The organism is Streptomyces sp. NRRL F-5650, from assembly GCF_000721365.1.
Taxonomy (GTDB): domain Bacteria; phylum Actinomycetota; class Actinomycetes; order Streptomycetales; family Streptomycetaceae; genus Streptomyces; species Streptomyces ardesiacus.
The window spans coordinates 1-54,996 of record NZ_JOGV01000021.1 but is presented as its reverse complement, the minus strand read 5'-3'; the positions used below and the strand labels follow the sequence as shown (position 1 = coordinate 54,996).

Below are 54,996 nucleotides of genomic sequence, written 5' to 3'. Positions count from 1 at the left end.
GGCTTCTGAGCGAGCAAGGAATCCACCAGTCCTTCGCGGAGGCCTTTCAATTCCCCGGCTATTACGGGCATAACTGGGATGCCTTGGTGGACTGCCTGGACGACCTGTGCGGAGAGGTCACGGGAGGCGTTGGCGTAGCAGGCGTGATCCAGGAGGCGGACCGGATCCTGGAGGCGGATTACTTCCCCCTCTTCGTCTCCGTCCTTTGTCAGGGAGCAGACAGGGCCAACTCATCGGTCGACCTCGACGGATTCCCGCTGGATCGTCCCGCCGTTTCCGAGCATTTCGTCTTCGAGTTTCGCGAGTTCGATCCCGGCGAGGTGCGGCGTCGGGTGGAGCAGCCGGATCTGACCGTTGTCCAGGGGGACGGCTTCGTGGCGGCTTCCCTCGATCCCGAGGAATGGCATTGAACGGCACACACCCGCACGGATGGGCGGGCCTGCCCGGCGCGGGAGAGGCGGCGGGCTCGCGTTAGATTGACTCCGTGCTCTCTCGTCTCACGCGTCCCCAGTTCCTCGCCGTCTGCGGGCTGCCCGTCGTGGCGCTGCTCGCGACCGCCGTGTTCGCGCCGCTGCCGTTCTCCGTGGCGCGGCCGGGGCTGACGGCCGATGTGCTGGGCGAGAACCAGGGGGCCGAGGTGATCACGATCAGCGGTGCGCCGACGCACGGGACCAGCGGGCAGTTGCGGATGACGACGATCGAGGCGACCGGGCCGGACGCGAGTGTCCACCTCGGGGACGTGCTCAGCGGCTGGTTCGACAGCGACCGGGCCGTGATGCCGCGGGACGCCGTCTACCCGAGCGGCAACAACGTGAGCGAGATCGAGAAGTACAACCAGCGGCAGATGAAGGAGTCGCAGGACTCGGCGACCGCGGCGGCGCTCGGGTACCTCGGGATGGACGGGGACGGCGTCGACGTGAAGCTCCGGCTGAAGGACGTCGGCGGGCCCAGCGCCGGGCTGCTGTTCTCGCTCGGCATCGTCGACAAGCTCGGCGCCGGGGATCTCACCGGGGGCAAGGTCGTCGCCGGGACCGGGACCATCACCGACGACGGCAGGGTCGGCGCCGTCGGCGGGGTGCCGCTGAAGACGCAGGCCGCCCGGCGGGACGGGGCCACCGTCTTCCTGGTGCCGAAGGCGGAGTGCTCGGACGCGCAGGCCGAGCTGCCGAAGGGGCTCCGGCTGATCCCGGTGACGACGCTCAAGGGCGCGGTGGACTCGCTGAAGGCGCTGGAGAGCGGCAAGGGGAACGTCCCCGCCTGCTGAGAGCGCGGGCCCCCTCGCCCCTCCTTGCGGGACGCCTCCTGGCGGGACGCCTCCTGGCGGGACGCCTCACCCCTCCTTCACGAAGCCCTTCTCCTTCATCCAGTCCAGCGCCACCTGGTGCGGGTCCTCGCCGTCGACGTCGACCTTCGCGTTCAGGGTCCGCGCGACGTCGTTGGTCAGCGCCTTGGTGACCGGGTCGAGGACGGAGGCGATCGCCGGCCACTCCTTCAGGGTGGCCGTGCGGACCATGGGCGCCGCGTTGTAGTTCGGGAAGAACTTCCTGTCGTCCTCCATCACCACCAGGTTCATGGACTTGATCCGCCCGTCGGTGGTGTACACCTCGCCGTACGTACAGGCGCCCTTCGCGGTCTGGGTGTAGATGATGCCGGTGTCCATCTGCGTGATGTTCCCGGCGGGCAGCGACATGCCGTACGCCTTCTCCAGGCCCGGCAGGCCGTCCGCGCGGTTGGCGAACTCGCCCTCCACGCACAGCGTCACCGCGCCGGGGTCGGACTTCGCCAGCTCGGCCACCTGCGACAGGTTCTTCGTCCGGTACTTCTTGTAGTTGGCCTGGTTCATCGCGAGCGCGTACGTGTTGTTCAGCCGGGCCGGCGGCAGCCACGTCAGCCCCTTCTTCGCGTCGGCCTTCTTCACCGCCTCCCACTGCTGCTCGGGGTTGGGGATCGGCTTGCTGTTGCCCAGGTACGTGATCCACGCGGTGCCCGTGTACTCGTACGTGGCGTCGGCGTCGCCGTTCTCCACCGCCGCGCGGGTGCCGACCGAGCCCTGGATGCCGGTGCGGTCGAGCACGTCCGCGCCGGCCGCCTCGAAGGCGATGCCCATGATCGCGCCGAGGACCAACTGCTCGGTGAACTCCTTCGAGGTGACCGTCAGACTGGCCCCCTTCAACGGCTCCCCCCTGCCGATGGTGCCGGGCTTCACGTTGTCGACCATCGGGGAGCCGCTGGTCAGACCGCACCCGGCCGAGGCCGTGAGCAGCGCCGCGGCCAGCGTGCAGCAGGTACGCCGTCTCATGTGCCCACCTCCAGTCCCCGGGGACGCAGCAGCAGTTCGGCCAGCGAGGCCAGCCAGTCCACCAGCAGGGCGAGCGCGACGGTGAGGACCGAGCCCAGCACCAGCACCGGCATCCGCTGGCTGGTGATGCCGGTGGTGATCAGCACGCCCAGGCCACCGCCGCCGCCGAAGGTCGCCAGCGTCGCCGTACCGACGTTCAGGACGAGTGCCGTGCGCACCCCGGCCAGGATCAGCGGGACGGCCAGGGGGAGTTCGACCCGGGCGAGGACGCCCAGCGAGGACATGCCGATGCCGCGGGCCGCTTCCAGGAGCGTCGGGTCGTTCGCCTTCAGGCCGGCGATGGTGTTGGAGAGCACGGGCAGGACGGCGTAGATGATGATGCCGATCAGGGCGGCCCGGCGGCCGATGCCCAGCCAGATCACCAGCAGCGCCAGCAGGCCGATCGCCGGCGTCGCCTGGCCCATGTTGGCGAACGCCATCGCGAACGGGGTGGCCCTGCGGAACATCCGGCGGGTGAGCAGGATGCCCAGCGGGATCGCGATGATCAGCACGAAGAAGGTGGAGATCACCGTCAGTTGCACGTGCTGCCACAGCGCCTTGGTGACCTGGCCGTTGCCCAGGGCGTTGCGGCTGAGCGCGTCCAGGTCGGCCTGCCGGTACCACAGCCAGGTCGCCAGCAGTACGGCGATCAGGACGACGGGCAGGAAGGTCAGCTTGCGCCAGCCCACGCGGGGGGCGGCGGCAGAGGGGGCCGGCGGGGGAGTGCCGTCCTCCTCGTCCGCGCCCTCGTCCCGGAAGGCGAGCCCCTTGACCTCGTGCTCGCCCGGCGGGCGGCGACCGGGAACGGGCCGGGAAGCGCCGCTCACGCGCGGCCTCCGACCCCGCCGAAGCCCTCCTGCTCGGTGTGCGTCTGGGCGGCCCGGGTCTCCTCCAGGTCGTGCTGGTGCTCCAGGGCGTCGAGCCGGTCGGCCTCCAGCAGTTCGTGCACGGAGTTCATCAGCGTCTCCATGTCGACGACGCCCTCGTACGCGCCGCGCCGCCCGGTGACCGCGACCCGCCCCGCGTTGTCGGTGAGCACCGCCTCCAGCGCGTCCCGGAGCGTCGCGTCCCGGGTCACCGTGTCGTGGACCAGCGTCCCGGCCCGCGCCAGCGAGCCCCTGGCCCGCATCAGGTCGCCGCGCCGCAGCCACTTGTACGGGCGCCCGCGCCGGTCCAGGAGCAGGATCTCGTTGGTGCCCGACTCCCGCAGCCGGTCGAAGATGTGCTGGAGCGGGTCCTCCACGGTCACCGTCGGGTAGTCGGTGATGCCGACGTCCCGCACCCGGGTGAGGTTCAGGCGTTTGAGGGCCGCGCCCGCGCCCACGAAGCCGGAGACGAAGTCGTCCGCAGGGTTGGTGAGGATCGCCTCCGGGGTGTCGAACTGCGCGATGTGGGAGCGTTCGCGCAGCACCGCGATCCGGTCGCCGATCTTGATCGCCTCGTCGAAGTCGTGGGTGACGAAGACGATCGTCTTGTGCAGCTCCCGCTGGAGCCGGATCAGCTCGTCCTGGAGGTGGTCCCGGGTGATCGGGTCGACCGCGCCGAACGGCTCGTCCATCAGCAGCACCGGCGGGTCGGCCGCCAGCGCCCGCGCCACCCCCACCCGTTGCTGCTGGCCGCCGGAGAGCTGGCGCGGGTAGCGGCCGTGGAACTCCCCGGCGTCCAGCCCGACCAGGTCCAGCATCTCCTCCACCCGCGAGCGGATGCGGGACTTGGACCAGCCGATCATCTTCGGCACCAGCGCGATGTTCTGCGCGACGGTCATGTGCGGGAAGAGACCGGAGGACTGGATCGCGTAGCCGACCTTGCGGCGCAGCTTCACCGGGTCGATGTCGGTGACGTCCTCGCCGTTGATGCGGATGCGCCCGCCGCTGGGTTCGATCAGCCGGTTGATCATCTTCAGGGTGGTGGACTTCCCGCAGCCCGAGGGGCCCACGAAGATGACCGTCTCCCCGGCCTTGATCTCCATCGACACGTTCTCGACGGCGGGCTGCGGATTGCCCGGGTAGACCTTGGTGAGGGACTCCAGCTCGATGGTCGCGCCGGTGGTGTGGTCCGGCGCCGGCGCCGCGGCGCGCCCGTCGTTCTCAGACACGGATCCCCCTCGGAATGGTCAGCCGTCCCAGCAGCACGTACGCCGCGTCGAACAGCAGGGCCAGGACGATGATCCCGAGCGTGCCCGCGAGGACCTGGTTCAGCGCGTTCTTGCTGCCCAGCGAGGCGATCCCGCGGAAGATCTCGTTGCCGAGTCCCGGTCCGGAGGCGAAGGCGGCGATCGCCGCGATCCCCATCAGCATCTGCGTGGAGACCCGGATGCCGGTCAGGATCGGCGGCCAGGCCAGCGGCAGCTCCACCCGCAGCAGCCGTGCCGGGCGCGACATCCCGATGCCCTTGGCCGCGTCCACCAGCGACGGGTCGACCCCGCGCAGGCCCACGATCGCGTTGCGCACGATCGGCAGCAGCCCGTACAGGGTCAGCGCGGTCACCGTCGGCGGCACGCCGAGCCCCAGGACCGGGATGAGCAGACCGATCATGGCCAGCGACGGAATGGTGAGGATCGTCGACGTGGACAGGGTCGCCAGGTTCCCGGCCCACTCGCTGCGGTAGGTGACCACGCCGATCAGCACCCCGAGCAGGGTCGCCACCACCATGCACTGGAAGACCGCGCTGGCGTGCTGCGAGGCGTCGGCGAGCAACTGCTGGTGGCGGTCGCTCAGGTACTCCCAGAAGTCCACGTCCCCTCACCTCCGGGTCGGGGCCGGCCCGGCCTCAGTCGTGTCCGGCGCTGTCCCGGGCCGCCTGCTCCACCAGCGGGATGACCCGCAGCGGAACCGGGTTCTCCATCACGATCGCCGTGGCGGCCCGGACGATGCCATCAAAACCGACAACCCGGTCGATCACCCGTTGGAGATCGGCGTTCGAGCGGGCCACCAGACGGCACAGCATGTCCCCGGTACCGGTCGTCGTGTGCAGCTCCAGGACCTCCGGCACCGACGTCAAGTGCGCCCGTACGTCGGCCCCTTGGCCCTGGCGGATCTCCAGCGTCGCGAACGCGGTCACCGGGTAGCCGAGGGCCGCCGGGTCCACCTCCGGACCGAAACCGCGGATGACTCCGTTCGACTGAAGCCGGTCCAGCCGCGCCTGTGCCGTGCCGCGCGCCACCCCCAGCCGCCGGGACATCTCCAGCACCCCGATCCGCGGCTCCCGCGCCAGCAGAGCGATGATCCGCCCGTCCAGCCGGTCGATTCCCCTGCCCGCCACACCCCTCACCCTCCCGGCTGGTCATCCTGTACACATCGCCCGCCGAAACCGGCGTACCACTGGTCAGGTTGCCCAGTGAAAACGCAAACTATTGCGCACCTTGCGGAGGCGGGGGAACCTGCGGCTATGACGCAGACCACACACCACACTCCCGACACCGCCCGGCAGGCCGATCCCTTCCCGGTCAAGGGAATGGACGCGGTCGTCTTCGCCGTGGGCAACGCCAAGCAGGCCGCGCACTACTACTCCACCGCCTTCGGCATGACGCTGGTCGCGTACTCCGGACCGGAGAACGGCAGCCGGGAGACCGCGAGCTACGTCCTGGAGAGCGGCTCCGCCCGCTTCGTGTTCACCTCGGTGATCAAGCCCGCCACCGACTGGGGCCGCTTCCTCGCCCAGCACGTGGCCGAGCACGGCGACGGCGTCGTCGACCTCGCCATCGAGGTCCCGGACGCGCGCGCCGCCCACGCCTACGCCGTCGAGCATGGCGCCCGCTCGCTCGCCGAGCCGCACGAGGTCAAGGACGAGCACGGCACCGTCGTCCTCGCCGCCATCGCCACCTACGGCGAGACCCGGCACACCCTCGTCGAGCGCACCGGCTACGACGGCCCCTACCTGCCCGGCTTCGTCGCCGCCAAGCCGATGGTCGCCCCGCCCGAGAAGCGGGTCTTCCAGGCCGTGGACCACTGCGTCGGCAACGTCGAACTCGGCCGCATGAACGAGTGGGTCGGCTTCTACAACAAGGTCATGGGCTTCACGAACATGAAGGAGTTCGTGGGCGACGACATCGCCACCGAGTACAGCGCGCTGATGTCCAAGGTGGTCGCGGACGGCACCCTCAAGGTCAAGTTCCCGATCAACGAGCCCGCCGTCGCCAAGAAGAAGTCCCAGATCGACGAGTACCTGGAGTTCTACGGCGGCGCCGGCGTCCAGCACATCGCGCTGAACACCAACGACATCGTGGCGACCGTCCGCGCGATGAAGGCGGCCGGCGTCGAGTTCCTGGACACCCCCGACTCGTACTACGACACGCTCGGCGAGTGGGCCGGCGAGACCCGGGTGCCCGTCGACGTCCTGCGCGAGCTGAAGATCCTCGTCGACCGCGACGAGGACGGCTACCTGCTGCAGATCTTCACCAAGCCGGTCCAGGACCGTCCGACCGTCTTCTTCGAGATGATCGAGCGCCACGGCTCGATGGGCTTCGGCAAGGGCAACTTCAAGGCCCTGTTCGAGGCGATCGAGCGCGAGCAGGAGAAGCGCGGCAACCTCTGACCCGCACGCGCGCTAGCCGGGCGGGCCCTCCACGGAGGGCTCGCCCAGCTCCGTCAGCAGCCGCTTCGCCTCCGGCACCCGCAGCGGGGAGAAGTACGGGTTGAGGGTCAGCGCCTCCCGCAGGTGCCGCCGCGCGGGCCCGGTCCGCTCCAGCGCCCGCTCGATCACGCCCCGGTGGAACACGTGCAGCGCGCTGCGCACCCCGCCGCCCTTGTCGCCGTCGGTCGCGATCGTCGCGAACTCCAGCGCCTCCTCGTCCTCGCCGGTGCGGTGCAACGCCCAGCCCAGCGCGTCGGCGACCGCCGTCCCCGGCTGCCGCCCCCACTCCGCCCGCAGCAGCCGCACCGCCTCGGCCGGATCGCCGTGGTCCGCCTCCAGCCGCCCCAGAGCCAGCGCCTCGTTGGCCCCGGCCTCCTCGGCGCCCCGCGCCCGCTCCCGCAGCAGGTCGTACTCCACCCGCGCCGCCTGCCCGAGGCCCAGCGACTCGTACAGCTCGCCCAGCTCCATCGCGTACTGCGGACTCGGCCGCTTGGCCAGCGCCGCCTGGTACGCGGACAGCGCCTCCGTCGTGCGTCCCAGCGCCGCCAGCGCACGGCCCTGCCCGGCCTGTGCGGCGCGCTGGTCGGGGTCGGTGCGCAGCGCCTCCTGGAAGAACCGCAGCGCCTCCTCCCGGTCGCCGCGCTCGAACGCCAGCCGTCCGGCCTGCTCCAGGTAGGCCGCCCGCTCGGCCGGCGTCCCGGCCGCGGCCGCCGCGTCCGAGATCCGCGCCGCCGCGTCCTCCCGCCAGCCCCGGTCCCAGTAGACGCCCGCCGCCAGCGCCCCGGCCGCCGGGGCGTCCGGGCGCAGCTCCAGCACCTTGTCCAGGGCCCGGCCCGCGCCCTTGCCGTCGCCCAGCCCCGTGTACGCGTCGACCAGCACGGCGTGCGCCGTCCACCGCTTCGGCGCCGCCTTGACCGCGCTCTCGCCCCACTTCTTCGCCGCCGGGAAGTCCCGGCGCGCCACCGCCAGCGCCGCCAGCCCCTCCAGGGCCTGCGGATTGCGCCCGGGGCCCGTCTTCAGCGAGGTGCGCAGCGCCTGCTCGGCCTTGGGCCAGTTCGCGCTGTCCGCCGTCCGGCGGCCCTGTTCGACGTAGGCCGCGCCGAGCACCGCCCACGACACCCCGTCCCGCGGATGCGCCCGCAGATGGGCCTCCCGGTCGCCGATCAGCGCCGCCAGGTCCGGCAGCGCGGCGGGCACGCCCGTGGTGACCGCGCTCCGGGCGAGTGCCGCGGGCCCCGGCGCGGGCGGGGGAGCCTCGCGTCCGTCCCAGGGCGCCAGGAGAACCAGGGCCCCGCCGCCGAGCACGGCGACTGCGGCGACGGAGGCGATCAGCGCGCGGCGCCCGCGCCGGGGCCGTCGTCCGTCCCCGGTCCGCCTCCGCCCGGCGTTCCCGCCGGCGGTGGCGTCGGTGGCGTCGGTGACGCCGGGGCCGCCAGTGGCGTCCGTGGTGTCCATGGCCTTCGTGCCGTTCATGGCGTTCACTGTGCGCCAGTACGACGATCGCACCGGGCAGGCGACGGGTGCCGTCCACGGGGTTCACACCGATGGCCGTCGGATGCGAGCCTGTGATCATGAGCCGTATCGAAGCGCCTCGCGACGAAGACGACGCAGCCGCAGCGGTCACCGGCACGCTCGTCGGCCGGCTGCGCGCCGGGCTGCCCGCCGGTTCCGTCCTCACCGACCCCGACGTCACCGCCTCCTACGCCCACGACATGGCCGGCTTCTGCCCGGCCGGCGTCCCCGCCGCGGTCGTCCTGCCGCGCACCGTGGAGGAGGTCCAGCACGTCATGCGCACCGCGACCGCGCTGCGCGTGCCGGTGGTCCCGCAGGGCGCCCGCACCGGCCTGTCCGGCGCGGCCAACGCCACCGACGGCTGCGTGGTCCTCTCCCTGACCAAGATGGACCGCATCCTGGAGATCAACCCGGTCGACCGCGTCGCCGTCGTCGAACCGGGCGTCGTCAACGCCACGCTCTCCCGCGCGGTCGACGAACACGGCCTCTACTACCCTCCCGACCCCTCCAGTTGGGAGATGTGCACCATCGGCGGCAACATCGGCACCGCCTCCGGGGGGCTGTGCTGCGTCAAGTACGGGGTGACTGCCGAGTACGTCCTCGGCCTCGACGTCGTCCTCGCCGACGGCCGCCTGATGTCCACCGGCCGCCGTACCGCCAAGGGCGTCGCCGGGTACGACCTCACCCGGCTCTTCGTGGGCTCCGAGGGCTCCCTCGGCATCGTCGTACGCGCCGTCCTGGCGCTGCGTCCCAAGCCGCCCGCGCAACTGGTGCTGGCCGCCGAGTTCTCCTCCGCGTCGGCCGCCTGCGACGCGATCTGCCGGATCATGGAGGGGGGCCACGTCCCGTCCCTCCTCGAACTGATGGACCGTACGACCGTCAAGGCGGTCAACGACCTCGCCCGCATGGGCCTGCCGGAGACCACCGAGGCGCTCCTCCTGGCCGCCTTCGACACCGCCGACCCGGCCGCGGACCTCGCCGCCGTCGGCGCGCTGTGCGAGGCCGCCGGCGCCACCCAGGTGGTCCCCGCCGAGGACGCCGCCGAGTCCGAACTCCTCCTCCAGGCCCGGCGCCTGGCCCTCACGGCCCTCGACGCCGTCAAGGGCACCACGATGATCGACGACGTGTGCGTGCCCCGCTCCCGGCTCGGCGAGATGCTGGAGGGCATCGACCGGATCGCCGCGAAGTACGGCCTGACCATCGGCGTCTGCGCCCACGCGGGCGACGGCAACACCCACCCGACGGTCTGCTTCGACGCCTCGGACCCCGACGAGTCCCGGCGCGCCCGCGAGTCCTTCGACGAGATCATGGCCCTCGGCCTGGAACTCGACGGCACCATCACCGGCGAGCACGGCGTGGGCGTCCTGAAGAAGGAGTGGCTGGCGCGGGAGATCGGCCCGGTGGGACTGGAGATGCAGCGGGCCGTCAAACAGGTCTTCGACCCGCTGGGCATCCTCAACCCCGGCAAGCTCTTCTGAGCCCCGCAGCTCCTCACCGGGCGAGCAAGTCGGCCAGCCCGTCGTCGATGCCGAGCCGCGCGCCCTCCGTCCCCGGCGGCACCGCCCGCAGGGTCCGCTCCAGCCAGGCCGACACCTGCGGGGTGGGCGCCTCCAGGAGGGCGTCGCCGTCCGGGCTGCTCAGCGCGACCAGGACGACGCTGCGGCCGTCCGTCTTCGACGGCCACACCCGCACGTCCCCGTGCCCGGAGGGCCGGAAGACGCCCTCCACCAGCAGGTCGCGGGCGAACGTCCAGTGCACCGGGTGGCCGGAGTCGATGTGGAAGGCGATGTGGACGGCGTAGGGGTCGTCGGTGTGGTAGGCGAGCCGCGCCGGCACCGGGATGCCGTGCTCCGGCGACAGGATGAGCCGCAGCTCCAGCTCGCGTTCCACGACGGCGGGGCGGGCGTGACCAGTGGGGTCGGTGTGCATGGCGGGTTCCTCTCCCATGTCTCGTTCGGTCCTTGCCCAGGGAGAGCGGCCGCAGGCCGGATCATTACGCGGGTTCGCGGAACTTTTTTCCGAACCCCGGTCCAGGTGTGAAGGTCCCGGCACGAGGTTGCCCGGAAAGGGGTGGGTACGGCGGGACCGGCGGTGCGGATTGCGCCCGTCTGATAGATGTTGGAGCCCCCTATCAACCCCCGAGCAGATACGGGACGACGGACATGAGTGCCCCAACCCCGGCCCCCGGCGACGACAGGCCCCGCGAAGGGTATTACCCGGACCCCTCCATTCCTGGATACGTCCGGTACTGGAACGGCGCCTCCTGGGTGGCGGGCACGAGCCGGCCCGCCCCCAAGGACGGCGAGCCGCTCGCGCCGCCGCCCGGCGCACGGCCCTCCGTCGAGGAGACGGGACCGCACTTCTTCGACGAGGACCCGGTCGAGGACACGCCGCCCGCCGCCGCGTCCCAGCACGGCAGCCGTCCGGAGTCCGCCACGTCCTGGGGCGCCGACCGCTCCGGCCCCTCGGACCCTTCCGGCCCCCCGGACCCCTCCGGTTCCGCCGACGCGTCCGACGCCGGTGACCGGAGGGGGGCCTGGCCGGGCCCGGCGCGGGGCGCGGACCCGCGCGTCCCGCACACCCGGCAGCCGGCCGGAGACGCCGGTTCCGCCGGTCCGGCCCCCGCTTCCCCCGCTTCCTCCGGGTCCGCTCCCGTTCCGGCCCCCGCCTCCGCTTCGGAGGAGCGGACCGACAGCACGTTCGTCTTCCGGCGCCCCACGGCGGACGCCCAGGGTTCACCGGCGCAGGGCGGTGCCCCGGCTCCCGCGCAGGACGAGGGCACGATGACCTTCCGTGCGGTGGCCCCGCGCACGGGTCCGCAGTCCGCCGGGCCCGCGTCCGCCGCCGGGCCCGCGTCTGCCGCCGGTCCCGCGGGCGGTCCCGGTCCTGCTTCCGGTCCCGGTTCGGGCCCGGGCTTCGGGGCCGGCAAGGCGGCCGCCGCCCGCGCCGCCGCGGCGCAGCCCCCCGCGGTGCCGCACCAGGCATCCCCGCCGCGGCCCGCGCCCGCCGCGCCCGCCGCGCCCGCGGCCCCCGCCGCGCCGGTCGCGGCGGGCGGTCCCGGCGGGGGACAGACGTCCTGGGCACAGCAGGTGCACCGGCTCGCCGGGGCGGGGGAGGAACAGCCCGTCGCCCCCTGGAAGCCGCCGGTCGAGGACGTGTTCCAGGCCGCCGCACGGCGTCAGGCGGCGGCCCGCCCCGCCGGGCTCGGCAAGCGGCTGGCCGCCCGGCTGATCGACACGGTCGTCCTCGCCGGCGTCACCGCCGTGGCCGCCGTACCGCTCGGCACGAAGGCCGTCGACCACGTCAACGACAAGATCGACCGGGCGAAACTCTCCGGCGAGACCGTCACGGTCTGGCTGCTGGACGGCACGACCTCCGCGTACCTGGGCGTCGTGCTCGCCGTCCTGCTGCTCTTCGGCGTCGTCTACGAGGCGCTGCCCACCGCCAAGTGGGGCCGGACCCTGGGCAAGAGGCTGCTCGGTCTGGAGGTGCGGGACATCGAGGCCCACGAGCCGCCGGCCTTCGGCGCGGCGCTGCGCCGGTGGCTGGTGTACAGCGTCCCGGGCGTCCTGGCCGTCGGTGTGGTCGGCGTCGTGTGGTGCCTGTTCGACCGGCCTTGGCACCAGTGCTGGCACGACAAGGCCGCCAACACCTTCGTCGCGGGCTAGCCCGGCGGGCGGGGCCGTACCGAATGCCTCCGAACGGCGCACGCCCGTCCACCGGACGGCCCTCGGCGGATGCGCCGCGACGGAGTCCGGGTTCGACTCGGGACATGAGCAGCGAACCGCCCCCCGGCGCCGGCGGGCAGCAGCCGCCGGACGACGACCCGCTGAGGAAGAACCCCTACGACAACCCGCCTCCGCCCCCCGGCGGCGAGGGGCCCTACGGCGGCTCCCACGGCGCCCCGCCCCCCGGTGGCGGCGGTCCCTACGGTGGCGGCGGTCCGTACGGCGGTGGTGGGCCCTACGGCGGTGGTGGTCCCTACGGTGGTGGCGGTTACCCCACCGATCCGCTGGCCGGGATGCCCCCGCTCGCCGACAGCGGGCGGCGCACGCTCGCGCGGATCATCGACATGATCCTCGTGGGCATCGTGGTCTGGCTGCTCAGTTGGGCGTTCAACGTCCAGGAGTACCAGGTGAACGGCGACGAGGTCTCCGTGGGCAAGTCCTTCGGGCAGTCCGTGATCGCCGCCGTGCTCTACATCGCCTACGACACCTACATGACCACGGCCACGGGCCAGACCCTGGGCAAGAAGTGGCTCGGGCTGCGGGTGGCCAACCTGGACAACGGGGCGACACCGTCGGTGCAGACGTCGCTGATCCGGGCCCTGGTGCTGTGGATCCCGTTCGCCTTCTGCTGCGCCTGCGTGTGGACGATCATCGCGGGCGGCTGGAGCTTCTTCGACAAGCCCTACAAGCAGGGCCTGCACGACAAGGCGGCCAAGACGGTGGTGGTCAGCACCCGTTGACGGTCACGGGTCCAGGTGCCGCGGTGAGCGGCACCGGCCCCGCACTCCGTCTCAGGCGGCCCGCCCACGCGTCGACTCGGCGGTGCCCGCGGTGACGCGGGCCGAGGCGGGGATCCGTACCGGCTCCCGGGCGGTGGCGATGCCGCGGGCCGGCGCGGCGGTGGCCGTGCGGGTGGCGAGCAGCGGGACCGCCACGGCGACCAGCAGCCCGAGGGCGAGGGCCGCGACGGCGACGAGGGCGACTCCGGGACCCGAACTCGTCTGCGACAGCAGCAGCATGGCGAGTGTCGAGAAGATCACGGTGCACGAACCGTAGGCGAACTGTGCGGCAGTCGGACGGGGCATGGCCATCGTGTCCTCGGAAGGCAGTCAGGGGGTGAGACGGGCTGTCGGCCTGGCTTTCCGCCGGTCTCCGGGCGTTCCGCCAAGCGACTCTAACCCGCTGTGTGCCCGAGTGGAAACGGTAGTAAGCACGACCTAACCGGCACGGCCGATGCACGGGGGGCGCACGGATTCATGATGTCCGGGAAGCGGACGGTCCCGCGCGCCCGCCGGAACCGGCCGGGTCCCCTGCGAACCGGCGGAGGTCACGATCCGGTGTCCGCAAAGCGAACGTCCACTCCGCATAGTGCACTTGTTCTGCTCAAGTCAAGGTCTGTCTTTTCCGTCGAAGCTCTAGTCAAATGTCGTCACTTGACTACACGCGTTGATCACGTGTGCGCGGACTTTGCTCTGTTCTTGTCCCCCCTTCCGCGCGCGTGGACGCGGGGGAGGAACTCAAGTGTCCAGTAGATCTTGGAAGTTCAGAACGGCGGCGACAACCGTCGCATTCGCCGCGGCGGCCGCCACGTTCTCCGCGGCGGGCGTGGCGCAGGCGGACTCGCCGTCCCGGCCCGAGGCCGTGAACCGGCACGACCCCAGCCCCGAGAAGACCACGCGCTCCCACGACCTCAAGGGCCCCCTGAGCGACACTCAGGCCGCCCAGCGTGAGGAGGCCCTGAACCAGGTCATATCCGGCAAGGCCTCGGTGAAGAAGAAGGACGGCTCCAACGTCGTCCAGCTCAAGAGCAAGAAGGGCGACGCCAAGTACGTCGAGCTGGGCCGGGAGAAGACCGACAAGATCTTCACCATCCTGGTCGAGTTCGGCGACAAGGTCGACAGCCGCTACGGCGGCACCCCCGGCCCGCTGCACAACGAGATCGCCAAGCCGAACCGCAAGAAGGACAACTCCACGGCCTGGCAGGAGGACTACGGCCAGGAGCACTACCAGGACCTGTACTTCGGCTCCGGCAAGGGCGTCAACTCCGTCAAGACCTACTACGAGAAGCAGTCCTCCGGCCGCTACTCGGTCGACGGCGAGGTCTCCGACTGGGTCAAGGTCCCCTACAACGAAGCCCGTTACGGCTCCAACAAGTGCGACCCGGACAACTGCGCCTGGTACGCGGTGCAGGACGGCGTCACCGCCTGGGTCGCCGACCAGAAGGCGGCCGGCCGCACCGACGCCCAGATCAAGGCCCAGCTCTCCCAGTACGACCAGTGGGACCGCTACGACTACGACGGCGACGGCGACTTCAACGAGCCCGACGGCTACATCGACCACTTCCAGATCGTGCACGCCGGCGAGGACGAGTCCGCGGGCGGCGGCGCGCAGGGCGAGGACGCCATCTGGGCCCACCGCTGGTACGCCTTCGGCACCGACGCCGGCGCCACCGGCCCGGCCGGCAACAAGCTCGGCGGCACCCAGATCGGCGACACCGGCATCTGGGTCGGCGACTACACCATCCAGCCGGAGAACGGCGGACTGGGCGTCTTCGCCCACGAGTACGGCCACGACCTCGGTCTGCCGGACCTCTACGACACCAACGGCGGCGACAACTCCACCGGCTTCTGGACGCTGATGTCGTCCGGCTCCTGGCTCGGCACCGGCCGCAACGAGATCGGCGACCTGCCCGGCGACATGAACGCCTGGGACAAGCTCCAGCTCGGCTGGCTGAACTACGACACCGCCAAGGCGGGCGTCAACTCCTGGCACAAGCTGGGCCTGGCCGAGTACAACACCAAGCACAAGCAGGGCCTGGTCGTCGAGCTGCCGAAGAAGGCGGTCACCACCGAGATCGTTCCCCCCGCCCAGGGCGAGACCCAGTGGTGGAGCGGCAGCGGCAACGACCTCAAGAACACCCTGACCCGCAGCGTCGACCTCACCGGCAAGTCGTCCGCCGCCCTCACCCTGGACGGCTGGTACGACATCGAGGCCAACTACGACTTCCTCTACACCGAGGTGTCCACCGACGACGGCGCCAACTGGACCGCGCTCGACGGCACCTTCGACGGGCAGCCGATCCAGCGCGACGGCAGCGACAAGCCCGCCCTGAGCGCCACCGTGGACGCCTACGGCAAGCTGGTCTACCCGCTGGACGCCTACGCCGGCCGGAAGATCGACCTGCGCTTCCGCTACCAGACCGACGGCGGCCTGGCCATGAAGGGCTTCACCGCCGACCAGATCGCGGTGACGGCCGACGGCGAGACCCTCTTCTCCGACGACGCGGAGACCGAGGACGCCGCGTGGACGGCGGACGGCTTCACCCGCAAGGGCGCGTCCTTCACCAAGGACTACGCGCAGTACTACATCGCCGAGAACCGGCAGTACGAGTCGTTCGACAAGACGCTGAAGACCGGCCCGTACAACTTCGGCTTCACCGAGCGCCCGGACTGGGTCGAGCACTACGCGTACCAGAACGGCCTGCTGATCTGGAAGTGGGACACCTCCCAGGCGGACAACAACACCAGCCAGCACCCCGGCAAGGGCCTGGTCCTGCCGATCGACTCGCACCCGACCGCGCTGAAGTGGAAGGACGGCACGCTCATGCGCAACCGCATGCAGGCGTACGACTCGCCGTTCAGCCTCTACCGCACGGACGGCATGACGCTGCACAAGGCGGACGTCGCGAAGTACGTCCCGGGCTCCAAGGGCGTCTCGGTCTTCAACGACCGCAAGGACGACTACTGGGACCCGGCGAACCCGACCGGCGGTGTCCAGGTCACTGACACCAACACGAAGATCAAGATCCTCAAGGAGGCCAAGAACGGCTCGACGATCGAGCTGGAGGTCGGCCCCGCGGGCAGGTAAATAGCATCTGCCCAGGTCAGAGCATGATCGGCGGTGACCCCCTGGCGGGTCGCCGCCGATCCGTGTTTAGGTGCGTCCTGTGGTTCTCTTATTGACACCGGGTCCGGCAACCGGACCGGCCCAGGCTGACTCGGGGGTATGACCGCATGGCCGCAGGAGGCTTCTGCAAGCTGCCGAACGGCACGGTGGTGGTGGCACTGAACCTGCCCAGCCCCGCCGGCCGGGAGCCCGGGGGAGTGCGCTTCCTCGTCCACGCCCAGAACCGGGCGCGCGCCCTGACCAGGCTGCGCAACCTGGGGCTGCGCAGCGTCTACCTGCGGGGCAACGCGGCCCCGCCCACCCCGGACGAGGTCACCGCGGTCCTGCACCACCCGGACGGCCTGATATGGCGCACGGCACCGGCGGCCGGGGCGGTGGGCGGCCCGGAGCTGGTCCAGGAGCTGTGGCACCCGGTCCGGGCCCTGCTCGGACGCCCGGCCGCGCAGACCTAGGAGCCGACGGGGGAGCTACTGCACGACCGGCTTCCCGGACAGCTCCACGCCCGCCTCCCGCAGCTCCTCCAGGGCCCGCTCGGTGGTGTCCACGGCCACCCCGGCGGTCAGGTCGAGCAGCACCTGCGTACGGAAGCCCTCGCGGGCGGCGTCCAGGGCGGTGGCGCGCACGCAGTGGTCGGTGGCGATGCCCACGACGTCGACCTCGTCGATCTCCCGCTCCCGCAGCCACGCGGCGAGGCCGGTGCCGTTCTCGTCGGTGCCCTCGAAGCCGCTGTAGGCGGCGGTGTACGCCCCCTTGTCGAAGACGGCGTCTATCGCGCCGGAGGCGACGGCCGGGGCGAAGTTCGGGTGGAAGCCGACCCCCTCGGTACCGGCGACGCAGTGCGCCGGCCAGGAGTGGACGTAGTCGGGGTTGTCGGCGAAGTGGCCGCCCGGCGCGATGTGGTGGTCGCGGGTGGCCACCACGTGTCGGTAGCCGGCGGGCGCCTGCCCGATCAGCTCGGTGATGGCGGCGGCCACGTCGGCACCGCCGGACACCGCGAGGCTGCCTCCCTCGCAGAAGTCGTTCTGCACGTCTACGACGATCAAGGCGCGGCGCATGGTCGGTGTCCTTCGACTGGGTCGACTGGTGGGTCGGTGCGGTACGGGCGGGCTGGTTCGTCGGGTGGTACGGGGCTGATTCGGCCCTTGTGGGGCCGCACCAGCTCTAGCTACCCGAGCCCCCGTGCGCGTACTCCGTCGGAATGACGGGTTCCCCTCGGGAGAGCTGGGTGGCGGACAGCGGCAGGTTGGCGCGGGCCGCCGCGTGGCGGTCCCGGGCGGCGTCCAGCGGCTCGCGGGCGACCACCTCCCCGCCCTTGACCAGCTCGACCAGGAGCTGCCGGTCGGCCAGCTCGTCGGGGACCGGACCGGTGCCGACCACCTCGGCCTCGGCGTGCCCGTCCGCGGCCAGCCGCCGGGCGGCCCACTTGCGGCCGCCGACCGAGGTCTTGCCGCCGGTGGACTTCTTGGCCACCGGCACCAGCGGCGCCCCCTCCTCGCCGGACTCGGCGCGGGCGACCAGCTTGTAGACCATCGAGGCCGTCGGGTGCCCGGAGCCGGTCACGAGCTGGGTGCCGACGCCGTACGCGTCCACGGGCGCCGCCGCCAGCGAGGCGATGGCGTACTCGTCCAGGTCCGAGGTCACCACGATCTTCGTGTCGGTGGCGCCCAGCTCGTCGAGCTGCTGGCGCACCCGGTGGGCGACGAGCAGCAGGTCGCCGGAGTCGATGCGCACCGCGCCCAGCTCGGGCCCGGCGACCTCCACGGCCGTGCGGACGGCCTCGGCGACGTCGTAGGTGTCCACCAGGAGCGTGGTGCCCCGGCCCAGGGAGTCCACCTGGGCGCGGAAGGCGTCGCGCTCGTTGTCGTGCAGGAGGGTGAAGGCGTGGGCGGAGGTGCCGACGGTGGGGATGTTGTAGCGGAAGCCGGCCGCCAGGTCGGAGGTGGTCGCGAAGCCGCCGACGTAGGCCGAGCGGGCGGCGGCGACGGCGGCCAGCTCGTGGGTGCGGCGGGCGCCCATCTCGATCAGCGGGCGCTGTCCGGCCGCGGACGACATGCGGGAGGCGGCGGCCGCGATCGCCGAGTCGTGGTTGAGGATGGAGAGGATCACCGTCTCCAGCAGCACGCACTCGCCGAAGGTGCCCTCGACCCGCATCACCGGCGACCCGGGGAAGTACACCTCGCCCTCGGGGTAGCCCCAGATGTCCCCGCCGAACCGGTACTGCGCCAGCCAGTCCAGGGTCTCCTCGTCGACGATGTCCCGCTCGCGCAGGAAGCGCAGCACGCCCGCGTCGAAGCGGAAGTTCTCCACCGCGTCCAGCACCCGCCCGGTGCCCGCCACGACGCCGTAGCGGCGGCCGTCCGGCAGCCTGCGGGTGAAGACCTCGAACACGCTCCGCCGCCCGGCCGTACCGGCCTTCAGGGCGGCTTGGAGCATGGTCAGCTCGTACTGGTCCGTGAAGAGCGCCGTCGAGGGGACGTCCACCGGCAGCCCAAGGTCCGCTGCGTCCACGAAACTTCTCCTAGCCATCACGTGCCGGGTGCCCCCGGTGCGGCCGGGGGTCCGGGGGTCGTCCCCCGGTGTTTGCGGCATACGACGGATCGTACCCCCATTTCGTCACTCTGACGATTTCGGGGCCCGCCGGGTTCGCGTGGCGCCTGCCACAGGCCCGTTTGTGCGGGTGGCCCCCTGTGGTGGCAGCATGGGCAGTGTGACGGCAGCCGCACCCATGGAGATCGAGAAGACCGAGTCGGCGGAGGAGGTCTTCGCCGTACCCGAGCCCGACGTGCCCTGGGTGACGATCGTGCACAACGACCCCGTCAACCTCATGAGCTACGTGACCTACGTCTTCCAGACGTACTTCGGCTACTCCAAGGACAAGGCCACCAAGCTCATGATGGACGTCCACCACAAGGGCCGGGCGGTCGTCTCCAGCGGCAGCCGGGAGGAGATGGAACGGGACGTGCAGGCCATGCACGGCTACGGCCTGTGGGCCACCCTCCAGCAGGACCGGAAATGACCCACGCCCGCCCGCAGGACGGAAGTAGCTGAATCGCCTCCATGCCCGGACAATTCGAACCGCTCCCCGGCGGCGGCGCGGCCGTCGCCCTCGACGACGTCGAGATCTCCATCATCCGCTCCCTGGCCGTGCAGCTCCTGGAGCTGATCGGGCCCGGCCCCGCCGAGGACGCCTCCGACGACCCGCTCGCCGAGCTGTTCGCCGAGGGTCCGAGCGAGCCGCCCTCCGACCCGGTGCTGCGCCGCCTGTTCCCGGACGCCTACGGCGACCCCGAGGGCACCCCGCAGGCCCGGGAGGCCGAGGAGCAGCGGGCGCACTCCGCGGAGTTCCGCCGCTACACCGAGAACGACCTGCGGGCCGGCAAGCGGGAGAGCGCCCTCGCGGTGATCCGTGCCCTGGACGCCGTGGCCGCGCAGTCCGCGGGTGACGGCGGGGCGGTGCTGAAGCTGTCGGCGGAGGAGTCCCGGCAGTGGCTCGGCGCCCTGAACGACCTGCGCCTGGCGATCGGCGCCCGGCTCGAGATCGCCGACGAGGACGACACCGACCTGCTCTACCGGCTCCCGGACGAGGACCCGCGCAAGCCGATGGTGATGGCCTACCTGTGGCTCGGCGGGCTCCAGGAGTCGCTCGTCGCGACACTCATGCCCTGAACCGGGCGATTCCGCCACGTTCCGTAGCAGGGCGTCCGCTCAGCGGAGCCTCAAATCCGGATAACGATCCCGTCAAAGGTGCGCCTCTTTTGCTCGAAAGGGGCGCCCTTTGTCCGCTTCTCCGTGTGGGACACATCACCATCCACCCCTGTGATCAGGGTCGCGGTCGTGGTACATCTTCACGACCGCCCGGCGAACACCACCCGAATGTTCGGCCGGGTGCGCCACCGAGCCGGCGGACCGCCGGCCAGGCACCGAGCGGGATGTGAGGCCCGCTCAGCTCCATCATCCGGGGGGATCGAGACCCGATCCGCGGCCGAGTCAAGGTCCGGGTCGGCATGGAGAAAGGCGCACCACACATGACCTCTGCGCAGGTCGACACGGACAAGGCCCCCGAAGAGGGGTACGAGCGCGGTCTCAACAGCCGCCAGGTCCAGATGATCGCGATCGGCGGCGCCATCGGCGTCGGCCTCTTCCTGGGCGCCGGGGCCAACATCGCCAAGGCCGGTCCCAGCATCATCCTCATGTACGCCCTCGCGGGTGTGATCATTTTCTTCATCATGCGGGCGCTCGGCGAGCTGCTCCTCTACCGTCCCGTCTCCGGCTCCTTTGCCGAGTACTCGCGCGAGTTCCTCGGCCCCTTCTTCGGATACTTCACCGGCTGGACGTACTGGCTGATGTGGGTGGTCACCGGCATGGCGGAACTCACCGCCGCCGCCATCTACATCCACTACTGGTTCCCGGACATCCCGCAATGGGTCTCGGCCCTGGTCTTCCTGGTGCTGCTGTTCGTGGCCAACCTGATCTCGGTGAAGCTGTTCGGCGAGATCGAGTTCTGGTTCTCGATGGTCAAGGTCACCGCCATCATCGGCATGATCGTGATCGGCATCGGCGTCATCACCTTCGGCTTCAGCCAGGCCGGCGACACCGCCGCCGTCTCCAACCTGTGGGAGTTCGACGGCTTCTTCCCCAAGGGCATCGGCTCGTCCCTGATGACCCTCCAGGGCGTCATGTTCGCCTACCTCGCCGTCGAACTGGTCGGCGTCACCGCCGGTGAGTCCGAGAACCCGGAGAAGACCCTCCCCAAGGCGATCAACACCCTGCCCTGGCGCATCGCCCTCTTCTACGTGGGCGCCCTCACCGTCATCCTGGCCGTCGTCAAGTGGACCGAGTTCGCCGAGGGCGTCAGCCCCTTCGTGGAGGCCTTCGCGGTCATCGGCATCCCGGCCGGCGCCGGCATCGTCAACTTCGTGGTGCTCACCGCCGCCCTGTCGTCCTGCAACTCCGGCATGTACTCCACGGGCCGCATGCTGCGCACCCTCGCGGACAACGGCGAGGCCCCCAAGGTCTTCAACAGGCTGTCCTCGACCAAGACCCCGGCCATCGGCATCTCCGTCTCGGTCGTCTTCATGGCCATCGGCGTGGTCCTCAACTACCTCGTCCCGGAGAAGGCGTTCGGCTACGTCACCTCCGTCGCCACCGCCGCCGGCATCTGGACGTGGCTGATGATCCTCATCAGCCACGTGCTCTACCGCCGCAAGGTCGTCGCGGGCCGCCTGCCCGCCTCCTCCTTCCCGGCGCCCGGCGGCTCGGTCTGCTCCTGCGTCGCCATCGCCTTCCTGCTCTTCGTCACCTGCCTGATCGCCTACGACGCCGACGCCCGCGTCTGCCTGTACGTGATGGCCGGCTGGTCCGTCGCCCTCGGCATCGGCTGGGCGGTGCTCAGGAGCCGCAACCCGCAGATCACCGAGCGGCCCGGCGAGCCGGAGTTCGAGAGCATCGGCTGACGCTGTCCGGTATGTGGGCCCCTCCGTACCACCCACCGGTACGGAGGGGCCCGTCTGCTTATCCTGGCCGCATGCTGACCATCACACAGGCCCTGTACGACCAGATCGTCGCCCACGCGCGCGCCGACCACCCCGACGAGGCGTGCGGCGTGGTGGCCGGCCCCGTCGGAGAGGGCCGCCCCGAGCGGTTCGTCCCCATGCTCAACGCCGCCCGCTCGCCCACCTTCTACGAGTTCGATTCGCACGACCTCCTCAAGCTCTACCGCGAGATGGACGACCGCGACGAGGAGCCGGTGGTCATCTACCACTCCCACACCGCCACCGAGGCCCACCCCTCCCGCACCGACATCACCTACGCCAACGAGCCCGGCGCCCACTACGTCCTCGTCTCCACCGCGGACACCGACGGCGTCGGCGAGTTCCAGTTCCGCTCGTTCCGCATCGTGGAGGGCGAGGTCACGGAGGAGGAGGTCAAGGTCGTCGAGGCGTACTGATCCCGCCCACCGGACGGAAAAGGTCCAGCAGGTGAGATCACACTCCGGAAGCCGGACCGGGAATCGATACGATGAGCCCATGGTTCTTCTCGACGTGAGCGAAAAGGCGCCGGGCACGCTGCTCGTGGCGCGGCTGCACGTCGACCTGTGCAGGCTGAAAAGCGCCATCTGTTGATCCTCGCCGCCGCCGTACGGCCGTGAGCCGCGGCGTGCGTGCCGACGTGTGCCGCCGCGCCCTACGAACCCACGACCACCTCCCGACAGGAGCACTCAGCCATGGCCATCGAGGTCCGCATCCCGACCATCTTCCGCCAGTACACCGACGGCCAGAAGGCGGTGGAGGGCAACGGGGACACCCTCGCCAAGCTCTTCGCCGACCTCGAGACCCGGCACGCGGGCATCCAGGCCCGCATCGTCGACGGCGAGCAGCTCCGCCGCTTCGTCAACGTCTACCTGAACGACGAGGACGTCCGTTTCCTCGACGGCATCGACACCAAGCTGTCCGACGGCGACAGCATCACGATCCTGCCGGCCGTGGCCGGCGGCATGGCCTGATCGCCGATGCGCTACGACTCCCCGCTGGCCGCGGTGGGCAACACCCCTCTGGTGCGCCTGCCGCGGCTGTCGCCGTCCGAGGACGTCCGGATCTGGGCCAAGCTGGAGGACCGCAACCCGACCGGCTCGATCAAGGACCGCCCCGCGCTCCACATGATCGAGCAGGCCGAGAAGGACGGCCGCCTCACCAAGGGCTGCACGATCCTGGAGCCCACCAGCGGCAACACCGGCATCTCGCTGGCCATGGCCGCCAAGCTCAAGGGCTACCGCATCGTCTGCGTGATGCCGGAGAACACCTCCCAGGAACGCCGGGACCTGCTCGCCATGTGGGGCGCGGAGATCATCTCCTCCCCGGCCGCGGGCGGCTCCAACACCGCCGTGCGGGTCGCCAAGGAACTCTCGGCCGAGCACCCGGACTGGGTCATGCTCTACCAGTACGGCAACCCGGACAACGCGGGCGCCCACTACGCCGGCACCGGCCCCGAGATCCTCGCCGACCTGCCCTCGGTCACCCACTTCGTGGCCGGGCTCGGCACCACCGGCACCCTGATGGGCGTCGGCCGCTACCTGCGCGAGCACAAGCCCGACGTGAAGATCGTCGCCGCCGAACCGCGCTACGACGACCTCGTGTACGGCCTGCGCAACCTCGACGAGGGCTTCGTGCCCGAGCTGTACGACGCCTCCGTGCTCACCACCCGCTTCTCCGTGGGCTCCGCCGACGCGGTCACCCGCACCCGCGAGCTGCTCCAGCAGGAGGGCATCTTCGCGGGCGTCTCCACCGGCGCCGCCCTGCACGCCGCGATCGGCGTCGGCAGGAAGGCGGTCAAGGCCGGCGAGAGCGCGGACATCGTCTTCGTCGTCGCGGACGGCGGCTGGAAGTACCTGTCGACCGGCGTCTACACCGCCGAGACCACCGAGGCCGCCATCGAAACCCTCCACGGCCAGCTCTGGGCCTGACGGTCCTCCCGCGCCGTCCGCAAGGGGCGCGGGACACCGCGCGAACCGCACCCCGGCCACCGTCCCGCGTCCCGCGACGGCAGCCGGGGTTTCGCATGCCGCAGGTCAGTCCCCGGGCCCGCGCCGGTCACGGGGGCGCCGCCCCGGACCGCGGGGTTTTCGCCCCCGGCCCCAGCCGTCGACGACCGTGGCGACGAGCGCGAGCAGCACGACCGCCGCGAAGACGAGCCACCATGACGTGTCCATACCGACGACCGTACCGGCGTACGCCACCGTCGCACGCCCCCTCGGTGGTCCCGCGCGCCCCACGTCCAGCCGAACCGGTGATCCCACAGGTGAGTTCGCCCACAACGGCCCCTGGCGGAGGAGCGACCACAGGTTTTGCGCCTTACGCTCGACAAACCGCACGACCCCCGTCTCTCCACACCCGCCAGCGGAGGTTTCTGCTTCATGAAGCTCACCGTCGTCGGCTGCTCGGGGTCGTTCCCGTCCGCGGAATCGGCCTGCTCGAGCTACCTCGTCGAGGCCGACGGCTTCCGGCTGCTCCTCGACATGGGCAACGGCGCCCTCGGCGAGCTGCAGCGCCACTGCGGTCTCTACGACCTCGACGCGATCTTCCTCAGTCATCTCCACGCCGACCACTGCATCGACATGTGCGCCTACTTCGTGGCGCGCTACTACCGGCACGACGGCGGCCGCTGCGCCCCCATCCCGGTCTACGGACCCGAGGGCACCGAGCACCGGCTGACCACCGCCTACGCCGACACCCCCTCCGCCTCCTCCATGAGCGAGGTGTTCGACTTCCACACGGTCAAGCCGTCCACCTTCGAGGTCGGACCGTTCACCGTGCACACCGAGCGCGTCGCCCACCCCGTGGAGGCCTACGCCGTCCGCGTCGAGCACGGCGGCCGCTCACTGACGTACTCCGGCGACACGGGCGCCACCCCCGTGCTGGACGAACTCGCCCGCGACACCGACCTGTTCCTGTGCGAGGCCGCCTTCACGCACGGCAAGGAGAACATCCCCGACCTCCACCTCAACGGACGCGAGGCCGGCGAGAGCGCCGCCCGGTCCGGCGCCCGGCGCCTGGTGCTCACCCACATCCCCCCGTGGACCGACCCGGAGGTCAACCGCGCCGACGCGCGCGAGGTCTACGACGGGCCCGTGGACGTCGCCGCTGCGGGCGCGGTGTACGAGATCTGAACCCCAGGCGCCCTGACACGGGGGAGGGCCCCGGCACCCCGGAGACGGGGGAAGGCCCCGGAACCTCGCGGTTTCCGGGGCCTTCCGCACGTCGGGCGGCCGGGGCTCACGCCTTGGTGAGGTCCTCGATCTCCTCCTCGGGCTCGCGGCCCGGGGTTTTCAGGTTGAACTTGATGATCGCGAAACGGAACGTCACGTAGTAGATCGCCGCGAACACCAGGCCGATCGGGATGATCAGCCATGGCTTGGTGGCCAGGTGCCAGTTGAGGGCGTAGTCGATGAAACCGGCCGAGAAGTTGAAGCCGGCGTGCACACCCAGGCCCCACGTCACCGCCATCGAGACGGCGGTCAGCACCGCGTGCAGCACGTACAGGACCGGCGCGATGAACATGAACGAGAACTCGATCGGCTCGGTCACACCCGTGACGAACGAGGTCGCGGCCAGCGAGACCATCATGCCCATCACGGCCTTGCGGCGCTCGGGCCGGGCGCAGTGCGCGATGGCGATGGCGGCGGCCGGCAGACCGAACATCATGATCGGGAAGAAGCCGGACTGGAAGATGCCCGCGTCGGGGTCGCCGGCGAGGAAGCGGGTGATGTCACCGTGCACGACGTCGCCCGCGGCGTTGGTGAAGTCGCCGAGCTGGAACCAGGCCACCGTGTTCACGAACTGGTGCATGCCGACCGGGATCAGCGCGCGGTTCACGCCGCCGAACAGGGCCGCGCCACCCGCGCCGAGGCCGGTCATCCACTCGCCGAAGTTCGAGATGCCGTCGCCGATGGGCTCCCAGACCAGACCGAAGAAGACACCCACCACGATGCCGACGAACGCCATGATGATCGGCACCAGGCGGCGGCCGTTGAAGAAGCCGAGCCAGTCCACCAGCTTCTTGCGGTGGTACCGCTGCCACAGCACGGCGGCCAGCAGACCCATGATGATGCCGCCGAGCACACCCGGGTCGTTGTACGTCGCGGCGACGTCCTCGCCCTGCTTGACCACCGCCTCGGTGACCGGGAAGGCCTCCAGGACCTTGCTGTAGACGAGGAAGCCGACCACCGCGGCCAGTGCCGTCGAGCCATCGGCCTTCTTGGCGAAGCCGATGGCCACGCCTATGCAGAACAGGATCGGCAGCGAGCCGGTGAGGGCACCGCCCGCGTTGTTGAAGACGGCGGCGACCTTGTCCCAGCCGAGGCCGTCCTTGCCGAAGATGTCGTCCTGGCCGAGCCGGACCATGATGCCCGCCGCCGGCAGCACGGCGATCGGGAGCTGGAGGCTGCGTCCTACTTTCTGCAGCCCCTGGAAAAGACCGGATCCCCGCTTCTTTGCGGGGGCCGCCGTGTCGGTGGCGGTGCTCATGCTTCCTCCATCGGGTGGTGGTCTACACCACTCAGTGGTGTAGACCTGTTGTAGCACGATGAAGGCCGCGTAAGGAACCCGCTGTTCCGCGACCGCGGCGCTACGCGCAGTACCCGGCCAAGTCCCCTGATCACAGGCTCGGGAGGGCGCGGAGAAGGCCCCCGGACCGTCGGTCCGGGGGCCTTCGCGAGACCACCCTCAAAGGGTACGTGAGGAACGGAAGAGGTCTACACCTTGGTGACGTCCTCCACCTCCTCCGAGGGCTCCCGCCCCGGGGTCCTGAGGTCGAACTTCGTGATCGCGAACCGGAAAACCGCGTAGTAGACCGCCGCGAAGCACAGCCCGACCGGAATGATCAGCCACGGCTTCGTCGCCAGGTTCCAGTTGATGACGTAGTCGATCAGCCCTGCCGAGAAGCTGAACCCGTCCTTCACCCCCAGCGCCCACGACACCGCCATCGACACCCCCGTCAGCACCGCGTGCACCGCGTACAGAAGGGGAGCGACGAACATGAACGAGTACTCCAGCGGCTCCGTGATCCCCGTCACGAACGACGTCAGCCCCACCGACAGCATCAGACCGCCGACCTCCTTGCGCCGGTCCGGCCTCGCGCAGTGCGTGATCGCCAGCGCCGCCGCCGGCAGCGCGAACATCATGATCGGGAAGAAGCCGGTCGTGAACTGACCCGCGTGGGGATCACCCGCCAGGAACATGTTGATGTCGCCGTGCACCACCGTGCCGTCCGGCTTCGTGTACGAACCGAACTGGAACCACATCGGCACGTTCAGGAACTGATGCAGACCGATCACCAGCAGTGCCCGGTTCGCCAGCCCGAACACCCCCGAACCCCACGCGCCGATCCCCGTCATCCAGTTGCTGAAACTCTCCAGCGCATCACCGACCGGCGGCCACACCCACAGGCACAGCGCCGCGAACACGATCGCCACGAACGCCATGACGATCGGCACCAGCCGCCGCCCGTTGAAGAAGCCCAGCCAGTCCACCAGCCTCGTCCGGTGGAACCGCTGCCAGAAGTACGCCGTCAGCAGCCCCATCACGATCCCGCCGAAGACCCCCGGGTTCTGGAAGACGAACGCCGTCACCTCCCCCGACCCGTCGGTCACCTGGCAGCCGATCTGCGGGACGGCCTTCGACCCCTCCGGGCAGTCCTCCGGGAACTGCCGCAGCACGTTGTAGTAGACGAGGAAACCCGCCACCGCGGCCAGCGCCGTCGAACCGTCGGCCTTCTTCGCCATCCCGATGGCCACGCCCACGCAGAACAGCATCGGCAGTCCCAGCGACCCGTCGAGCAGCGCACCGCCCGCGCCCGTCATCACCTTCGAGACGTTCGACCACCCCAGGCCGTCGTCCCCGAACACGTCCGGCTGGCCGAGCCGGTTGAGAATGCCGGCGGCGGGCAGGACCGCGATGGGCAGTTGCAGACTGCGGCCCATCTTCTGCAGCCCCTGGAACGCCTTGTTCCAGCGGAGGCGGGCGGGACTGACCGTGCTCTCGGCACTCATCCGGTCTCCGATCGGTCGCCGGTACACTGGTGTAGACCAGTAGAAGGACGGCTCCGCCGTCGTGACCGCCATCATTCGGTACCCACCGCATGACCGCTCGCGAAGTTGGGCCAACTGTGGGTTACTGCGACAAAGCGGCTCGGATCAGGGAGAACCAACATGGCCAGCAAGGCTGAGAAGATCGTCGCCGGCCTCGGCGGCATCGACAACATCGACGAGATCGAAGGCTGCATCACCCGACTCCGCACCGAGGTCAACGACCCGGCCCTGGTCAACGAAGCCGCCCTCAAGGCCGCCGGCGCCCACGGCGTCGTCAAGATGGGCACCGCCATCCAGGTCGTCATCGGCACCGACGCCGACCCGATCGCGGCGGAGATCGAAGACATGATGTGAACCACCGGGTTCACCGGCAAGGGGCCTCTCCCACCGCGGGAGAGGCCCCTTCGCCATGGGCCGCTAGGCTCACCCGCATGTCACGAATCGACGGCCGCACCCCCCAACAGCTCCGCCCCGTCACCATCGAACGCGGCTGGAGCAAGCACGCCGAAGGCTCCGTCCTCGTCTCCTTCGGCGACACCAAGGTCCTCTGCAACGCCTCCGTCACCGAAGGCGTCCCCCGCTGGCGCAAGGGCAGCGGCGAAGGGTGGGTCACCGCCGAGTACGCCATGCTCCCCCGGGCCACCAACACCCGCGGCGACCGCGAGTCCGTCAAGGGCCGCATCGGCGGCCGCACCCACGAGATCAGCCGCCTCATCGGCCGGTCCCTGCGCGCCGTCATCGACTACAAGGCACTCGGCGAGAACACCATCGTCCTGGACTGCGACGTCCTCCAGGCCGACGGCGGCACCCGGACCGCCGCCATCACCGGCGCCTACGTCGCCCTCGCCGACGCCATCACCTGGGCCCAGCACACCAAGAAGCTGATCAGGCCCAGCCGCAAGCCGCTCACCGGCACCGTCTCCGCCGTCTCCGTCGGCATCGTCGACGGCACCCCGCTCCTCGACCTGCGCTACGAGGAGGACGTCCGCGCGGACACCGACATGAACGTCGTCTGCACCGGCGACGGCCGCTTCGTCGAGGTCCAGGGCACCGCCGAGGCCGAGCCCTTCGCCCGCGACGAACTCAACGCCCTGCTCGACCTCGCCGCCGCGGGCTGCACGGAGCTCGCCGAACTCCAGCGCAAGGCGCTCGCCGCGGCCCTCGAAAGGTAACGGGTAAAGGGGATGCCAAGGGCGCGCAACTCGGCCGCCCCCGGGAGCGTCCCTAGCGGTACAGAGCAGTACAGCACCACGGGCGTACGGCGGACCCTGCCGTACGCCCGCCGTCGCACCGCACACGGGCCGTCCGGCCCTGTCCCAAGGGGAGGACCGAGATCCATGGCCGCGAGCCGCCGGCGCAGCCTTCGCCGTACCGCCACCGCCGCCGCCACCGTGGTGGCCATCGCCCTGACGACCGGCCTGACCACCGGCTGCGACGCCGTCGACAAGGCCCTCGACTGCGTGCGCACGGCCGACGCGATAGCCGACAGCGTCACCGAACTCCAGCAGGCGCTGGAGAACACGGACGACCCCACCCAGTGGGAGGAGTCCCTCGACTCCATCGACAAGAACCTCGGCAAGATCGGCGACCAGACCGACGACGCCGACGTCAACAAGGCGGTCGACTCCCTCGGCGAGGCCGTCGACAACGTCCGCACCGCGGTCAAGAACGGCGACGAGACCCCCGACCTCAGCCCCGTCACCGACGCGGCGGGCGAACTGACGAAGGTCTGCACGCCGTAGCCGAGCGGGTGGCGGAGGCACGGCAGGGGCCCGGGATACTGGACCCCATGACCCGCCTCATCCTCGCCACCCGCAACCCCGGCAAGATCACCGAACTCAGGGCCATCCTCGCCGACGCGGGCCTGCCCCACGACCTCGTCGGCGCGGACGCCTACCCGCACATCCCCGACGTCAGGGAAACCGGCGTCACCTTCGCCGAGAACGCCCTCCTCAAGGCCCACGCCCTCGCCCGCGCGACCGGCCTCCCCGCCGTCGCCGACGACTCCGGCCTCTGCGTCGACGTCCTCAACGGCGCCCCCGGCATCTTCTCGGCCCGCTGGGCAGGCCGCCACGGCGACGACAAGGCCAACCTCGACCTCCTCCTGGCCCAGATCGCCGACATCGCCGACGAACACCGCGCCGCCCACTTCGCCTGCGCGGCGGCCCTGGCCCTGCCCGACGGCACGGAGCGCGTGGTCGAGGGCCGGCTCCCCGGCACCCTCCGCCACGAGCCCGCCGGCACGGGCGGCTTCGGCTACGACCCGATCCTCCAGCCCGAGGGCGAGACCCGCACCTGCGCGGAACTGACGGCGGAGGAGAAGAACGCGATCAGCCACCGGGGCAAGGCGTTCCGGGCACTGGTGCCGGTGGTGCGGGAGCTGCTCGGCTGAGCAGCCGTTCATGTACTGGTGCGGCCGGAGGGACTCGAACCCTCACGGGAGTTACCCCACTGGGACCTAAACCCAGCGTGACTGCCAATTCCACCACGGCCGCCCGGCGCTGCTGCCCGGCCATGCTACTGGTCGGGCAGCGCCGTCAGATCCCCAAATCCTTGATGATCTTGGCCACGTGGCCCGTCGCGCGGACGTTGTACAGGGCGCGTTCGACCTTGCCCTGTTCGTCGACGACGATCGTGGAGCGGATGACGCCCATGTAGGTCCTGCCGTAGTTCTTCTTCTCGCCGAAGGCGCCGTACGCGTCGAGGACCTTCTTGTCCGGGTCGGCGAGGAGGGTGACCTTCAGGGACTCGGTCTCGCGGAACCTGGCCAGCTTGTCCGGCTGGTCGGGGGAGATGCCGATCACGTCGTACCCGGCGCCGGCCAGCAGGTCCAGGTTGTCCGTGAAGTCGCACGCCTGCTTCGTGCAGCCGGGGGTAAGCGCTGCGGGGTAGAAGTAGACGATGACCTTGCGGCCCCGGTGGTCGGACAGGGACACCTCGTTGCCGTCGGCGTCCGGGAGGGTGAAGGCCGGGGCCTGGTCCCCGGGCTGGAGTCGCTCGCTCATCCGGCAAGCGTAACGGGGGGTCCTGACAGTGCGAGCGGGGCTGGAGCTGACAGACTGTCCGGGACAGTGTCAGAGGATTTCGGAGGCGTACGGTGGCGGACACGTCGGACATCAGAACCCCGGCGCAGATCGAGGCGGACATCAAGCGCCGTCGCGAGGTGCTGGCCGAGACGCTCGACGAGCTCGGGATGCGGGTGCACCCGAAGACGATCGTCGACGACGCGAAGGCCAAGGTCGCCGCCAGCGTCGATCACACCCTCGGCCGGGCGTACGTCCAGGTCAACCGGGTGGTCAGCGAGGTGAAGGCGCAGTTCGTGGACGAGGAGGGCGCCCCGCGGATGGAGCGGGTCGTACCGGCCGCGCTGGTGGCGGCCGGCGTCGTGGGGCTGCTCGTCCTGAGCGGCACCCGGCGGCGGAAGCGCTGAGCGCGGGCAGGTAGGTTCAGGGCGTGAGCGCCAAGAGAAACGAGCACGGTCCCCAGGACGACAAGCTGCCCATCCGGATGCTGCACGACCGCGTGCTCGTGCGGCAGGACACCGGCGAGGGCGAGCGGCGTTCCGGGGGCGGCATCCTGATCCCCGCGACGGCGGCCGTCGGCAAGCGGCTGGCCTGGGCCGAGGTCGTCGCGGTCGGGCAGAACGTACGGACCGTGGAGCCGGGCGACCGGGTGCTGTACGACCCGGAGGACCGTGCCGAGGTCGAGGTGCGGGGCGTGGGCTACGTGCTGATGCGCGAGCGCGACCTGCACGCCGTGGCCGCGGACCGGTTCGAGGGGTCGGAGGACTCCACCGGGCTGTACCTCTGAATCACGGGTTCGAGTCGGACCAAGGGGGCTGGTGATCAAGGTCACCAGCCCCCTTGGCCTGTCTTTGCTACCTTGGGAAGCACCCCGACGAGACGCGCCGTACCGGGCTGAAGGCAAAGACGACGCACCCCGTTCAGTTCGTTCACGGAGGTGCCTGTCATGGCGTGGGTTCTGCTCGTCGTCGCCGGTCTGCTCGAGGTCGGCTGGTCGATCGGGATGAAGTACACCGACGGTTTCACCCGGCTGTGGCCGAGTGTGTTCACCGGTGCCGGGATCGTCGCGAGCATGCTTCTGCTGTCGTACGCCGCCCGGACGCTGCCCATCGGTACCGCCTACGGCGTGTGGGTGGGCATCGGCGCGGCCGGGGCGGCGGTGCTCGGCATGCTGGTGCTGGGGGAGCCGGCGACCGCCGCCCGGATCTTCTTCATCGGTCTGCTGCTGGTCGCCGTGGTGGGTCTGAAGGCGACCTCCGGTCACTGACGCCGGGGCGTGACGGGGATGCCGGCGACCGTGCCGGCGCCGGTGCTGGTGCCGGTGTCCGGCGCGCCGCCGCCCGCGCCGTCGGTGTCCCCGCCGCCCTCGTCGGTCCCACCGTTGGCGGAGTCGTCGCCGCTCCCGCCCGTGGGGCCCGGCTCGGTGCTGGGGCGGCCCGTGCCCGGGGTGCCGCCGCCGGTGTTCGGGGGGCCGCTCTCGGTGCCGCCGGGGCCGCCGGGCGGGGTGCTGCCGCCGGAGTCGCCCGGGCTGTCGGTGCCGTCCTCGTCGCCGGTGGACGGGGCGTCCGGGTCGCTGCTGCCGCTCGCGTCGCCGTCGCCGGGTTCGTCCGAGGCGTCGCTGCTCGGGGGCGCGGTGACGTCGGCGCCCGCCTGGAGCTGGAGGTCGAAGTCGGTGACCGGTTGGCCCTTGAGGGCGTTGCGGGTGTACTGGCCCCAGATCTCGGCGGGTGCCCCGCCGCCGTTGATGCGGGCGAGGCCCATGACGCCGTACAGGGACTTGTGGGCGGCGGTCTTGGGGTCCTGGCCCATGACGGCGACGACGGTGGCGAGGTCGGGGGTGTAGCCGGCGAACCAGGCGGCCGTGTCCTCCTCGGCGGTGCCGGTCTTGCCCGCGGCGGGGCGTCCGACGACCTGGGCGGCGGTGGCGGTGCCGTTCTCGACGACGCTGCGCAGCACGGACGTGGTGGTGTCGGCGGCCTCGCGGCTGACGGCCTGGTGCTCGCGCCGTTCGGGCAGCGCGACCTCCTGCTTGCCGTCCTTGGTGACCTTCTCGACCAGCGTGTAGGTGCTGTGCCTGCCGTGGTTGGCGATGGTCGCGTAGGCCTCGGCCATGTCGAGGGGGCTGGCGGTGGCGACGCCGAGCGCGATGGAGGGGGAGGGGGTCAGTTCGGGCGTGTTCTTGGAGAGTCCGAGGTCGATCGCGGTCTGCTTGACCTTGTCGGAGCCGACGTCGACGGCCATCTGGGCGTAGACGGCGTTGATGGACTTGTCGGTGGCCTCGCGGACGGTGACGTGGCCGTAGTCGCGGTGGTCCTCGTTCTCGGGGGCGTAGCGGCCGCCGGCCCAGCCCTGGACGGGGCGTTCGCTGGTGCCGTCGTAGCGGGTGTTGGGGTTGATCGTCTGGCCGCTCTGCGTCTGGGAGTGGTTCTCGACGGCCGAGGTGAACACGAAGGGCTTGAAGGTGGAGCCGACCTGGAAGTCGCGGCGCACGGCGTTGGGCGTGTACTGCTTGACGTAGTCGATGCCGTTGTACATCGCGACGACCTTGCCGGTCTTCGGGTCGACGGAGGCGCCGCCTGCGCGGACGTACGTGTCGACCTTGCGTTCCTTCTGGTCGAGCTGGGACATGAGCTTGTCGTCGACGGCCTTGACGAAGGCGTCCTGCTTGTCCTTCTGGAGGGTGGTGGTGATGCGGTAGCCGCCGCGGCCGAGTTCCTCCTCGTCGACGATGCCGTTCTCGTTCAGGTACTTCTTGACGATGTTGACGACGTAGCCGCGCTGTCCGGACATGTTGGTGGAGATGGTGGACTGCTTGGGCTTGGGGAACTCGGCGGCGGCGCGGTCGGAGGCGCTGAGCCAGCCCTTGTCCACCATGCCGTTCATGACGTAGTTCCAGCGCGCCCGGGCGGCGGGCTTGTTCTCGGGGTGGGCGACGACGTCGTACTGGCTGGGGGCGTTGAGCAGGGAGGCGAGGTAGGCGCCCTGGGCGGCGGTGAGGTCCTTGGCGTCGACGCCGAAGTAGGCCTGGGCGGCGGACTGGATGCCGTAGGCGCCGCGGCCGAAGAAGCTGGTGTTGAGGTAGCCCTCGAGGATCTCGTCCTTGCTCTTCTCGCGGTCGAGCTTGATCGAGATGAAGAACTCCTTCACCTTGCGGGTGACGGTCTGTTCCTGGGCCAGGTAGTAGTTCTTGACGTACTGCTGGGTGATGGTGGAGCCGGACTGCTTGCCCTTGCCGGTGGCGGTGTTCCAGCCGGCGCGGACCATCGCCATGGGGTCGATGGCGGACTCGGTGTAGAAGTCGCGGTCCTCGGCGGCGAGGACGGCGTGCTGGGCTTCCTTGGAGATCCGGGCGAGGCCGACGCTCTCGCGGTTGACCTCGCCGTCGCGGGCGAGGACGGTGCCGTCGGCGTACAGGTAGACGTTGGACTGCTTGGTGGCGAGGGCGTTGGCGGCGGGGATCTGCACGAGGTGGTAGCCGAGGAAGAAGCCGCCGACGATCAGCAGCAGGCCGACGACGACCGTGCTCAGCACGATGCGCCAGGTGGGGATCAGCCGGCGCCAGCCGGTGCGCTTGGGCCGCTTGGGCTTCTTCGCCTTCCCGGCCTTCGGCGCACCGGGTTCTCCCGTCGGTCCCTTGCCGGCCGCCTGGGGCTCTCTCTGCGCCCAGCCCGGGGTCGGCTGCTGCGGCTGCGGCTCGTCGCTCATCTCGTGCACGGACTCCTGTTTCATTTCGTACGGTTTTCGTACGTCTGAGTTCTTCCGTAGAAGACTCTCGCACCGTGGGTTCCGTTCCCACGCGACGGCACACCCGTGAAATTCCGTGGCGGGGGCCTGCGGGGTCGCACTAGGCTCCTGCGCTTTGGTGCCGGTCGGGAGGGGGAGGGCAGTGGGTGCGGGCTCGGGGCGGTTGTACGTGGCCGTCGCGGCGGGTGGATTCCGACGGTACGCGACGTATCGGGCGGCCACTGCGGCCGGGGTGTTCACCAACACCGTTTTCGGACTGGTCCTCGTCTACACCTATCTGGCCCTGTGGGACGAGAAACCCCAGCTCGGAGGGTACGACCAGGCGCAGGCGTCGACGTTCGTGTGGCTGGGTCAGGCGCTGCTGGCGGCGCTGGCGATCGGCGGCGGCGGGTTCGAGGACGAGCTGATGGAGCGCATCCGTACGGGTGACGTGGCCGTCGATCTGTACCGTCCGGTCGATCTCCAGCTCTGGTGGCTGGCGGCGGACGTGGGCCGGGCGCTGTTCCAGTTGCTGGGCCGCGGGGTGGTGCCGTTCGTGTTCGGATCGTTGTTCTTCCCAGTGGCGCTGCCGCGGGAGGTGTCCGTGTGGGCGGCGTTCCTGGGGGCGGTGGTGCTGGCGATGCTGGTGGGTTTCGCGTTGCGCTATCTGGTGGCGCTCTCGGCGTTCTGGCTGCTGGACGGCACGGGGGTGACGCAGATGGCGTGGCTGGCGGGGCTGTTCTGCTCGGGGATGCTGCTGCCGCTGAACGTGTTCCCGGGGGCGCTGGGCGAGGTGGTGCGGGCGCTGCCGTGGTCGTCGCTGCTGCAGGCGCCGGCGGACGTGCTGCTGGGGGAGGCCGATCCGCTGGGCACGTATCTGTTCCAGGCGTCCTGGGCGGTGGCCCTGCTGGCGCTGGGCCGGCTGGTGCAGTCGGCGGCGACGCGCCGGGTGGTGGTCCAGGGTGGCTGAGGCGGCCGGGGCGGCCCGGGCGGAGGTGCGGCGCGGGCGGGCCGTCGAGGGGGTGCGCGCGTACGGGCTGATCGCCGGGATGTGGATCAGGTCGACGATGGCGTACCGGACGTCCTTCGCGCTGACGACGTTCGGCAACTTCGCGATGACCGCGCTGGACTTCGTGACGATCCTGCTGATGTTCTCCCGCGTCGACGCGCTGGGCGGCTGGTCGCTGCCGGAGGTGGCGTTCCTGTACGGGCTGTCCGGGGTGTCCTTCGGCCTGGCCGACCTGGCGGTCGGCTCGATGGAGCGGCTGGGGCGGCGGGTGCGCGACGGCACGCTGGACACGCTGCTGGTGCGGCCGGTGCCGGTGCTCGCGCAGGTGGCGGCGGACCGGTTCGCGCTGCGCCGGCTCGGCCGGGTGACGCAGGGGCTGCTGGTGCTCGGGTACGCGCTGGTGGTCGTCGACGTCGACTGGACGCCGGCGAAGGTACTGCTGATGCCGGTGATGCTGCTGGGCGGGGCGGGGATCTTCTGCGCGGTGTTCCTGGCGGCGGCGGCGTTCCAGTTCGTGGCGCAGGACGCGTCGGAGGTGGCCAACGCCTTCACGTACGGGGGGACGACGCTGCTGCAGTATCCACCGGCGGTGTTCGCGCTGGACCTGGTGCGCGGGGTGACGTTCGTGGTGCCGCTGGCGTTCGTGAACTGGCTGCCGGCGGGTTACGTGCTGGGGCGGCCGTACCCGCTGGACCTGCCGGGGTGGGTGGCGTTCACGACGCCGCTCGTCGCCGCGGCCTGCTGCGGGCTGGCGGGGCTGGCCTGGCGGGCGGGGCTGCGTTCGTACCGGAGCACCGGGAGCTGACGGAGATGGCGGAGAGGGCGGAGATGGCGGAGACGGCACGGAAGCGGACGCGGGCGACGCGGGCGACGCGTCCGGAGCCGGTGACCGGGGCGGATGCCTCGGCCTTCATCGAGCTGGAGGGCGTGGAGAAGGTCTTCGACGTGCGCAGGAAGACGGGCTTCCTGAAGCGGGAGCGGCGGCAGGTGCGTGCCGTGGACGGGCTGTCGTTCACGGTGTCGCGCGGTGAGATGGTCGGCTACATCGGCCCGAACGGCGCCGGGAAGTCGACGACGATCAAGATGCTGACCGGCATCCTGACGCCGAGCGGCGGCCGGCTGCGGGTGGCCGGCATCGACCCGTCCCGGGAGCGGACGCGGCTGGCGCACCGCATGGGGGTGGTCTTCGGGCAGCGCACGACGCTGTGGTGGGACCTGCCGCTGATCGACTCCTACCGGCTGATGCACCGCATGTACCGCATCCCCGACGCCCGTTACCGCGAGAACCTGGACCGCTGCGTCGAACTCCTCCAGCTCCAGGACCTGTTGGACGTTCCGGTGCGGCAGCTCTCCCTGGGGCAGCGGATGCGCGGCGACATCGCGGCGGCGCTGCTGCACGACCCGGAGGTGGTCTACCTGGACGAGCCGACGATCGGGCTCGACGTCGTCTCCAAGACCAAGGTGCGGGGATTCCTGCGGGACTTGAACGCCGAGCGCGGCACGACGGTGCTGCTGACCACGCACGACCTCCAGGACATCGAGCAGCTCTGCTCACGCGTCATGGTCATCGACCACGGCCGGCTGATGTACGACGGTCCGCCGGCGGGCCTGCACGAGGTGGGGGAGAGCGAACGCATGCTGGTGGTGGACCTGGCACGGGAGTTGCCGCCGGTCGAGGTGCCGGAGCCCGCGCGGGTGGTGCGGGTGGAGGGGCCGCGGCAGTGGCTGGCGTTCCCGGCGTCCGCGTCGGCGGCCGGGCTGGTGGCGGACGTCGCGGCGCGGTATCCGCTGGTGGACCTGTCGGTGCGGGAGCCGGACATCGAGTCGGTGATCGCGAAGATGTACGCGGAACGCGCGGGCGCGTAGTGCCGGGGGCGGTGACCTCGTAGGCTGCTGTACATGACCGACGACGCCCCGGAACTCCGCGCATCCGACGCCGACCGTGAACGAGTCGCCGAGGTCCTGCGCGACGCCCTTGCCGAGGGACGCCTGGACATGACCGAGTTCGAGGAGCGGCTGGACGCCACGTACAAGGCGCGTACGTACGGGGAGCTGGCGCCGATCACCCGCGACCTGCCGGTCGGCGGGGCGCCCGCGGCGCCGGTGGCGCCCCGGGTGTCGATGACCAAGGAGCCCGCGTCCGGCGGCGGCTGGGCGGGGCGGATCACCGGCGCGGAGCCCTCGTCGACCTGGGCGGTCGCCGTGATGTCCGGCTTCCAGCGCAAGGGGCGCTGGACGGTGCCGAGGCGGTTCACCTCGTTCGCGTTCTGGGGCGGCGGGGAGATCGACCTGCGCGAGGCGGACTTCTCGGCCGGCGAGGTCGTGCTCAACTGCGTCGCGATCATGGGCGGGATGCAGGTGATCGTGCCGCCGGGCGTCGAGGTGATCGTGCGCGGCATCGGCGTCATGGGCGGCTTCGACCACCGCGAGGAGGGCGTCCCCGGCGACCCGGGCGCCCCGCGCGTCGTCGTGACGGGCTTCGCCTTCTGGGGCGGTGTCGGTGTGGAGCGCAAGGTGACGCGGGCGGAGCGGCAGCGGCTGAAGGAGGAGCGCCGGCAGGAGAAGCTGGAGCGCCGCCAGGAGCGGGAGCGCGAGCGCCTGGAAGGCCGTGACCGGGACGGCCGCCGCGGGCTGCCGGGCGGCCACCTCGGGATGCCGGCCGACCACCGGGATGCCCACCGCAGGATGCTGGAGGACCACCGGGACATGGTTCGCGAGCTGCGCGAGGATCGCCACGAGCAGCGCGAGCTGCGCCGGGAGGAACGCGAGCGCCGCCGCCGGGGCGAGGACTGACGGCCGGGACCCCGGCACACGGGCCCCGGCACACCGGCCCCGGCCCGGTCCTCCCGGCCGTACGGTCTACGCCGCGACCGGTACCGCTCCCTTGAGGGCGTCCAGGTCGAGGGTCCGGCCCATGCGGGCGTACCCGTTGTCGTTGGGGTGCAGGTGGTCTCCGGTGTCGTAGTCGGCGCGCAGGCGCCGGGGGTCGTAGGGGTCGCGCAGGGCCTTGTCGAAGTCGACGACCGCGTCGAAGAGGCGGCCGGAGCGGATCTCCTCGTTGATCTCCTGCCGCATGGTCTCGCGGGCCTTGGTGTAGCCGCTGTGGCCGCCGAACGGCGTGATCGTCCCGCCGACGACCCGCAGGCCCCGGGCGTGGGCCCGGTCGACGAGGGTGCGCAGGCCGGTGAGGATGCCGTCGCGGTCGGCGAGTTGCGGGCTGTGCAGGATGTCGTTGACGCCGAGCAGGACGACGACGGCCTTGACGTTGGTGCGTTGCAGCACGTCGCGTTGGAAGCGGCTCAGTCCGCTCGGGTTGTCGGCCGGCCGTCCCGGCCTGCTCGTCAGGATCCGGTTGCCGCTGATGCCCTCGTTCACGACGCTGTAGCGGGGCGTGTCACGGCCGTCGCCCGCGGCCCGGTGCAGCCGCTCGGCGAGGACGTCGGTCCAGCGGTGGTTGGCGTCGGCGTCGGCGCCGAGTCCGTCGGTGATCGAGTCGCCGAAGGCCACGACCGTGCCGTCGGCCTCGTGGCTGAGCACGTCCAGCGCGGTCAGGTAGCGCCAGTACGGCGTGGGCGTGGTGTACGCGAGGGCGGTGACGTCCGCCGTGCGGTCGCCCTGGGCGAGGTAGCTGGTCTGCCGGGCCATCGGGTGGTAGGTCACCGGCCCGGAGGCGACGGGGGAGTAGGTGGTGACCAGGACGTCCGCCCCGTAGGGGACGGCGATGCGGGCGACGTCGCTCATCACCTGGCCGCCCGCCGGGATGATCACCCGGGCGTTGCCGCGGAAGGTCAGCGCGCGCATGGTGTCGGCGACCGCGGCGGCCGTGCCGGGTCCCGCGGCCAGGGCTATGGAGGCGTGGGTGATGGTCAGCGGCGACTGGCCGTACAGGTTGGACAGGGTGACGCGGGCGCCGGTGCCGCCGACCGAGGTGTGCACGACGTTGCGCACGGAGCGGCCCGCCATGCCGGTCGTCTCGGTGCCCGGCTCGGCCGCGGCCGGTGCGGTGGCCCAGGCGCCCACCCAGGCGCCCGTGGAGGCGGGGGCGGCGTCCCCCTGCGGGAGACGGCCTCCGGCCTGCACTGCGTGGGCCCTGGTGCCGTCGTCCGCGGACACTCCGGCGTATATGGCCGCGGAGATCGCCACTATCAGGGTGACGATCGCCGCGAGCAGGGCACGGTGCTTGGTGGGAGGCGCCCCCGCACCTCCGTCACGACCCCGGGTCATGCTGTTCTGTTCTCCTCGGGCGAGGGGAGCCCCGAGGCTCCGGTCCGATGAACCCATGATGCGGCATGGGCGGAGGAAGGGCCGCGGGAGCCCCGGGCGTTCCCCCTCCCGGGACAGACGCCGGGAACTTGTGTTCCGTTCCGAGAGTCGGTCAGGAAGGGACACTGTGTGAGGGACGTATCAGCGAACGGTGGAGCGGATGGAACGCACGAAGGCGGAACTTCCCGGAGGCCCGGGAGGTCCGGGAGGTCCGGGGGGTTCCGGGCGCGCGGGGGAGCGCACGGGGGCGGGCGGCGGTGGTACGGGCCCGGGGGCGGTGCGTGACCGGGCGATGACCTCCTTCAGCCCGGCCGACGAGGAGAAGCGCCGCGGCGTGCGCCGGATGAAGCTCACCGCGACCGGGCTGCTGCTCTTCGTCGCCGTGGTCTACGTCCTGTCCGAGTGGGCCTCCCACCACGGCGCGGGCGCCTGGGCGGGCTACGTGTCGGCCGCCGCGGAGGCCGGCATGGTCGGTGCGCTCGCCGACTGGTTCGCCGTCACCGCCCTCTTCCGCCACCCCCTCGGCATCCCCGTCCCACACACCGCGATCATCCCGAAGAAGAAGGACCAGCTCGGCGTCTCGCTGGGCGAGTTCGTCGGGGAGAACTTCCTGTCCGAGGACGTCGTGCGCCACCGGCTGCGCGCCGTCGGCATCGGCAGCCGCCTCGGCTCCTGGCTCGCCGTGCCCGAGCACGCCGACCGGGTGACGGCCGAGCTGTCCGCCGCCCTGCGCGGCGCCCTCACCGTGCTGCGCGACTCCGACGTCCAGGCGGTGGTCGGCGAGGCCATCACGCGCCGGGCCGACGCCCAGGAGATCGCGCCCGGCATCGGCAAGATGCTGGACCGGGTCGTCTCCGACGGCGGCCACAAGCGCGCCGTCGACCTGATCGTCTCCCGCGCCCACGACTGGCTGATCCTGCACGGCGACTCCGTGATGGACGCCGTCCAGGGCGGGGCCCCCGGCTGGACGCCCCGGTTCGTCGACCGGAAGATCGGCGACCGGGTCTACAAGGAGCTGCTGCGCTTCGTCACCGAGATGCGCGACATGCCCGCCCACCCCGCCCGCGGCGCCCTGGACCGTTTCCTGACCGACTTCGCCGCCGACCTCCAGTCCGACACGGAGACCCGCGCGCGCGTGGAGCGGCTGAAGACCGAGGTGCTGGGCCGCGGCGAGGTCCAGGACCTGATCGCGTCCGCCTGGACGGCCGTACGGTCCATGATCGTTTCGGCCGCGGAGGACGAGCGCAGCGAACTGCGGCTCCGGGTCCGCGCCTCCCTGCTGTCCCTGGGCTCCCGGATGGCCTCCGACCCCAAGGTGCAGGGCAAGGTCGACCGGTGGGTGGAGAGCGCCGCGGTGTACGTCGTCACCACGTACCGCAAGGAGATCACCTCCCTGATCACCGACACGGTGGCGAGCTGGGACGCCGAGCACACCACGAAGAAGATCGAGGCGAACATCGGCCGCGACCTGCAGTTCATCCGCATCAACGGCACGGTGGTCGGCTCCCTGGCCGGGCTGCTGATCTACACGGTCTCCCGGATTCTCGGGGCGTAGTCCCGTCCGGCGGGGGCACTCCCCCGCCATGACAGGAGACTCGTCGGCCCCGGTGCCCGCCGCGACCGGGACGGTCACCACCGCCGTCCCCGCCCGCCTGGACCGGCTGCCCTGGTCGCGCTGGCACTGGATGATCGTCATCGGCCTGGGCACCGTCTGGATCCTGGACGGCCTGGAAGTCACGATCGTCGGCAACGTCGCCGGGCGCATCGCCGAGAGCGGCAGCGGCCTGGACATCAGCTCGGCCCAGATCACCGGCCTGGCCGCCGCGCTCTACGTGGCGGGTGCCTGCTCGGGAGCGCTGTTCTTCGGCTGGCTGACCGACCGGCACGGCCGCAAGAAGCTGTTCATGATCACGCTGGTGGTCTATCTGGCGGCGACCGCGCTGACCGCGGTGTCCTTCGAGTCCTGGTGGTTCTTCCTCTTCCGCTTCCTGACCGGCTTCGGCATCGGCGGCGAGTACGCGGCGATCAACTCCGCGATCGACGAGCTGATCCCGTCCCACTACCGGGGCCGGGTCGACCTCATCATCAACGGCAGCTACTGGCTCGGCGCGATCGGCGGCGCCCTGCTGTCCATCGTGATGCTGGACACCGACATCTTCGCCAAGGACGTCGGCTGGCGGCTCAGCTTCGCGCTCGGCGTCGTCCTGGGCCTGGTGGTGCTGCTGGTGCGGCGGCACGTGCCGGAGAGCCCACGCTGGCAGTTCATCCACGGCCAGGGCGAGCAGGCCGACCGGCTCGTCGCCTCCGTGGAACGGCGGATCGAGCGGGAGAAGGGCGAGAAGCTGCCGCCGCCGGCCGGTGAGATCACCATCCACCAGCGCAAGTCCATCGGCTTCGGCCTGATCGCCAGGACCGTCTTCGGCCGCTACCCGCGCCGCGCGATCCTCGGCCTGTCCCTCTTCATCGGCCAGGCCTTCCTGTACAACGCCATCACCTTCGGCTTCGGCACCATCCTCATCACGTTCTTCGATGTGCCGACCGGCAGCACCGGCTACTACTTCGCCGTCATCGCCGCGGGCAACTTCTGCGGCCCGCTGCTGCTGGGCCACCTCTTCGACACGGTCGGCCGCCGGATCATGATCTCCGGCACCTACCTGCTCTCCGGCCTGCTGCTCTTCGGCACGGCCTGGCTCTTCGACCGGGGTTCGCTCACGGCGACGACGATGACGGCCTGCTGGTGCGTGGTGCTGTTCTTCGCCTCGGCGGGCGCGTCCAGCGCGTACCTGACCGTCTCCGAGATCTTCCCGATGGAGACCCGGGCCATGGCCATCGCCTTCTTCTACGCCCTCGGCACCGCCGCGGGCGGCATCAGCGGCCCGCTGCTCTTCGCCGACCTCACGGAGTCCGGCGTGGTCGGCGACACGGTCCTCGCCTTCCAGATCGGCGCCGGCCTGATGTGCGCGGCCGGTCTGGTGGCGGCGTTCCTCGCGGTGAACGCGGAACGCCGCTCGCTGGAGGACATCGCGGAGCCGCTGTCGGCGGCGCCGGAATCCTCCGGAACGACCGGCTCCGGCACGCGCACCGCGTAGCGTCGGCAACCGTCGACCCGGCACAGACGTCGAGGAGTCCCCGATGAGCATCCGCAGGATCGTCCCCAACATCCACGTCGAGGCCGAGGACCAGTGGACCACGAGCCGTGAGTTCTACGGCCTGCTCGGTTTCGAGGAGGTCATGGACATGGGCTGGGTGACGACCCTGGCCTCCCCGTCCAACCCCACCGCCCAGATCAGCCTGTTCACCGAGGAGCGCACGGCGCCCGTCGTCCCCGACCTGAGCGTCGAGGTCGAGGACGTCGACGCCGTCTACGAGCAGGTGGCGGCGTCGGGCGCCGAGATCGTACGGGAGCCGCGGGACGAGGAGTGGGGCGTACGGCGCTTCTTCGTCCGGGCCCCGGACGGCCGCGTGATCAACGTCCTGACCCACCTGCCCTGACCGGAAGCCGTACCGCCTCCCGGGGCGGCTCCGGCGCCGCCCGCCCGGAGCGCCCGCCGGGCCGCTCACCCGGGCCAACGGTCGGGCCGCCTGCCCGGGCTGCCTGTCAGCACCGCCCACTCGTACCGCGCAGCCGCGCCGCCGGTCCGGGCCCGGGCCCACTTGCCCGGGCTGCTCGCCTGAGCCGCCGGTCTGGTGGGTGCCTGCGTGGGGTGTCTGGCGGGGCACCTCCGTGTCGGCTGTCCGGGTGGTTGGTTCAGGCCGCTTGTCCGGGTTGTTCGTCCGGGTAGCGGTGCGGCTGGTCCGGGTCGCTCACCCGAGCTGCCGTTCGCCCGGGCGGCTCGCTCGGACCCCGCGTCCCCGGGCAGCTCGCCTGGACCTCGCGCCCCGGGTGGCTGGCCCAGACCATGCGTCCCCGGGGGGCCTGCCCGGCGCGCGTCCCCGCGGCTCGCTCGGGACGCGTGTCCGGGGCGGCGGTCAGGCGTGGCGGTCGGCTACTGCCCAGGAGGCCAGGGCCACGGCGCCGGCGACGCCGAAGACGGCGGGCCAGGCGCCGACCTTCTTGGCCAGCGGGTGCGAGCCCGCGAACCCGGCGACGTACGCCGCCGTGAGCGCGCCCGCGGCCTTCCCGCCCGCCCGCGCCCGCCACTGCTGCGCGGCGGCGGCCCCGGCGACGGCGAGCACGGCCCCGCCGAGCTGCCGCTTCTTCGTCCAGCGGGCCACGCCGTAGCCGCCGACGAGACCGCCCGCGGCGACCACCGCGCTGGGAACCTTCGCCATGTCTGCCTCCTGCACCGAACCGACTTGTCGCGTTCGAGGCTAATCCCCGCCCCCTTTCGGCCGAACACCGAGCCCTGATCGCGACGCGCGCGGGTACGTGCCCGTTGAGGGGGAGGAGACGAGCCCCGGAGGAAGAAGAACCGATGACCGCGCAGCCACCCCGCACCTACGACCCGCCCCGCCCCCGGACGGTCACCGTGGACGGTGCCCGCGTCGCCTGCTGGGAGTCGGGACCGCCCGGCGCCGAGCCCGTCCTGCTCCTGCACGGCTACCCCGCCGACCACCGTAGCTGGCGCCACCAGGTCCCGCCCCTGTCCGCCCGGCACCGGGTCGTCACCCCCGACCTCCTCGGCTGGGGCGCCTCCGACCGCCCCCTGCACCTGTCTTTCGACTACGGCACGGAGGTCGCCCGGCTCGGCCGGCTCCTCGACGCCCTGGAGCTGGACTCGGTGAACCTGGCCGGCCACGACTACGGCGGCTTCCTCGCCCTCGGCCTCGCCCAGCGGCACCCCGCACGGGTACGCAGGCTCGCGATCCTCAACAGCCGCGCCCAGGCCACCTTCACCCGCCGCTGGTACGCCGTCTTCAGCCTCCTCGGCGTCCTCTGCCGCACCCCGGCCCTGCACCGCCCGGCGCTGCGCCTGCCCTACGCCGCCCTGCACCGCCGCGCCCTGGCCCCGCTCGTGCGCGCCGGACACCTGGAGCCCCGCGTCCTGGACGGCTACGTCCACTGGATGACCACCCCCGAGGGACGGCGCTGGCTGCTCCACTACTTCGCCGACTACCGCACCGCGCCCCGCCCCGAGCTGCGCCGCGGCCTGCGTGACATCGCCTGCCCGACGGCCGTCGTCTGGGGCCGCGCGGACCCGTACCTCAGCCCCGCGATCGCCACCGAGCTGGCCGACACCGTGCCCGGCGCCGACCTGACGCTGCTGGACGGCGCGGGCCACTGGGTGATGGACGAACGCCCGGACACCGTGACGGCGGCACTCGTCCGACTGCTGGAACGGCCTAGCCCGATCGGGTGAGACGCAGGTCACAAACGGGTCGGCCCGCGGCCTGTCACATCGCGGCGCCGGCATCCGTCGTAGCTGTGTACGACCAAGAAACCGGCAAAGCCACGACGGAGGAATCCACCATGGAAGCGCGTCTCGACATGTTCGCCAGCCCGCTCGCGGGCAAGGTCCTGCGCCACATCAACTCCGCGGGCAAGGCCGTGGGCGACTCGACGCTCCCGGCCGCGACCCAGGAGCTGGTCAAGATCCGCGCCAGCCAGATCAACGGCTGCGGCTTCTGCCTCGACATGCACACCAAGGACGCCGCGAAGGCGGGGGAGACCTCGCTGCGCCTCAACCTGATCGCTGCCTGGCGGGAGGCCAAGGTCTTCACCGACGCGGAGCGCGCCGCCCTCGAACTGACCGAGCAGGGCACCCGCCTCGCCGACGGCGGCGGCGTCAGCGACGAGGTCTGGGCGAACGCGGCCCGGCACTACGACGAGGAGCAGCTCACCGCACTGGTCGGGCTGATCGCCGTCATCAACACCTACAACCGCCTGAACGTCATCACCCAGCAGCCCGCCGGCGACTACGAGCCGGGGATGTTCGGCTGAAGCCGCCGGCTCCGGCCGGACACCCCCCGCGCCCGGTCCCGCCCGCCCGCCGCTCAGCCGGCGTGCAGCAGGACCGGGAGCCGCTGGTGGCCGTTGCTGATCAGGGAGGGCACCGGCGGCAGCTCCTCGGCCGGATCGGCGAGCCGGATGTCCGGGAAGCGGCCGAAGAGGCTCTCCAGCACGAGGGTCACCTCCATGCGGGCCAGCGGCGCGCCCAGGCAGAAGTGGACGCCGTGGCCGAAGGCGAGGTGCTCCTTGACGGTGCGGGTCGCGTCGAAGGTGTCGGCGTCCTCGTGCCAGTCCGGGTGCCGGTTGGCGGCGGCGTACGAGGCGAGGACGGCCTCACCGCGGGCGATGGTCTGCCCGTCGGGCAGGGCGATGTCGGTGACCGCGAACCGCAGCGGCAGGTGCTTGACCGCCGGTTCGTGGCGCAGCGTCTCCTCCACCACGTCGCCCCAGGTGACCTTGCCGTCGCGGACCAGCGCGAGCTGGTCGGGGCGGGTCAGCAGGGTGTGCACGGCCTGGTCGATGACGTTGACGGTGGTCTCGTAGCCGGCGCTGATCATCAGCAGCAGGGTGTCGCGCAGCTCCTCCGGCGAGAGGCGGTCGCCGTCGCCCTCGTCGTCCCGCGCGGCGATGAGCAGGGACGTCATGTCGTCGCCCGGCGTGGCGCGCTTGGCGGCGATGAGCTGGTCCAGGACCTCGTACAGCCGCGCGGTGTTGGCCTGGGCCTCGGCCTGGTCCAGGGTGGTGTCGAAGACGCCGTCCACGAGGGCGCGGAAACCCTCCCGGCGGTCCTCCGGCACGCCCATCAGGTGTCCGATCACCGCGATGGGCAGCGGGTAGGCCAACTCCTGGCGCAGATCGACCGGTTCACCCGCGGGAAGGGCCGCGAGCCGGTCGACGAGGCCGGTCACCATGTTCTCCACGGCGGGCCGCATCGCGGATATTCGGCGCGCGCTGAAGGCGGGTGCCACCAGCCGGCGCAGCTTGCGGTGGTTGGGGCCGTACGCGGTGAACATGTTCTCCACCGCCACCCACAGCGCCAGCGGCCAGGTGCCGACGACCTCGCCGTAGGCCGGCCAGTGCGCCCGGGCGTCCTTGGACACGTCGGGGCTGGTGAGCAACTGCTTGAGGAGGGCCGGGTCGCTGACCGACCAGGCCTCGACGCCGAGGACGTCCACCCGGGTGGCCGGGCCGCGCTCGCGCAGGGCGCGGTGCTCGGCGTGGTGACCGGCGCCGGTGGGGTCGAGGACGAGGGCGGGCTGCTGGGTCGCCATGACCTGGCTCCTTAGTGTGCGGCGGGCTGTACGGCGGGGAAGGTGACGGGCAGGGATTCGAGGGCGCGGTGGAACGGGCCGGGCCGCCAGGTCAGTTCGGCGGCCGGGCGGGCCAGGTCCGTCTCCGGCAGCGCGTCCAGGAGGTGGGTGACCGCGGTCTCGGCGATCAGGTAGGCGTGCGAGCGTGCGGGGCAGGTGTGCGGTCCGGCGCTCCACGCCAGGTGCGCACGGTTGCCGCCGAGCCGCCCCGCGGGCACGCCCTCGGTGAGAGCCGGGTCGTTGTTCGCGGCCGCCATCGAGATCACCACCGGCTGGTCGGCCGGCAGCAGCACCCCCTCCACGTCGATGGGGTACGGCGGGTAGGAGATGCAGTAGTTGGCCATCGGCGGGTCGGTGTAGAGGACGGCGTCGAGGGCGTCGCGCACCGTGGAGAGCCCGGCGTGCAGATCGGCGGAGAACTCCTCGTCGGTGAGGATCTTCAGGATCGTGTTGCTGATCAGGTTGGTCAGCGGCTCGATCCCGGCGCCGTAGAGCGTGACGAGCTGGTGGCTCATCTCCTCGTCGCTCAGTTCGGCCGGGTGCAGGGCCAGCCGGGAGGTGATGTCGTCGCCGGGGTGGGCCCGGCGCAGGGCCACCAGGTCGGACACGGCGCGGGCCAGGATCACGTTGCCCTGGTCGGCGTCGGTGGTGTCGAAGATCTTCGCCATGCCGTCGGCGATGCGCTGCCCGATCTCGTCCGGGCAGCCCAGCAGCGCGCTGAGGACGCTGAAGGCGATCGGGAACGAGTACTGGGTGAGCAGGTCCGCCGTACCGGCCGCGCGAAACCCGTCGATGGCGCCGTCGGCGACCTTCTCGACGAGGGCGCGCAGCCCGTGCTGGTCGACCCGGTCGATGGCGTGGGTGTTGGCCGCCCGGTAGCGGGCGTGCTCGGCGCCGCCCGAACGCAGCGCGTTGGGCCGCCACTCCATCATCGGCCGCACCGGGCAGGTCGCCGGGATCAGCTTCTCCCAGGCCCGCGGGTCGGCCGGGAAGTGCAGCGGGTCGTTGAGGATGCGGCGGGCCTGGTAGTAGCCGATCACCAGGGTCGCGGGGACGCCGGGCGCCAGGTCCACCGGGACGAGCGGGCCGTGGGTGCGGCGCATGCTCCGGTAGGCGGCGTGCGGGTCGGCGGCGAACTCCGGCGCGTACAGGGCGATCCGGCCCGGGGGACTCGTCGGCGCGGGCTCGGCGGGGGGCGGCGTCATCGGCGGGACTCCAGGAGGGCGGCTGAACGGTGCTCGGTGAGGTACTCGGTGAGCGTGATCAGGGCGTGCAGGGAGGAGGTGCGGTCGCGGGCGTCGCAGTGCGTCAGGGGCGTCTGCGGCTCCAGGGCCAGCGCCTCGCGCAGCTCCGCCTCGGGGTAACTCGGCGCGTCCGGGAAGGTGTTGATGGCGACGGCGTACGGGATCCCGGCGCTGTCGAGCAGGCCGAGGGCGTCGTGGGAGGCGTCCAGGTCGCGGGTGTCGGCCAGGACGAGACAGCCGAGGGCGCCCTCCGCCAGGTCCTCCCACAGCGGCTGGAACCGGGACTGGCCCGGCAGCCCGAACAGGTACAGGGCGATCCGGCCGCCGGCCATGTGGATGCGCCCGAAGTCCATCGCCACGGTGGTCGTCGTCTTGTGCGGGGTGCCGCGCAGGTCGTCCACACCGGCGCTGGCCTGCGTGATCGGCTCCTCCATCCGCAGCGGCCGCACCTCCGAGACGCTGCCGATCAGTGTCGTCTTGCCGACGCCGAAACCGCCCGCGACCACGATCTTCGCGGACCGGGTCACCGTGGCGGGGACGTAGGTGACGGACGGGTCGGCACGGTCGGCGCCCTCGGCCCCGGCGGACCCGTCGGTCCGGTCAGACCATGGAGCGAAGTCCACGGAGTACCTCCTGCAGCAGGTCGAAGTCGGGCTGGTCGTCGATCGCGGCGACCGGGCTGGCGAGGTGGCCGGAGTCCATCAGCGAGGAGACGAGGATGCGCACCGTCGAGGGCGGCAGCTCCAGCGCGGCGGCGATGTCGGCGACGGCCAGGCCGCCGTCCGCGCCGGCGAACAGCCGCATCACCCGCCGGGCGTCCGGGCCGAGGGCGTCCGTGGGGCCGGTCGCGGCGATGACCACGCTCTCCAGGCGCACGTCCTCGCGCGCACGGATCCGGCCCCCGGTACGGACGTAGGGCCGGACCATGTCGGGGTCGCGCCGCGGCCCGCTCATACCGGTGAGCCGCCGTCCGCGGCCGACACCCGCGCCTGGACGGGCACGCGTTCCTCGGTGGCCAGTTCGTGCCCCACGCGGGTGGCCAGCCGCACCATGTGGTGCGAGATCAGGCCGACGTCGGCGTCGGGGCCGGTCGTGCACACCGACAGCATGGTGTTCTTCGCGGCGGTGGTCGTCAGCCCGATGCAGCCGACCGACTCGATCAGGAGCTGCCGCATCCCGCCGCCGCCGGTGAACTCGTCCCAGGCCTTGCCCGCCGCGCGCAGCGCCGCCGTCAACGCGGCGAACTTCTCCCCGTCGTCCTGGCCGATCGTCTCGGTACGGGCCTTCAGCAGACCGTCGCTGCTCATCAGCACGGCGTACCGGACGCCCTCGACGCTGCCGAGTTCCTGGTCCAGCAGCCAGCCCAGGCTGTTGGTGTGTGTGTCTTGCACGATCAGTGTCCTTCGTCGTCAGCGCCGTCGTGGGGGGTGGGGTGGGCGGCGGGGGTGTGGATGGCGTCGGCGGAGGCTTGCGGGGGCTGCTCCCCCTCCCGGCCCCGTCGGGTACCGGCCGCCCAGGCGGCGGCGACGGCGGGACGGCCCGGCTCGGTGTCGTCCGGGGCGGCGGGGCGGCGCACGGGAGCGGGCGCGGTGGAGCGCCGGCGGACGGTGAGACCGCTGGCGGTGGTGGTGGCCGAGGGGGCGGCGGGCGCGGCCGGCCCGGCGGCCGGTGCGGACCCGGAGGCCGGTGCGGCCGCGGCGGGGGCCGCGGCCGGCCCGGGGGCGGTGGCGGGCACGGGAGAGGGCGTCGCGGGAGGCGTGGCCGCCGTCCCGCCCGGGGCCTGCGCCGTGGTCCGGTCCGCCGCCGGGTCCGCCTGCGGGGCGTCGGCCGGGGCGGTCTTCGGCGGCAGCGCCCGGGTCACGGCCTGCGGCGCGGGCTGGGCCGCCGACGGATCGACGATCAGGTTCTTCGGCAGGACGACCATGGCCCGGGTCCCCTGATAGATGTTGGGCGCGGTCAGCTCGACGCGGAAGCCGTAGTTCTCCGCCAGCAGCGACGCCACGCGCAGCCCGGTCTGGGGGTGGGCGCCCAGGCGGGTGATGTCGTCGCGCTGCTCGCCCGACATCACGTCGCTGGCCCACAGCAGCCGCTCGTCGTCCATGCGCAGCCCCGCGTCGTCCACGATCAGGAAGCAGGCGTGGTGCCCCTGCTCCAGCGAGACGTGGACACTGGCGGCGGGCGGCGAGTAGCGCAGCGCGTTGTCCAGCAGTACGGCGAGCGCGTGCACGACCGCCTCCACGGCGCGGCCCTCGACCACCACGGACCCCATCTCGGGGTGCTTGATCCGCTCGTAGCCCTCGATCCGGCCCATGGCCGCCCGCACGATGTCGGTCAACGTGGTGGCGGGCCAGCGCCGGGACAGCTTGTCCCCGGCCAGTACGGCGTACCCGGACGCCGTGAGCAGCATCTGCTGCGCGAGGTGGTCGATCTCCACGAGCGTCGCGTACGCCTCGTCCGAGATGTGCCGCCGTACGCCCTGGCTGACGGCCCGGCCCAGTTTCGCCGAGCGCGCCACGACGTTGTTGGCGAAGCCGCGCACCGCGGCCCGGGCCACGCCGACCGCCTCGTTCCGTACCTGCGCGACCTGCCGCTCGGCGTCCTGCCGCACCTGCTCGGCGGCCCGGTCCACGGCCTGCTGGGCGGCCGTCCGCTCCTGCGCCCGTACGTCCCCGACCACCGCGGCCACCGCGCCGGGCACCGCGCGCAGCCGCTCGGCGAGCGGTGTTCCGTCGAGCTGCGCCGGTACGGGCAGCCCGCCGTCGGGACCCGCACCGCCCGGCCCGCCCTTGGCCACCGCCGGGATCACGGTGGACGCCAGGTGCCCCACGCACTGCTCGGCGGCGACGAGTTGCAGGGTGAGCCGGTCGGCGTGCTCGCGCAGTTGCTCGGCCCGGCGCCGGGCCTGCTCGCCCTTGCGCCGGAAGTACCACGCGGCCCCGACTCCGGCCACCGCCAGCACGGCGGTGACGGTCACAATCAGTTCAGTCATCAGGTCCTCACGGATCGGAAGCCGTCGGTGTGGGCGAGGGTGGCCGAGGCGGGACGGCGCGCGGGGGCGGGGCGCCGGCCGGCCCGACGACGACCGGGCTCAACGGGCGGGAGCGGACCGGCGTCTGTTCCGGGCACCACGGGCCGCGGAGTCGGCAGCGACGCGGGGGGCGGCGAAGGCGCACGACATGGAACTCCCAGGAACACGCGAGGGCCGGTACGAGCAGGGGGCGCCGACCGCGCGGACTCGCAGCGGCAGGGGACCGGAAAGGCGCCCCGACCACCACGAACTCCCGTATCCGCGCACGGCGTTCGACGTACAGGAGGGGACACTACCGCTTGTGCTCACCCCTCGTGGCAGCCTCGTGACTACGAGGCGGAACCGTCGGGTGTTTGAGGCGAAAAATGCCCGGATGGCGGCCGGACGCCTTTGGCTGGAAAAGACGTTGGACGCGGGAGCGGGGTCCTGCTAAAAGGACCCCGCTCCGTCACGATCAGGAGCCGAGCTGGTCCGTGATCTCCTTGATCCAGTCGGCCTTCTTGTCCGGGTCCGTGAAGCTTGCCCGCCACTGGGCCGGACTCTGCCCGTGGTCGTCGGGACCGGCCTTGAGCAACACCAGGAGGTCCTCGGCGGAGCGGCGCAGCTCGGGCTGGGTGTCGGGACGCGAGAGCATGGCGTAGAGCTTGTGCGCCGCCAACTGGCGCTTGTACCTCGACACCTTCTTCCAGACCTTCATGGCGTGCTTCAGCGATTCCCAGGTGGGCTTCGCCTCCGGCACCTCCTCGCCGTGCGGTGTGTAGCGCTCGGGGTGGTGGGCCTCGTTGAAGCGCCCGATGCCCGACCGGACACCCTTGTAGCCGGCGGTGGCGAGGACGAGACCCGCCCCCACCGCGGCGACGATCCACCCGGCCGGGTTGGACGCGAGGGCCCCGGTGGCGACGATGGCCACGGTCGCGATGCCGCCCGCGCCCTTCAGCCCCTCGCCCAGGCCGCCCGTCCCCTCCTTGAATATCTTGGAGGCCTGCTTCTTCTTCGCGAGTTTCTTGGTCGCGTCCACGGTCCTCGCGTCGTCCAGGGCCTGGAGGTAGGGAAGTTTGACCTGGACCTCGCGCTCCACCGCCGCCTCGTAGGCCCGCACGGCGGCGTGGAACGCATCCTGCAGACCCTCCCGCGGGCTCCCCTGCGCCAACTCCCTCTCCAACGCGGCGACCTGGTCGTACGCGGCGATGGCGCGTTGCTCCTCGGCGTCCGCCGGAGCCTTCAGGCCGGTCAGCAGCCCGGCGTGGGCGGTCTCGGCGTCCGGGAGCTTCTTCAGTTGCCGGCGCTTGTGGATCGCCATGCCGGCCTTGCGGAAGGCGCGCATGCTCTTGGCCACACCGGCGACCCCGCTGAGCACACCGCTCGCCTCGGCGGAGGCCGCGGTGCTCGCCACTCCCTCGACCTTGACGGCCTCCTTGGCGACGGCACCGGCGTTGGCCCCCGTACTGACGACGCTCGCCGCCGCGTCGGCCGCCTTGACCTTGGCCTTCCTGCGCGCGTTGTGGAACCCGGCCCCCGCCCTCTTCTGCAGGGACGTCCTCAGGTTCCGCAGCGAGTCCGCGACGCTGGCCCCGAGGGCGAGGAGCTCCACGCCGGTGCTCAGCGACGCGCCGGAGACCCCCACGGCGGCGGCGTCGTGCTTCAGGACGGAGGCCGACGACGCGCCGGCGGCCTCCGCCGCGGTGGCGCCCGGCTTCGCGGCGGAGGCCGCCTGCTCCGTGGCCTCCTGGCCGAGACCCGCGGCGGTGGGCGCCTGGACGCCCTTGCCCAGGGCGTCCACGGGATCGAAGGTCCGCTTCCCCAGGTCCGCGTTCTCGGCGATCTCCTTCAGCCGGTCGCTCTTCTTCCCCGTGGGGGCCTTCTCGGTGCGGCGGGTCTCCTCTCCGCCGGTGCCTTCGGGCGCGGTGACCCGCGCCGTGTCCCGTGCGGTGTCCAGCTCCGTCTGGAAGCCGGGGCGGAGGTCCAGGCCCTGGGCGCCGGACTCGGAGCCGCGCCGGATGAGGGCGGCGGGGTTGGGCCGGGTGTCGGTGTCGGAGCCGCGCCGGGTGCGTCCCGACGGGGCGAAGCGGGCCGAGAGCGCGGCCGCACGGCGTGCCGCTGCTTCATCCGCGGCGGCACGTTCGGCGGCGCGGCGTGCCTGCTCCCGGGCGGTGTCGAGTTCGGCCTGGAGGTCGGGGTCGACGCCCAGGCCCCGGGCGCCGGACTCCGATCCCCGCCGGGCGGGGGCGGTGGGGTCGGGTCGGGTGTCGGTGTGCGGGCTTGTTCGACGGCGGTGTCGAGTTCGGCCTGGAGGTCGGGGTCGACGTCGAGGCCCTGGGTGCCGGACTCGGAGCCGCGCCGGGTGTGCGGGCTTGTTCGACGGCGGTGTCGAGTTCGGCCTGGAGGTCGGGGTCGACGTCGAGGCCCTGGGTGCCGGACTCGGAGCCGCGCCGGGTGAGGGCGGCGGGGTTGGGCCGGGTGTCGGTGTCGGAGCCGCGCCGGGTACGGCCCGACGGGGGGAAGCGGGCCGCTGCGGTGCTCTCGGCGGCGGTGACGGGCTCCGGGGCGCCGGTCGTCCCGGTGCCCGTGACGGACTCCGAAGTGCCGCCTGCGGACCGGACGTCGGCGACCGGGGCGGGCCGGGTGCCGGCACCCGTGCCGAGCGCGCCGAGCCCGGCCGGCGTGCCGGGGGCCGACCCGCGTCGCGTGAGGCCGGCCGGGGCGCGTCGGGTCGCGGGGACCGAGCTGGACCGGGCGGTGCCGGTACCGGGGGGCCGCTCCTGGGTCCGGCCCCGGGCGCGTTGCACGCTGGCGGTCGCCGCCTGGTTGCCGGCACTGGCCTGGAGCCCGAGCAGGGCCCGTTCCGCAGAGGTCCCGGATCCGGACGAACTCCCGCTCCGCCCTTCCTCGCGACGCTGCCTGGCCGCCGCCAGGGTGGCCGCGGAAGGCCGTTCGGAGGAGCCGTGGACAGGGGCGCTCATGGACATACCTCTCCTGCTGCCGGACCGGGCGAGGCGAAGGTAGCCAGGCACGGCGAACAGCAGGGGTGTGCCGGGGAAACACTTCCCGCACGCGTGCGGAACGCGCTACGTCCCGCTTCCCCGGCCCGGCGCGCAGGGGGCCGTGCCGCCCGCCGGCGCCGCCCCGCCGCCGGAACGCGGACTCAGCGCGCCGTGCCCGAGGGCACCCACTCCCGCCTGAGCAGCCCGTACACCCACGAGTCGGACACGTCGCCGTTCACGACGCAGTCCTCCCGCAGCGTCCCCTCCCGCACGAACCCGGCCTTCTCCAGAACCCGGGCGGACGCCGGATTGCGCGTGTCCACCTCGGCCTGGACCCGGTTCAGGTCCAGCGTGTCGAACGCCCACCCCAGCAGGGCGTGCGCGGCCTCCGTCCCGTAGCCGTGGCCCCACATCGGCTCGTCGAGGCAGTAACCCAGCGTCGCGCTGCGGTGGACGGGGTTCCACTCGAACAGACCGCACCAGCCGACGAACGCCCCGTCGGACACCCGGTCGATGGCCACCCGGGCCCCGGTTCCCTCGTCCTCCATCCTCCGGCAGGTGGCGAGGAACCGCTCGGCGCGGGACTGCTCCGTCCAGGGCGGGGAGTCCCAGTAGCGCATCACGGAGGTGTTGCCGTGCAGGGCGAAGAGCGGACCCGCGTCGGCGTCGGTGAAGGGCCGCAGCCGCAGCCGGTCGGTCCGCAGTACAGGAGTGGCCAGCGTCATGCGCCCCATCCTGCGCCCGGACGGGCGGGCGCGACACCGGATTTCCGGGGGAAGAGGCCAACGGAGGGCCATTCAGAGGTACTTGGAGATGTGGCGGTACGCCGCCCCCACCAACCCTCCAATCCCCAGCCCTCAATCCCCAGCCCCCAGCCCACCCCCCCCC

The 54,996-nt window shown here is 71.8% G+C and carries 56 protein-coding genes, 1 tRNA gene, 1 pseudogene and 1 riboswitch (1 of these 59 only partly in view); of the genes and pseudogenes, 32 read left to right on the top strand and 26 right to left on the bottom strand.

Features of this window, described 5'->3' with window-relative positions; all coding sequences use genetic code 11:
* Together IG88_RS0119970 and IG88_RS0119965 are read left to right on the top strand one after the other, a co-directional pair.
* On the top strand, window positions 1–410 hold the 3' portion of the coding sequence (locus tag IG88_RS0119970; RefSeq protein ID WP_051851976.1) for a barstar family protein. The gene continues 133 nt to the left of window position 1, outside the view; only the last 410 of its 543 coding nucleotides appear in the window; the start codon falls outside the window, past its left edge; it ends in the stop codon at window positions 408–410.
* A 74-nt stretch (window positions 411–484) separates the two neighbouring features.
* Window positions 485–1,264 carry a PDZ domain-containing protein gene (locus IG88_RS0119965; RefSeq protein ID WP_031042809.1) on the top strand — a complete coding sequence of 260 codons (780 nt, stop codon included), beginning with the start codon at window positions 485–487 and terminating at the stop codon, window positions 1,262–1,264.
* A gap of 66 nt (window positions 1,265–1,330) precedes the next feature.
* Here the strand turns inward: IG88_RS0119965 and IG88_RS0119960 are convergent, their stop codons facing one another.
* The 5 genes from IG88_RS0119960 to IG88_RS0119940 are packed head-to-tail and all read right to left on the bottom strand — an operon-like array spanning window position 1,331 to window position 5,599.
* A complete protein-coding gene (locus IG88_RS0119960) occupies window positions 1,331–2,299 on the bottom strand; it encodes a glycine betaine ABC transporter substrate-binding protein (RefSeq protein ID WP_031042806.1) in 969 nt (322 codons plus the stop codon).
* Entirely contained in the window at window positions 2,296–3,165 is an 870-nt protein-coding gene (locus tag IG88_RS0119955; protein ID WP_031042804.1) for an ABC transporter permease, read from the bottom strand. The genes IG88_RS0119960 and IG88_RS0119955 overlap by 4 nt, the downstream gene beginning before the upstream one ends.
* Window positions 3,162–4,433, bottom strand: coding sequence for a betaine/proline/choline family ABC transporter ATP-binding protein (locus tag IG88_RS0119950; RefSeq protein ID WP_031042802.1), 1,272 nt, complete (start codon window positions 4,431–4,433; stop codon window positions 3,162–3,164). The genes IG88_RS0119955 and IG88_RS0119950 overlap by 4 nt, the downstream gene beginning before the upstream one ends.
* Window positions 4,426–5,073 (bottom strand): ABC transporter permease, encoded by a 648-nt coding sequence (locus IG88_RS0119945; protein ID WP_031042800.1) that lies wholly within the window; start codon window positions 5,071–5,073, stop codon window positions 4,426–4,428. The genes IG88_RS0119950 and IG88_RS0119945 overlap by 8 nt, the downstream gene beginning before the upstream one ends.
* Window positions 5,074–5,107: 34 nt before the next feature.
* Window positions 5,108–5,599, bottom strand: a complete 492-nt coding sequence (locus tag IG88_RS0119940) for an Lrp/AsnC family transcriptional regulator (protein ID WP_031042798.1) — start codon at window positions 5,597–5,599, stop codon at window positions 5,108–5,110.
* A gap of 126 nt (window positions 5,600–5,725) precedes the next feature.
* On the opposite strand from IG88_RS0119940, the gene hppD reads away from it, so the two are divergent.
* Entirely contained in the window at window positions 5,726–6,871 is a 1,146-nt protein-coding gene (gene hppD / locus IG88_RS0119935) for a 4-hydroxyphenylpyruvate dioxygenase (RefSeq protein ID WP_030402012.1), read from the top strand.
* A gap of 12 nt (window positions 6,872–6,883) precedes the next feature.
* Here hppD and IG88_RS0119930 read toward each other — a convergent pair whose 3' ends face one another.
* Complete coding sequence (locus IG88_RS0119930; protein WP_234332226.1) at window positions 6,884–8,383, bottom strand: tetratricopeptide repeat protein; 1,500 nt, start codon at window positions 8,381–8,383, stop codon at window positions 6,884–6,886.
* A gap of 92 nt (window positions 8,384–8,475) precedes the next feature.
* Between IG88_RS0119930 and IG88_RS0119925 the strand changes: the two genes are divergently transcribed.
* Window positions 8,476–9,900: an FAD-binding oxidoreductase gene (locus tag IG88_RS0119925; RefSeq protein ID WP_031042794.1), complete on the top strand. Its 1,425-nt coding sequence runs from the start codon at window positions 8,476–8,478 to the stop codon at window positions 9,898–9,900.
* Window positions 9,901–9,913: 13 nt separating this feature from the next.
* Here IG88_RS0119925 and IG88_RS0119920 read toward each other — a convergent pair whose 3' ends face one another.
* Window positions 9,914–10,351, bottom strand: coding sequence for an SsgA family sporulation/cell division regulator (locus tag IG88_RS0119920; protein ID WP_031042791.1), 438 nt, complete (start codon window positions 10,349–10,351; stop codon window positions 9,914–9,916).
* A gap of 233 nt (window positions 10,352–10,584) precedes the next feature.
* On the opposite strand from IG88_RS0119920, the gene IG88_RS0119915 reads away from it, so the two are divergent.
* Both IG88_RS0119915 and IG88_RS43785 read left to right on the top strand, forming a co-directional pair.
* Window positions 10,585–12,090: an RDD family protein gene (locus IG88_RS0119915; protein WP_031042783.1), complete on the top strand. Its 1,506-nt coding sequence runs from the start codon at window positions 10,585–10,587 to the stop codon at window positions 12,088–12,090.
* Between the two features lie 104 nt (window positions 12,091–12,194).
* Window positions 12,195–12,890: an RDD family protein gene (locus tag IG88_RS43785; protein ID WP_031042780.1), complete on the top strand. Its 696-nt coding sequence runs from the start codon at window positions 12,195–12,197 to the stop codon at window positions 12,888–12,890.
* A gap of 51 nt (window positions 12,891–12,941) precedes the next feature.
* Here the strand turns inward: IG88_RS43785 and IG88_RS0119905 are convergent, their stop codons facing one another.
* Entirely contained in the window at window positions 12,942–13,235 is a 294-nt protein-coding gene (locus tag IG88_RS0119905) for a hypothetical protein (RefSeq protein ID WP_037836263.1), read from the bottom strand.
* A 436-nt stretch (window positions 13,236–13,671) separates the two neighbouring features.
* Between IG88_RS0119905 and IG88_RS0119900 the strand changes: the two genes are divergently transcribed.
* Window positions 13,672–16,017, top strand: a complete 2,346-nt coding sequence (locus IG88_RS0119900) for an immune inhibitor A domain-containing protein (protein WP_031042775.1) — start codon at window positions 13,672–13,674, stop codon at window positions 16,015–16,017.
* A 146-nt stretch (window positions 16,018–16,163) separates the two neighbouring features.
* Complete coding sequence (locus IG88_RS0119895) at window positions 16,164–16,508, top strand: hypothetical protein (RefSeq protein ID WP_031042772.1); 345 nt, start codon at window positions 16,164–16,166, stop codon at window positions 16,506–16,508.
* 15 nt (window positions 16,509–16,523) lie between these two features.
* Here IG88_RS0119895 and IG88_RS0119890 read toward each other — a convergent pair whose 3' ends face one another.
* Window positions 16,524–17,111 carry a nicotinamidase gene (locus IG88_RS0119890; protein ID WP_031042768.1) on the bottom strand — a complete coding sequence of 196 codons (588 nt, stop codon included), beginning with the start codon at window positions 17,109–17,111 and terminating at the stop codon, window positions 16,524–16,526.
* A 106-nt stretch (window positions 17,112–17,217) separates the two neighbouring features.
* Window positions 17,218–18,564, bottom strand: a complete 1,347-nt coding sequence (locus IG88_RS0119885) for a nicotinate phosphoribosyltransferase (RefSeq protein ID WP_031042766.1) — start codon at window positions 18,562–18,564, stop codon at window positions 17,218–17,220.
* Between the two features lie 190 nt (window positions 18,565–18,754).
* Here IG88_RS0119885 and clpS point away from each other — a divergent pair, with 190 nt between their 5' ends.
* The 7 genes from clpS to IG88_RS0119850 all read left to right on the top strand — a co-directional run bounded on the left by clpS (window position 18,755) and on the right by IG88_RS0119850 (window position 23,515).
* Complete coding sequence (clpS, locus tag IG88_RS0119880) at window positions 18,755–19,072, top strand: ATP-dependent Clp protease adapter ClpS (RefSeq protein WP_031042763.1); 318 nt, start codon at window positions 18,755–18,757, stop codon at window positions 19,070–19,072.
* A gap of 41 nt (window positions 19,073–19,113) precedes the next feature.
* Complete coding sequence (locus IG88_RS0119875; protein ID WP_031042760.1) at window positions 19,114–19,722, top strand: DUF2017 domain-containing protein; 609 nt, start codon at window positions 19,114–19,116, stop codon at window positions 19,720–19,722.
* A 359-nt stretch (window positions 19,723–20,081) separates the two neighbouring features.
* Window positions 20,082–21,509: an amino acid permease gene (locus IG88_RS0119870; protein ID WP_031042757.1), complete on the top strand. Its 1,428-nt coding sequence runs from the start codon at window positions 20,082–20,084 to the stop codon at window positions 21,507–21,509.
* 71 nt (window positions 21,510–21,580) lie between these two features.
* Window positions 21,581–22,003: a Mov34/MPN/PAD-1 family protein gene (locus tag IG88_RS0119865; RefSeq protein ID WP_031042754.1), complete on the top strand. Its 423-nt coding sequence runs from the start codon at window positions 21,581–21,583 to the stop codon at window positions 22,001–22,003.
* A gap of 79 nt (window positions 22,004–22,082) precedes the next feature.
* Window positions 22,083–22,178: a putative leader peptide gene (locus IG88_RS45145; RefSeq protein ID WP_309546867.1), complete on the top strand. Its 96-nt coding sequence runs from the start codon at window positions 22,083–22,085 to the stop codon at window positions 22,176–22,178.
* Between the two features lie 101 nt (window positions 22,179–22,279).
* Window positions 22,280–22,558, top strand: coding sequence for a MoaD/ThiS family protein (locus IG88_RS0119855; protein WP_031042751.1), 279 nt, complete (start codon window positions 22,280–22,282; stop codon window positions 22,556–22,558).
* 6 nt (window positions 22,559–22,564) lie between these two features.
* Window positions 22,565–23,515 carry a PLP-dependent cysteine synthase family protein gene (locus IG88_RS0119850; protein ID WP_031042749.1) on the top strand — a complete coding sequence of 317 codons (951 nt, stop codon included), beginning with the start codon at window positions 22,565–22,567 and terminating at the stop codon, window positions 23,513–23,515.
* Between the two features lie 117 nt (window positions 23,516–23,632).
* Here the strand turns inward: IG88_RS0119850 and IG88_RS44325 are convergent.
* Window positions 23,633–23,824: pseudogene (locus IG88_RS44325) on the bottom strand (type II toxin-antitoxin system PemK/MazF family toxin); the annotation flags it as partial.
* Window positions 23,825–23,965: 141 nt separating this feature from the next.
* Between IG88_RS44325 and IG88_RS0119840 the strand changes: the two are divergent.
* On the top strand, window positions 23,966–24,718 hold the full coding sequence (locus IG88_RS0119840) for an MBL fold metallo-hydrolase (RefSeq protein ID WP_031042747.1): 753 nt from the start codon (window positions 23,966–23,968) through the stop codon (window positions 24,716–24,718).
* 106 nt (window positions 24,719–24,824) lie between these two features.
* On the opposite strand, the gene IG88_RS0119835 is transcribed toward IG88_RS0119840, so the two are convergent.
* Both IG88_RS0119835 and IG88_RS0119830 read right to left on the bottom strand, forming a co-directional pair.
* Window positions 24,825–26,075: a PTS transporter subunit EIIC gene (locus tag IG88_RS0119835; RefSeq protein ID WP_031042746.1), complete on the bottom strand. Its 1,251-nt coding sequence runs from the start codon at window positions 26,073–26,075 to the stop codon at window positions 24,825–24,827.
* 227 nt (window positions 26,076–26,302) lie between these two features.
* Window positions 26,303–27,598 carry a PTS transporter subunit EIIC gene (locus tag IG88_RS0119830; protein ID WP_031042743.1) on the bottom strand — a complete coding sequence of 432 codons (1,296 nt, stop codon included), beginning with the start codon at window positions 27,596–27,598 and terminating at the stop codon, window positions 26,303–26,305.
* Between the two features lie 159 nt (window positions 27,599–27,757).
* Between IG88_RS0119830 and IG88_RS0119825 the strand changes: the two genes are divergently transcribed.
* From IG88_RS0119825 to rdgB, 4 genes are all read left to right on the top strand, one after another.
* Complete coding sequence (locus IG88_RS0119825) at window positions 27,758–27,991, top strand: glucose PTS transporter subunit EIIB (protein WP_003975905.1); 234 nt, start codon at window positions 27,758–27,760, stop codon at window positions 27,989–27,991.
* Between the two features lie 77 nt (window positions 27,992–28,068).
* Window positions 28,069–28,809, top strand: coding sequence for a ribonuclease PH (rph, locus tag IG88_RS0119820; protein ID WP_031042742.1), 741 nt, complete (start codon window positions 28,069–28,071; stop codon window positions 28,807–28,809).
* A 165-nt stretch (window positions 28,810–28,974) separates the two neighbouring features.
* Window positions 28,975–29,379, top strand: a complete 405-nt coding sequence (locus IG88_RS0119815; RefSeq protein ID WP_031042740.1) for a hypothetical protein — start codon at window positions 28,975–28,977, stop codon at window positions 29,377–29,379.
* Between the two features lie 47 nt (window positions 29,380–29,426).
* Window positions 29,427–30,029 carry an RdgB/HAM1 family non-canonical purine NTP pyrophosphatase gene (gene rdgB / locus IG88_RS0119810; protein WP_031042737.1) on the top strand — a complete coding sequence of 201 codons (603 nt, stop codon included), beginning with the start codon at window positions 29,427–29,429 and terminating at the stop codon, window positions 30,027–30,029.
* A gap of 16 nt (window positions 30,030–30,045) precedes the next feature.
* Here rdgB and IG88_RS0119805 read toward each other — a convergent pair.
* Window positions 30,046–30,132, bottom strand: a tRNA-Leu gene (locus tag IG88_RS0119805).
* Window positions 30,133–30,174: 42 nt separating this feature from the next.
* Entirely contained in the window at window positions 30,175–30,642 is a 468-nt protein-coding gene (bcp, locus tag IG88_RS0119800; RefSeq protein ID WP_031042735.1) for a thioredoxin-dependent thiol peroxidase, read from the bottom strand.
* Between the two features lie 92 nt (window positions 30,643–30,734).
* On the opposite strand from bcp, the gene IG88_RS0119795 reads away from it, so the two are divergent.
* From IG88_RS0119795 to IG88_RS0119785, 3 genes are all read left to right on the top strand, one after another.
* Window positions 30,735–31,067, top strand: a complete 333-nt coding sequence (locus IG88_RS0119795) for a DUF3618 domain-containing protein (RefSeq protein WP_031042733.1) — start codon at window positions 30,735–30,737, stop codon at window positions 31,065–31,067.
* Window positions 31,068–31,090: 23 nt separating this feature from the next.
* Window positions 31,091–31,447, top strand: coding sequence for a GroES family chaperonin (locus IG88_RS0119790; RefSeq protein WP_003975911.1), 357 nt, complete (start codon window positions 31,091–31,093; stop codon window positions 31,445–31,447).
* Between the two features lie 61 nt (window positions 31,448–31,508).
* Window positions 31,509–31,576: riboswitch (guanidine-III (ykkC-III) riboswitch) on the top strand.
* Between the two features lie 30 nt (window positions 31,577–31,606).
* Window positions 31,607–31,927 carry a DMT family transporter gene (locus IG88_RS0119785; RefSeq protein WP_031042731.1) on the top strand — a complete coding sequence of 107 codons (321 nt, stop codon included), beginning with the start codon at window positions 31,607–31,609 and terminating at the stop codon, window positions 31,925–31,927.
* Here the strand turns inward: IG88_RS0119785 and IG88_RS0119780 are convergent.
* Entirely contained in the window at window positions 31,921–34,365 is a 2,445-nt protein-coding gene (locus IG88_RS0119780) for a transglycosylase domain-containing protein (protein ID WP_199807477.1), read from the bottom strand. The two genes, IG88_RS0119785 and IG88_RS0119780, sit on opposite strands and share 7 nt — an antisense overlap.
* A 181-nt stretch (window positions 34,366–34,546) precedes the next feature.
* On the opposite strand from IG88_RS0119780, the gene IG88_RS0119775 reads away from it, so the two are divergent.
* From IG88_RS0119775 to IG88_RS0119760, 4 genes are read left to right on the top strand one after another with little or no spacing between them, the layout of a single operon-like run.
* On the top strand, window positions 34,547–35,353 hold the full coding sequence (locus tag IG88_RS0119775) for an ABC transporter permease (RefSeq protein ID WP_031042725.1): 807 nt from the start codon (window positions 34,547–34,549) through the stop codon (window positions 35,351–35,353).
* Entirely contained in the window at window positions 35,346–36,197 is an 852-nt protein-coding gene (locus IG88_RS0119770; RefSeq protein WP_031042723.1) for an ABC transporter permease, read from the top strand. Before IG88_RS0119775 ends, IG88_RS0119770 begins: the two co-directional genes overlap by 8 nt.
* A 5-nt stretch (window positions 36,198–36,202) precedes the next feature.
* The gene (locus tag IG88_RS0119765; RefSeq protein ID WP_078861544.1) at window positions 36,203–37,258 is read left to right on the top strand and encodes an ABC transporter ATP-binding protein; all 1,056 of its coding nucleotides are present in this window, start codon (window positions 36,203–36,205) and stop codon (window positions 37,256–37,258) included.
* Window positions 37,259–37,291: 33 nt separating this feature from the next.
* On the top strand, window positions 37,292–38,185 hold the full coding sequence (locus IG88_RS0119760) for a DUF1707 SHOCT-like domain-containing protein (RefSeq protein WP_031042718.1): 894 nt from the start codon (window positions 37,292–37,294) through the stop codon (window positions 38,183–38,185).
* Between the two features lie 66 nt (window positions 38,186–38,251).
* On the opposite strand, the gene IG88_RS0119755 is transcribed toward IG88_RS0119760, so the two are convergent.
* A complete protein-coding gene (locus IG88_RS0119755) occupies window positions 38,252–39,616 on the bottom strand; it encodes an SGNH/GDSL hydrolase family protein (RefSeq protein WP_031042715.1) in 1,365 nt (454 codons plus the stop codon).
* A 199-nt stretch (window positions 39,617–39,815) separates the two neighbouring features.
* Between IG88_RS0119755 and IG88_RS0119750 the strand changes: the two genes are divergently transcribed.
* The 3 genes from IG88_RS0119750 to IG88_RS0119740 are packed head-to-tail and all read left to right on the top strand — an operon-like array spanning window position 39,816 to window position 43,147.
* The gene (locus IG88_RS0119750; RefSeq protein ID WP_078861548.1) at window positions 39,816–41,210 is read left to right on the top strand and encodes a DUF445 domain-containing protein; all 1,395 of its coding nucleotides are present in this window, start codon (window positions 39,816–39,818) and stop codon (window positions 41,208–41,210) included.
* A 28-nt stretch (window positions 41,211–41,238) separates the two neighbouring features.
* On the top strand, window positions 41,239–42,744 hold the full coding sequence (locus IG88_RS0119745) for an MFS transporter (protein ID WP_031042707.1): 1,506 nt from the start codon (window positions 41,239–41,241) through the stop codon (window positions 42,742–42,744).
* Window positions 42,745–42,787: 43 nt separating this feature from the next.
* Window positions 42,788–43,147, top strand: coding sequence for a VOC family protein (locus IG88_RS0119740; RefSeq protein ID WP_031042704.1), 360 nt, complete (start codon window positions 42,788–42,790; stop codon window positions 43,145–43,147).
* A 477-nt stretch (window positions 43,148–43,624) separates the two neighbouring features.
* Here the strand turns inward: IG88_RS0119740 and IG88_RS0119735 are convergent, their stop codons facing one another.
* Window positions 43,625–43,927: a hypothetical protein gene (locus IG88_RS0119735; protein ID WP_031042702.1), complete on the bottom strand. Its 303-nt coding sequence runs from the start codon at window positions 43,925–43,927 to the stop codon at window positions 43,625–43,627.
* 143 nt (window positions 43,928–44,070) lie between these two features.
* Between IG88_RS0119735 and IG88_RS0119730 the strand changes: the two genes are divergently transcribed.
* Together IG88_RS0119730 and IG88_RS0119725 are read left to right on the top strand one after the other, a co-directional pair.
* Window positions 44,071–44,955, top strand: coding sequence for an alpha/beta fold hydrolase (locus IG88_RS0119730; protein ID WP_031042699.1), 885 nt, complete (start codon window positions 44,071–44,073; stop codon window positions 44,953–44,955).
* A gap of 110 nt (window positions 44,956–45,065) precedes the next feature.
* Complete coding sequence (locus IG88_RS0119725) at window positions 45,066–45,536, top strand: carboxymuconolactone decarboxylase family protein (RefSeq protein WP_031042696.1); 471 nt, start codon at window positions 45,066–45,068, stop codon at window positions 45,534–45,536.
* Window positions 45,537–45,589: 53 nt separating this feature from the next.
* Here IG88_RS0119725 and IG88_RS0119720 read toward each other — a convergent pair whose 3' ends face one another.
* From IG88_RS0119720 to IG88_RS0119685, 8 genes are all read right to left on the bottom strand, one after another.
* Complete coding sequence (locus IG88_RS0119720; protein WP_031042694.1) at window positions 45,590–46,816, bottom strand: cytochrome P450 family protein; 1,227 nt, start codon at window positions 46,814–46,816, stop codon at window positions 45,590–45,592.
* Window positions 46,817–46,827: 11 nt separating this feature from the next.
* Window positions 46,828–48,060, bottom strand: coding sequence for a cytochrome P450 (locus IG88_RS0119715; RefSeq protein WP_031042691.1), 1,233 nt, complete (start codon window positions 48,058–48,060; stop codon window positions 46,828–46,830).
* Window positions 48,057–48,722, bottom strand: coding sequence for a GTP-binding protein (locus IG88_RS0119710; RefSeq protein ID WP_420712090.1), 666 nt, complete (start codon window positions 48,720–48,722; stop codon window positions 48,057–48,059). Before IG88_RS0119710 ends, IG88_RS0119715 begins: the two co-directional genes overlap by 4 nt.
* On the bottom strand, window positions 48,700–49,053 hold the full coding sequence (locus IG88_RS0119705; RefSeq protein ID WP_031042684.1) for a DUF742 domain-containing protein: 354 nt from the start codon (window positions 49,051–49,053) through the stop codon (window positions 48,700–48,702). The genes IG88_RS0119710 and IG88_RS0119705 overlap by 23 nt, the downstream gene beginning before the upstream one ends.
* Window positions 49,050–49,490, bottom strand: a complete 441-nt coding sequence (locus IG88_RS0119700) for a roadblock/LC7 domain-containing protein (protein WP_031042680.1) — start codon at window positions 49,488–49,490, stop codon at window positions 49,050–49,052. The genes IG88_RS0119705 and IG88_RS0119700 overlap by 4 nt, the downstream gene beginning before the upstream one ends.
* Before the next feature lie 2 nt (window positions 49,491–49,492).
* A complete protein-coding gene (locus IG88_RS0119695; protein WP_031042677.1) occupies window positions 49,493–51,088 on the bottom strand; it encodes an ATP-binding protein in 1,596 nt (531 codons plus the stop codon).
* A gap of 493 nt (window positions 51,089–51,581) precedes the next feature.
* A complete protein-coding gene (locus IG88_RS43780) occupies window positions 51,582–52,907 on the bottom strand; it encodes a hypothetical protein (protein ID WP_051851975.1) in 1,326 nt (441 codons plus the stop codon).
* A 1,362-nt stretch (window positions 52,908–54,269) separates the two neighbouring features.
* Entirely contained in the window at window positions 54,270–54,833 is a 564-nt protein-coding gene (locus tag IG88_RS0119685) for a GNAT family N-acetyltransferase (RefSeq protein WP_031042674.1), read from the bottom strand.
* Window positions 54,834–54,996: the final 163 nt, after the last annotated feature.

Bases quoted from the DNA above. Each gene is read 5' to 3' on its own strand.
- IG88_RS0119960 (WP_031042806.1), bottom strand. From the start codon at position 2,299: ATGAGACGGCGTACCTGCTGCACGCTGGCCGCGGCGCTGCTCACGGCC.
- hppD (WP_030402012.1), top strand. From the start codon at position 5,726: ATGACGCAGACCACACACCACACTCCCGACACCGCCCGGCAGGCCGAT.
- IG88_RS0119930 (WP_234332226.1), bottom strand. From the start codon at position 8,383: ATGAACGGCACGAAGGCCATGGACACCACGGACGCCACTGGCGGCCCC.
- IG88_RS0119920 (WP_031042791.1), bottom strand. From the start codon at position 10,351: ATGCACACCGACCCCACTGGTCACGCCCGCCCCGCCGTCGTGGAACGC.
- IG88_RS0119915 (WP_031042783.1), top strand. From the start codon at position 10,585: ATGAGTGCCCCAACCCCGGCCCCCGGCGACGACAGGCCCCGCGAAGGG.
- IG88_RS43785 (WP_031042780.1), top strand. From the start codon at position 12,195: ATGAGCAGCGAACCGCCCCCCGGCGCCGGCGGGCAGCAGCCGCCGGAC.
- IG88_RS0119905 (WP_037836263.1), bottom strand. From the start codon at position 13,235: ATGCCCCGTCCGACTGCCGCACAGTTCGCCTACGGTTCGTGCACCGTG.
- IG88_RS0119895 (WP_031042772.1), top strand. From the start codon at position 16,164: ATGGCCGCAGGAGGCTTCTGCAAGCTGCCGAACGGCACGGTGGTGGTG.
- IG88_RS0119890 (WP_031042768.1), bottom strand. From the start codon at position 17,111: ATGCGCCGCGCCTTGATCGTCGTAGACGTGCAGAACGACTTCTGCGAG.
- clpS (WP_031042763.1), top strand. From the start codon at position 18,755: ATGGGCAGTGTGACGGCAGCCGCACCCATGGAGATCGAGAAGACCGAG.
- IG88_RS0119875 (WP_031042760.1), top strand. From the start codon at position 19,114: ATGCCCGGACAATTCGAACCGCTCCCCGGCGGCGGCGCGGCCGTCGCC.
- IG88_RS0119870 (WP_031042757.1), top strand. From the start codon at position 20,082: ATGACCTCTGCGCAGGTCGACACGGACAAGGCCCCCGAAGAGGGGTAC.
- IG88_RS0119865 (WP_031042754.1), top strand. From the start codon at position 21,581: ATGCTGACCATCACACAGGCCCTGTACGACCAGATCGTCGCCCACGCG.
- IG88_RS45145 (WP_309546867.1), top strand. From the start codon at position 22,083: ATGGTTCTTCTCGACGTGAGCGAAAAGGCGCCGGGCACGCTGCTCGTG.
- IG88_RS0119855 (WP_031042751.1), top strand. From the start codon at position 22,280: ATGGCCATCGAGGTCCGCATCCCGACCATCTTCCGCCAGTACACCGAC.
- IG88_RS0119850 (WP_031042749.1), top strand. From the start codon at position 22,565: ATGCGCTACGACTCCCCGCTGGCCGCGGTGGGCAACACCCCTCTGGTG.
- IG88_RS0119840 (WP_031042747.1), top strand. From the start codon at position 23,966: ATGAAGCTCACCGTCGTCGGCTGCTCGGGGTCGTTCCCGTCCGCGGAA.
- IG88_RS0119835 (WP_031042746.1), bottom strand. From the start codon at position 26,075: ATGAGCACCGCCACCGACACGGCGGCCCCCGCAAAGAAGCGGGGATCC.
- IG88_RS0119830 (WP_031042743.1), bottom strand. From the start codon at position 27,598: ATGAGTGCCGAGAGCACGGTCAGTCCCGCCCGCCTCCGCTGGAACAAG.
- IG88_RS0119825 (WP_003975905.1), top strand. From the start codon at position 27,758: ATGGCCAGCAAGGCTGAGAAGATCGTCGCCGGCCTCGGCGGCATCGAC.
- rph (WP_031042742.1), top strand. From the start codon at position 28,069: ATGTCACGAATCGACGGCCGCACCCCCCAACAGCTCCGCCCCGTCACC.
- IG88_RS0119815 (WP_031042740.1), top strand. From the start codon at position 28,975: ATGGCCGCGAGCCGCCGGCGCAGCCTTCGCCGTACCGCCACCGCCGCC.
- rdgB (WP_031042737.1), top strand. From the start codon at position 29,427: ATGACCCGCCTCATCCTCGCCACCCGCAACCCCGGCAAGATCACCGAA.
- bcp (WP_031042735.1), bottom strand. From the start codon at position 30,642: ATGAGCGAGCGACTCCAGCCCGGGGACCAGGCCCCGGCCTTCACCCTC.
- IG88_RS0119785 (WP_031042731.1), top strand. From the start codon at position 31,607: ATGGCGTGGGTTCTGCTCGTCGTCGCCGGTCTGCTCGAGGTCGGCTGG.
- IG88_RS0119780 (WP_199807477.1), bottom strand. From the start codon at position 34,365: ATGAGCGACGAGCCGCAGCCGCAGCAGCCGACCCCGGGCTGGGCGCAG.
- IG88_RS0119765 (WP_078861544.1), top strand. From the start codon at position 36,203: ATGGCGGAGAGGGCGGAGATGGCGGAGACGGCACGGAAGCGGACGCGG.
- IG88_RS0119760 (WP_031042718.1), top strand. From the start codon at position 37,292: ATGACCGACGACGCCCCGGAACTCCGCGCATCCGACGCCGACCGTGAA.
- IG88_RS0119755 (WP_031042715.1), bottom strand. From the start codon at position 39,616: ATGACCCGGGGTCGTGACGGAGGTGCGGGGGCGCCTCCCACCAAGCAC.
- IG88_RS0119750 (WP_078861548.1), top strand. From the start codon at position 39,816: ATGGAACGCACGAAGGCGGAACTTCCCGGAGGCCCGGGAGGTCCGGGA.
- IG88_RS0119745 (WP_031042707.1), top strand. From the start codon at position 41,239: ATGACAGGAGACTCGTCGGCCCCGGTGCCCGCCGCGACCGGGACGGTC.
- IG88_RS0119740 (WP_031042704.1), top strand. From the start codon at position 42,788: ATGAGCATCCGCAGGATCGTCCCCAACATCCACGTCGAGGCCGAGGAC.
- IG88_RS0119735 (WP_031042702.1), bottom strand. From the start codon at position 43,927: ATGGCGAAGGTTCCCAGCGCGGTGGTCGCCGCGGGCGGTCTCGTCGGC.
- IG88_RS0119730 (WP_031042699.1), top strand. From the start codon at position 44,071: ATGACCGCGCAGCCACCCCGCACCTACGACCCGCCCCGCCCCCGGACG.
- IG88_RS0119725 (WP_031042696.1), top strand. From the start codon at position 45,066: ATGGAAGCGCGTCTCGACATGTTCGCCAGCCCGCTCGCGGGCAAGGTC.
- IG88_RS0119720 (WP_031042694.1), bottom strand. From the start codon at position 46,816: ATGGCGACCCAGCAGCCCGCCCTCGTCCTCGACCCCACCGGCGCCGGT.
- IG88_RS0119715 (WP_031042691.1), bottom strand. From the start codon at position 48,060: ATGACGCCGCCCCCCGCCGAGCCCGCGCCGACGAGTCCCCCGGGCCGG.
- IG88_RS0119705 (WP_031042684.1), bottom strand. From the start codon at position 49,053: ATGAGCGGGCCGCGGCGCGACCCCGACATGGTCCGGCCCTACGTCCGT.
- IG88_RS0119695 (WP_031042677.1), bottom strand. From the start codon at position 51,088: ATGACTGAACTGATTGTGACCGTCACCGCCGTGCTGGCGGTGGCCGGA.
- IG88_RS0119685 (WP_031042674.1), bottom strand. From the start codon at position 54,833: ATGACGCTGGCCACTCCTGTACTGCGGACCGACCGGCTGCGGCTGCGG.